Source organism: Vibrio sp. 10N.286.48.C11, assembly GCF_041469805.1.
GTDB lineage: Bacteria > Pseudomonadota > Gammaproteobacteria > Enterobacterales > Vibrionaceae > Vibrio > Vibrio crassostreae_C.
Map to the genome: position 1 here is coordinate 1 of NZ_JBFRLK010000015.1, position 57,671 is coordinate 57,671.

Here is a 57,671-nt window from a genome sequence, read left to right on the forward strand (position 1 = left end):
GCCTCCTCCTACTCGATTGCCGTCTGAAAGTAATCAATAGAGAAAACAGACAACAAAAAAGGCGAGTGACTTAATCGTCATTCGCCTTTTTAACAATCTGCTTAAGAGCATTGAGCTCTCATGAGCTTATTGGTTTTTAGTACTCTAGATCTTCACTGCCACCCGCAGCTGTAAACCATGCCGTTAGGTGTGTTTTAAGATCTTTCAATTCGTCAGGGCCAATCAATGCAAGGCCAAGATCTTCAGCTCGTGTGATGTCGTTATGGCGAAGAGGGCGGAAGCTCACTAACATTGCACGTGCTTGTAGGCCACCTAGCAGGTCTCTAAGCGATTCCAGTTTGTACAAGGTGTCATCACCATCATCACGCATGCCTTTGGTCTTACATTCGATGATGTGCAGCTTATTGTTCACCACAGAGGCAACATCAAGCTCGTTACGAACCTCACGTTCACCCAGTTGACGGTATACCTGAACATTCAAAGAACGGTCTTGAATGGTCGGCATGTCATCTTGGATCTGCTTAACTGTGCTGTGAACCAATGTTTCAAGCCATTCACCGTTTGAGAAGCGGCGCGCGTCTTCGTTGGCAAAGGTCAAAATACCATTGTCGTAAGTCGCAATTTTAGCTTCAACCAAATCGCTCAACAGCATGTTGAGCTCGCGATAGCCTTGTTGCTTCTCAGATAGACCTACATCAAGTTTTTGTTCTTTACGGCAGGTCGTTGCTAGGTAGTTCAATGTCGCAAGGCCAGGGCCTAGTTCGAGTGCGTTACTTGCCCAACGTTCACCCAGTTCATAAAGTTTCTGATCCAGTTGCGGAGACAGCTGAACATCGCTGAATTCACCGCGAGCACCGAACACAGTCAGGTAGTCGTCGATGGTGATGCGGTCTTGAACTTGTGCATCTTCTTTACCATTTGGGTACAACCAACACAGCTTGTCACTGTTTGGTTCAACCACGAAGATTGGCCAGTGGTAAGTACGGAATACTTCGTACACAGAAAGTAGGCGGTGACGAAGGCCACAACTTGCGTTGAGCTTCACTTCTTGACCGCGTGCTTTGAGGTCTTCGGCAAGGGTTTGGATAGATTCTTTAATGACGGACGTATTTACGATGGTCGGAATTTCGAAAAACTCACTCGTAATGTCGCGCTTATGCAAAACGCTGTCTAAACGTTTGTACATACTGACTTGATTCTTGTCGCCGATAAACACGATGTGGGTGCTGACCGTTCGGTTATCAAGTAATGGGGTGAGCAAGCGAATGGGGTCTTGATCGATAATGCCAACATGAACAGCCATATAAATTCCTTAATAGCGGCTCGCTCATAAAGGTGAAAGAAAAAACGGGAAGCAGCAAGCCTTAATAATCATATAATGACAAAGCTCATAAAAAACAAGGGCAACCCTTGATAAAAGTTGCCCTAGCTCAATTAGTCACCACTATTGGGTAAAAAGTCTCAACAATCTCACTAAATATCTATCGATTCTTCATTTATCTATAGTTTGAATTGATGTACTAAATCACCTTGCTGATTCGCCAAAATTGTTAGGTTTTGGCTTGCCTCCGCAATTGAAGACATCGCTTGGTAACTCTTATCTGCGATGTGGTTGATGTCTTCGATGTTGCGTGCAATATCACCAGACGTTTCACTCTGCTCAGCGGCTGCTTGAGAGATGTGTGTACTCATGTGGCTGATCTCTAGAATCAAGGCTTGGATCTCTTCCATCGCACTGTTTGCACTTGAAGCTTGTTGAACCGACATGTCCATATCGCTCATACAGCTTTCAATTACGTTACTTGCAGTTTTCGAGCTTGATTGCAGATTGCTGATCATAGTCTCGATTTCAGAGGTTGATTGAGTGGTCTTCTGTGCTAGCACTCGTACTTCATCGGCAACGACTGCAAAACCACGACCTTGTTCACCTGCACGCGCTGCTTCGATTGCCGCATTAAGTGCAAGTAGGTTGGTCTGTTCAGCAATACCACGAATAACGTCAAGGATTGAACCAATCTGGCTACTCATCTGTTGTAGCTCGCCTACAGCGCCCACTGATTCAGTAAGGCGAACTTCAAGCTGATTAATGGTGCTGATGTTGGTGTTCATGATCTGACGACCAGACTCAGAAGCCGATTCTACTTGTTGAACCATGGTGAGTGAGCTTTGCGCGCTGTTCGCCACTTCTTGTACAGAATGAGACATCTCTGTCATTGCGGTCGCAACAGTCGCGGTTTGCTCACGTTGGCTGTTCAATTGAGCCTGCGTTTCAGATGACGTCTTCTGGTTGACGCTTGCAGTCTTAGTTAAGTCATCTGAAGCATCATTCAACTTCACAAGGATATTGTGCAGGTTGTCAGCCAAGGTGTTGATGTGACGGCTCACGCGGCTGAATTCGTTGTCGTAGCGAATATCGATACGCTGAGTCATATCACCTTCAGTTAGACCTTCTAATGTACCGAGGATGCGAGTTAATGGCTCTCGTACGCTGTGTGCAATGTGGTAACCAATCGCAGCAGCGAACACAGTCACAACAATGCCAATGGCAATCGCGTTGAATAGGCCTTTGTCGTAGATGCTGCTTGCGTCAGCGAGTGATGAGTTAAGTTGCTCTTCAGCGGTCACGTTGAATGAGTCCAAAACAGCCATCGCTTGGTCAACTTCTAGAGCTAGGTTAGCGATGTTCACGTACAACGCTTGTTTGGCTTGTAGGTAGTTGTTGTGTTTGTCTAGTACGCCACCTGTCTGACCAACGTCTTTGGTGAACTTCTGAACCGACTCATCGAAGACATTTTTAAGTGCTGGTAGTTGTGTTGATAGACCTCGATAAGCGTAGTTAAGATGAGTAACGGCCTTTTTGTTTTGGTTAAGGGCTTTTTGAACGAAGGCAACATCAGAGCTAGCAAGTGCATCAGAGGTAATAACTTCTGCGTCTTGCAGTTTGATGAAGTAGCTCTTTGCCATCACTTTTACAGAGATGCTTTTTTGGTCGGCAACGTACTCTTTCATACCAACGGTTAATTCTGAATGTAAGCGTTGGAAGTCACGAGACGCTTTTTGTACTTGTTCTTGTGCTTCGAACATCGCGACGTAGTTGTTCATCGCTTCGTCAGCTTCGGCGAAGTAGCGTTCTTCCATTGCTCTTAATTGCGCGATACGTTCAACAAGTGAAGCATTGTTTTGGCTTGCCGCTTCTAAACTACCGAGAACTTCTGCAAACGAGTTTTGTGATGCAGCAAATTCTGTACGCATTGCAGACATGCGTTCAGCGTTTTGTGTGGTTAAGAAATCTTTGAATGACTTATCAGCAGAAAGCAATTGAACACTCGTTTGATTTGAAAGCGCGACAAGTGGTAATGAGGTTTCTGAGACACTCTCAAAATTGCTGTGTATCTGATTCATGCTGTTCATCATGATGGTTATCGTGACTGCGAACATGATGATGATCAGTGCGAAACCAGCGTACATACGCTTGATCACAGATCCCTTCATGGCTTTCTCCCTAAATAAAAATGCAGACCTAATGTCAGGTCAAAGTAAAACTAACAAAATTATCAGCATTCTATTGAGCTCGGCTTACGCATTTTATGACGCACACGTCAAAAATAGCGCTCAGTTATAACCAACATGCCATTCTTGAGAGCTAGGGCTCGTTTTCTTTGATTTGAACGGTGTTTTTTATTATGCTTTAAAGCAGATTTATTGTGGTTTGATGCGGCATAGCGCATACTCAAAGCATTAAAAAATAAATGTTTTATCGGAGAGAAACATGGCTGAAGAAACCATTTTTACTAAGATCATCAACAAAGAAATCCCAGCAGATCTACTATACCAAGACGATTTAGTAACCGCATTTCGCGATATTAACCCTCGCGCGCCAAGCCATATCCTAATCATCCCAAACAAGCTGATTCCGACAACTAACGATGTTGAAGTCCAAGATGAAGCGATGATGGGGCGCATGTTTACTGTTGCTCGAAAGTTAGCAAAAGAAGAGGGCATTGCAGAAGATGGCTATCGTCTTATCGTGAACTGTAACTCTCACGGTGGCCAAGAGGTTTATCATATTCACATGCACTTGGTTGGCGGCCGTCCACTTGGCCCCCTATTAATGAGCTAATAAAAAGTTAATGAGCTAATGAAAAGCTAACGAGTTAATGAAAGCTAATGAGCTAGTTTAAACGCGCTCATTAGTGGGTTAACACAAGTAGTTAGTTGGAAAATTTGTAGTTTGTATGCCAACTTTAAGTTCTATCTGTTGTCTGAACATCGGCATCGCCTAGGCAGAGGCTAAATCAGTAGGGTTTCAACTGGCTTGAGATCCTTTTTACAACGCGTTTCGTTTTGATAATGAGACCATTAAAGGTCATCAGACCCTAATAAAGTAGGCATTTTAAACATGCACGGAGACGATAAGTGAAGCAACAGTTTAGATTCGCTTCCATTGCCCTGTTATCGGCGTTGACCGTAGGTTGTGCGAGTATGTCTGCAGGAAGCCTGTTCAGTCATTACAGCGCACAAAACAAAGCGATCTACCAAGCCGTTAAATCTGGAGATTATTCAGAGGCTCAGCAAGAGCTACCAGATTACGCGGCAGGCGACATCCTTGATAACTTTGAAAGAGGCAGAATTAATCTGCTGGATCAAAAATACCCTGAGAGTAAGGCTTCGTTTGAAGTGGCTGATCAGGCGGTTACTGAGCAGCAACGCAAAGCCGTGATCTCAATCTCAGACAGTGCAACCAGTGTGGGTGCGTTGGCTGTGAATGACAATATTACCGAGTATGTGCCAGCCGATTACGAGTTGGGCTTTCTTCATCTGTATCTCGGTTTAAATTACCTCAAGAAAAACGATTTAGAAGGTGCGGTGATCGAAATGCGTCGCGCCAACCAAGTTCAAGAACAAGCGAAGAAGCAACGCGAGGCTGAGTTAGACAAAGCAGCCAGCGATGCGAAGAAGCAAGGCTTGTCTGCCAATGTGGGTAGCATCCTTGCCAATTACCCTGATGCGGGTAAGAAACTGCAGTCAGTACAGAATGCGTATCTGATGTTCTTGTCTGGTCTGCTTTATGAAGCGTCAAATGATTTAAACAGCGCCTACGTTGACTATCGTCGTGCTTTGGCTGTGATGCCAGATAACCAAGAAATCATCGATAGAACCATGGCAACAGCCGCTCGTTTAGGGATGCGACAAGATTTAGCAACATTAGAAAAACGCTATAAGCAATCTTCTAAACTTAGTGCAGGTGAAGGGCGAGTGATTGTTCTTCAAGAGCAGAGCGCTGTGCAAGCTATGGACAGTTGGCGACTGGATTTGCCTGTTTATGACAGTCGCGATCAGGGGGCAATATACTCTCTTGCGCTTCCATATTACCCAAGTCAAAACGTAGAGCGTTTTTCTGCCTTGCGAATCAGCGGACAGCCGCTACAAGAACATTTGATCACTGATGTAAACGCGATGGCGCAGAACGATCTATCGGAACGTATGACAAGCATTGTTATTCGCCAAGCGCTACGTGTAGTCGCGAAAGATCGCATTCGAAAAGAAGCAACCAAAGGCGATGATGTCGGTAATATTCTGTTCAACGTGTGGAACACACTGACAGAGCAACCAGACACTCGCAGTTGGCAATCATTACCTGCAGAGATTAAGAGCAGTACGTTTGTAGCAAATAGCGGTCAATATACGTTGGAAGCGGGCGCTAAAACGTACGACTTTGATATTCGAGAAGGGCAGACCACCTTGGTGTGGATTTCTCGACAAGGAAACAATGCAACAATGTGGCATAAACAGCTAGGGAGGCTGTAATGAAAAAGTGGTTAGTGAGCTTAGCAGCGGTTATGGCTCTGGCTGGTTGTGCTGATAATACAGCTGGCGTAAGGGTCGATAGTCTGACTCAGAACGTTTTCTTTGGTGACAAGGTATTGGGCAGCCGTTTACAGGTTGAAGATATTCGCACCGATCTGGTCGACGGTCATACGCGAGGAATCGTTCGTTTAAACAGTAACTATAAAGGCGATCAACATATTCTTTATCGTTTTTACTGGTACGACGATGCCGGGCTTGAGGTCAACCTTAAACAAGGTCCTTGGAAGCAAGCGATTGTTCGTGGTTTTGAAAGTATTTCGTTGTCGGAAGTGTCGGTAAACCCGAAAGCGACTCAGTTCAGAGTCCAGTTCCGAGAGCAGTAAGTTAGATTAAACGGGTCTCATGATTCGTAAATACAAGAATTTAGGAGTGTGGGTAACCCCGCTCAGTGATAAGTTGAGGAAACAAAATGAAAAAGAGTGTCATTGCGCTACTAGGTTTAGCGGTTATTTTAGGCGGTTGTTCAAACAAGGTAAGCTACGGTGATGCACAAGCAGTAGAAACCACGACAATCGATTTCGGTTCAACTGACCTTCAAACGATTGCGGGTGAAATGGTCGATAGCATGATGGCGTCTGGTTCTGTGTCTTACATTACTCGTGAACAGCGTCCAATCGTGTTTGTAGAGCGAATCAAGAACAAAACAAGTGAGCACATCGATACTGAGTCAATCACTGACACTATCAGTACTAAGATGCTGAACTCTGGTAAGTTCCGTTTCGTTGATATGGACCGTGTAGAGTCTGTTCGTGACCAATTGAACTTCCAAAACAACGATGAGCTTGTAAACCAAAGTTCAGCGATTCAATTCGGTAAAATGGTTGGTGCTCAGTACATGCTGTACGGCAACCTATCAAGCATCGTTAAGAAAGCGGGTAGCGATGAAGACGTATACTACAAAATGACGATGCGTCTAATGGATCTTGAGTCTGGCTTGATTGAATGGGCTGACGAGACTGAAATCCGTAAGCAACAATCTAAGAGCCTACTAGGCCTTTAATTTCGCTTACTTGCCAACTATGCGCAGCCGGATTTGACAATGTCTAGTATTGGCGGCGCTTAATCTTGACAGCGTATAGCTTGGTCACACGCCAATGCAGTGCATGATGTGCTGTTTATGAAGAGACACTGGCTTTTGGTCAGTGTCTTTTTTGTAGGGAATGAAGACGTTTATAGGGCAGTTAAGACGTTTATAGGGAGTAAATATGGCAATTTTTTCTTGGTCTGAGGCTAAGCTTCTTGATACCAGTTTGAGTTCGCTTGACGGTTACTTTTCTGAGCCTCCAGTTAGAGCACAGACATTAACAGGCGGTTTGACCAATCGATGTTGGAAGTTGGTCGATGCCGATGGTACTGCGTATGTTTGGCGGCCAACCACACCTATCACCAAAGCGTTCTTCATTTCTCGCCATGAAGAGTACCAAGTGCTGTCTGCCATTGAGCGACTCGGTATCGGGCCAAGCCCAATGGTAGTGAATGAGCAGGGGTTACTGGTTGAGTGGATTGCGGGTGAGACACTTTACGAAGATCTAGAACTCGATGACCTGTTGAAAACGCTGATCTCTGTTCATCTGGTTAATACTGCGCGATTACCACTGCAACCATTCAGTTTCACGGCGCGAGTCGACCATTACTGGCTGCAGCTTGATGCGATTCATAAGACTGAAGCCTGCACTAAGATTTATCAAGAGTGGCGCGTGGCTCCGAGTATTACCAATGTTGACCTGTCTTTGTGCCATTTTGACTTAGGTGGTTATAACCTAGTGAGAAACAGTGTCTGCATTAAGATTATTGATTGGGAATACGCTGCGCTCGCAGACCCTAGGCTCGATTTAACATTAACCATTGCGGTTGCTGGCGCGCCAGTCACAGAAGCGGTTGAGAAGTACTGTCAGCTGCGAGGAATCCATGATGTTCAGCCTTGGCTTGATGGTGTAGAAGCATGGTTACCAAGAAGCCAGATGATGGCGATGCTATGGTATTTACTTGCTCATCAGCTTTGGGGCGATGAAAGTTATCTGCGTGAAGCGGAGGCTCTGAGTCACACTTTATGTAGCTAGGATCACGTTTAGGAAGTGAAAAATATAATTTCTCAGCTGTTACCTTTAAAACCTTGTTTTTCGTGTTAGATTGATCAAAACGTACCAATATTCAACGGGGGAGGTACAATGATTATCTATCTACATGGCTTCGACTCAACAAGCCCGGGCAATCACGAAAAAATACTGCAGTTGCAATTCATTGATGATGACGTTCGTTTCATCAACTACAGTACTTTGCATCCAAAACACGATATGCAGCATCTGCTAAAAGAAGTGCATAAGGTGATAGAGCAATCCGATGATCCGCATCCCATTATTTGTGGTGTAGGTTTAGGTGGTTTTTGGTCTGAGCGTATTGGTTTCTTATGTGGGATTAAGCAGGTGGTGTTCAACCCTAATCTGCACCCTGAGAACAACATGGTAGGTCGAATTGACCGTCCAGAAGAGTACGAAGACATCGCAACTAAATGTGTTGCTCAGTACCGTATGAAAAACAAAGGACGCTGTTTAGTGGTGCTTTCTCGTGAAGATGAAATTCACGACAATACCAAAACAGCTGCCGCGCTAGAAGATTACTATGATGTAATCTGGGATGAGAAAGAGAGTCATAAATTCAAAAAGATCTCTCAACATCTTCAAGCAATGAAAGCGTTCAAAAACGCTTAATCAATCCAGATGTTTTATAAAAGCAGTACTCATTTGGGTGCTGCTTTTTCACATCTGAATCTTAGAGATTGGTATTGATAAAGTAGTTGTATATGTTTTATCGGTCGGTTTGCGCATTTATAGATCAGTTTGCTCAAACGTTAACTAATTAGTCGCGAATCCTCATTGAGGGTAAGGATTTTTTTGTTGCGGTCATCTTTTTGCTATATATAATGTTCCCAAGCAAAATATTTTGACAAATATCAAAAAAAATTGAGAGCGAGTGAAAAAACTTGCCCATAATTTGTGTTCTGCCTCTCAGGTAGTCACCTTTTATATCCACGTGAGCAAAGCAACAAACCATTATTTGTTGTTTGTAACCCCTCTAACTACTCGGTGAGCTGTCGTTATTCTTTTTCGCGGTAACCCAATTTGTAACAGCCTTCGCATTCAAGGCCGAGTAGATACATAGAATTTATCGGTTGGAGTAATCGAGCCGAACCCCATTTATTCATTTTGTAGAGGATTGTCATTGTGACAAAAATTATCGTAGTAGGCGGCGGTGCTGGTGGTTTAGAACTAGCAACTAAGCTAGGCCGCACTTTAGGTCGTAAGAAACGTGCCCAGATTACTCTGGTAGACCGTAAAGCAAGCCACCTATGGAAACCATTACTTCATGAAGTAGCAACGGGCTCACTGGATGAAGGTGTTGATGCATTAAGCTACCGTGCGCACGCAAAAAACCATTACTTCGATTTCCAAATGGGCAGCCTGAACGACATCGATCGTGAGCGTAAAGTGATTGCACTAAGCGAGCTTACAGACGAGCACGGTGAACTGCTGATGCCAAGCCGTGAACTTGAATACGATATTCTAGTGATGGCGCTAGGCTCAACGTCAAACGACTTCAACACTCCAGGCGTTCGTGACAACTGTATTTTCCTTGATAGCCCAGAGCAAGCACACCGTTTCCGTACAGAAATGAACAATCAGTTCTTAAAGCTTCACGCTAAGAACGGTCAAGGCACGGTAGACATCGCGATTGTTGGTGCTGGTGCAACTGGTGTAGAGCTTTCTGCAGAGCTACACAACGCCGTTAAAGAACTTCGTACTTACGGCTTCGGCGACCTAGATTCAAGCAAGCTGAACGTAAACCTAGTTGAAGCGGGTGAGCGTATTCTTCCAGCTCTACCTCCTCGTATTTCAAGTGCAGCACACTCTGAGCTAACCAAGCTTGGTGTGAACGTTCGTACGAATACGATGGTGACTCAGGCGGATTCTGACGGCCTAACAACCAAAGATGGTGACAAGATCCCAGCTCAAATCATGGTATGGGCAGCAGGTATCAAAGCACCAGATTTCATGAAAGATATCGGTGGTCTTGAAACCAACCGTATCAACCAGTTGGTTGTGAAGAACACGCTGCAAACAACACTGGATGACAACATCTTTGCAATCGGTGACTTGGCGCAATGTACACAAGCAGACGGTTCATTCGTTCCGCCACGTGCACAAGCGGCTCACCAAATGGCAAGCTGTGCATTCAGCAACATCATTGCTAAGTTGAACGGTCGTGACCTGAAAGACTACATCTACAAAGACAAAGGCTCGCTAGTTTCACTTAGCCGTTTCTCTACGGTAGGTAGTTTGATGGGTAACCTGACGAAAGGCTCGATGATGGTCGAAGGTCGTATTGCTCGTGTGGTTTACATCTCTTTGTACCGCATGCACCAGATGGCGCTTCACGGCTTAATCAAAACATCACTGATGATGCTGGTTGGTCGTATTAACCGTGTACTTCGTCCAAACCTAAAGCTTCACTAATCAGGTAAGCCTTCTCAGAGCATTACGCTGATAATAAAAAAGAGCTCTTCGGAGCTCTTTTTTGATCGTGTCGATTATGGATTATCGCAGGTGTTGAACTCATTTCTGCTGTTAAGACGTTGGAGGTAGCACAGAATAAACCACGCCATCTTTCGGCTTACCGTTAAACAGAAATCGATTCTGGGCAATGGTTTCTCGCTCAGCGCCACACTTCTCGATCAACTTTTGGCTGGGTAGGTTCTCGGTATCGCAGACAATCTCCAAACGCGTTAACTTGAGTTGCGCGAAACAAAATTCAAATAGGGCGAACATCGCTTCTTTGGCGATCCCTCTCCTTTGAAAGTCATCACCGACCCAATAACCTAAACTCGCCATATTAAAGGTGTGGTAAAGCTCATTAATGGCAACCATACCGACTAACTTATCGCTTTTTCGTTCAAAGATGCCAAAGCCAAACGCATCGGCTTTCACCCAGTTCAGGCGAGTTGCCAGAATAAATTTCTCGGCCTCGACGATAGAAAACTCTTTATGACACCAGTCGACCCATGGCAGCAAGCTAGGGGAGGACTTAACCAGCTGAGAAAATTCTTGAGCATCTGAGGCCTCAATGATTTTAAGGCTAAGATTTTGTGTATTGATCTGAAAGTCAGGGCTCATAGGACGTACCAAGTAATGTGTAGATAAGGATAGTAAGTACCGCGTAATAAAACGCCCTCACAATGGAGGGCGTATTGAATGCATCAAGTTCGGTTCTATATAAGAATAGCTGAGTTACTGATCTACTGTTATTAGGCTAATTATTGCGCTACACGTCTAACTTGAATCACCATTCCAAGAAGTGGGTGGTCAAGGTAATGAGTTTCTGTACTGCGCATACGACGTTTTTGGTCCATGCGGTAGCTCTTAAGGAACTCTTGGACTTCAACCGTCGGAGAAATTTCAGTTAGATTGCCCACCTGGACGTTGCTTTCTGCGCCACTTACTGGTGAATCTAGCTCAATTTGTTGCTCTTGTAGAGTCACTTCACGAACGCTTGGCGCTTTTAAATCTAATGTCGTTTCAGCGTATAGGTAGTGCTGAACGTAGATTTGCAGCTTGCCGTCTAATTCGTAGAGTGGCTTATCAATGGTCTCTTCTTGGAACCCATCAGCGCTGCCTGCAGTGATTGCTCCTTTTTCAGAGCCATCAGCATTAAACTGTTTAGAGAAATCTTTACCTGCTTGAATATGGAAAACAGGTGCCGAGCTCTTACCTTGGTCGCCTTGACGCCAAGCGGTATGCATCAGAACTTCAAAGCCAGCGTGTTTACGTAGCTTGTCTTTCTGAGGCGTTAACTTGTATTCCGAGTAAGGTAGCATTTGAACGCCTTTCTTTGCTCGGTATTGGGTATCTTGAAATGAACCAACGCGTTCAAGTGAAATCTTAGGCTGTGTATTTGGCCAAGATTCGTTCACCTTCTCTGCATCAACAGCGCGCTTAAAAATGATCACTTCTATATCAAATTGTCTCTGCGCCAAACTTGGCAGTGAGACGAACAATAGTAGCAGTGGGATCAGTCTTTTCATTTTTACTCCGTCTTCCAGCCGAACTACCGGCTGGATAATTTATATGTGCAAGTGGATTGGGTCTTATGCTGAAGGCAGCAAGTTTTGTCTGAATTCGCCCAATAAATCACTAACAAATTGAATTCGCTTCCGTCTGTCGACCAATGGTATCGTAAACTTGAACTTTGTTGGTCCTTCCATTGAAAACTTTTGCGGTTGAGATTGCAACAGTTTAACAAGGTAGGTCGGGTTTATGTCAGCATCCGGGTAGAATTCTAAGAATCCACCCTTATCGTGGGCTTCAATTTTCTTCGCTTTGATAGACGCTGCGGCTAATTTTAGCTCAGAAACTGATAACAAGTTCTTGGTTGCATCAGGCAGAAGGCCGAAGCGATCAATCAGCTCGACTTTCAACTCTGCCAATTCGTCGGTGTCACTCACACTCGCAATACGTTTGTATGTTGATAAACGCGTGTTGATGTCTGGAATATAGTCGTCTGGCAATAGTGCAGGCAGACGCATCTCAATTTCAGTTTGTTCACGCAATAGATCATCAAGCGAAGGCTCTCGACCTTCTTTCAACGCTTCAACCGCTTGTTCAAGCATCTCCATGTACAAGGTGAAACCAACCGACTGGATTTGACCACTCTGTTCATCACCCAACAGCTCACCCGCACCACGAATCTCTAAATCGTGAGTTGCTAGGGTAAAGCCTGCGCCCAAGTCTTCGAGCGAAGCTATCGCATCCAATCGCTTGATCGCATCTTTGGTCATTGCTTTAGGGTGTGGCGTTAACAAGTAAGCATAAGCTTGGTGGTGCGAACGACCTACACGACCACGTAATTGGTGCAGCTGTGCTAAACCAAGGTTATCGGCTCTGTCCATCAAGATGGTATTTGCCGTTGGTACGTCGATACCGGTTTCAATGATGGTTGTACACACCAGTAAGTTGAAGCGCTGGTGGTAGAAGTCATTCATGATGCGTTCCAGTTCGCGCTCTCGCATCTGGCCATGAGCTACAGTCACGCGCGCCTCTGGAATCAGCTTTTGCAATGACTCTGCTGTTTTCTCAATCGTGTCGACTTGGTTGTGTAGGAAGTAAACCTGGCCACCACGCATGATTTCACGCAGCACCGCTTCTCTGACGATGGCATCATCACTCTCGCGAACGAAGGTTTTAATTGCCAAGCGTCGTGCGGGTGGTGTAGCGATGATCGAAAGGTCACGCATGCCACTCATTGCCATGTTCAGCGTTCGCGGGATCGGTGTCGCAGTAAGCGTTAGAATATCGACATCCGCACGCATCGCTTTCACTTTCTCTTTCTGACGTACACCAAATCTGTGTTCTTCATCGACAACCAGCAGGCCTAGGTCTTTAAACTTAATATCGCTCGAAAGCAGCTTGTGAGTCCCGACTAGGATATCCACTTTACCGTCGGCGACATCTTGCATGATTAGTTTTTGCTCTTTAGCTGATTTGAATCGGGATAGAACCTCAACACGAATCGGCAAGTTGGCGAAACGGTCACGGAAGTTCTCGAAGTGTTGCTGAGCAAGTAGGGTAGTAGGAACTAACACCGCCACTTGTTTACTGTTATCCGTACAAACGAATGCTGCGCGCATTGCGACTTCTGTTTTACCAAAACCAACATCACCACACACCAAACGGTCCATGGCTTTGGCTTGGCACATATCAGACATAACAGCATTGATGGCCATCGCTTGGTCATCGGTTTCTTCAAACGGGAAGCCAGATTTGAAAGTCGCGTATTGGCCGCGGTCGAGTACAAACTTGTAGCCAGGTTTTAGCTCACGCTTAGCGTAAACATCAAGTAGCTCTGCTGCAACATCACGGACTTTCTCCGCGGCGCGTTTACGCGCTTTTTGCCACGCTTCGCCACCGAGTTTATGTAGCGGTGCAGAATCTTCAGCGCCACCCGAGTAACGCCCGATTAAGTTCAAAGAAGCAACTGGCACGTAGAGCTTGGCATCGTTTTGATACTCCAGCGTTACGTATTCTGTTTTCATGCCACCGGCTTCGAGTGTTTGCAAGCCGATGTAGCGACCAATACCGTGGTCAATGTGCACAACAGGTTGACCCGGTTTAAGTTCGGCTAAGTGACGAATGACAGTATCGCTGTTAACGCTTTTCTTGTCTTTCTTACGGCGCTGAACAACGCGATCACCCAACAGGTCGCTTTCACAGATAAGGGAGATGTTTTGCTCTTCATGGATAAAGCCATGTTCCGCTGACCCTAGGATCAGGCTGAACTTATGTTTACCTTTAATCGCCGCATCGAGGTTTTCAACTTCGCTTGGTCGTACTTTAATACCACGAAGCAGTTCACTCAGCGCTTCACGACGACCTTCTGATTCAACCGAAAATACTACTTTGCCGTCGAAGGCTTCTGTGAACTTTCTTAGGTTAGCTAAAGGTTCTTTATTTTGATGCTGAACGCTGAGGTCAGGTAATGACACGACAGGCAAGTTGGTGCGGCCTGCTTTCTCTTCAATCGAATCTAGACTCAGGTTAACTTGTGGCTTCTGTTTGAAGTGAGCGAACAGCTCGTCTTTCTTCAACCACAGTTGTTCAGGCGTGAGAAGTGGCCGTAATGGGTCAACACCGCGCTGTTCGTATCGATGAGCAACGTCCGTTAGGAATGAGTCTACTGCAGTCTCGACATCACCTAGAATCAGCAGTTGCGCTTCATCGGCAACGTAATCAAACAAGGTTTCTGTGTGATCGAAGAACAGCGGTTGCCAGTACTCGATACCAGCAGGCCAAGTACCCTTAGAAACCTGCATATAAACCGATTCTGGTTCGCGGCGCGCATCAAACTGTTGGCGCCAACGAATACGGAAATCTTCAATCGCTGTTTCCGAGGTTGGGAATTCGTGAGCAGGCAGCAGGCGGATCTCAGAGATGTCTTCGATAGAACGCTGGTTTTCAGGATCGAAAGTACGAATAGTGTCGATTTCGTCATCGAAAAAATCGATTCGATACGGGTCTTTACTGCCCATTGGGAACAGATCGAGAATAGAACCACGACTTGCGTATTCACCGGGGCCAAACACTTGATCAACGTAACGATAGCCTGACTTTTCAAGCTGTAGGCGCAGTTTCTCAAGCGAGTAGAGATCGCCCGTTTTCACCATTAACGTGTGTTGTAGCAAAAAGTCTCGCGGTGACTGGCGTTGCAATAACGTGCTGATCGGAACGATCGTGATGCCATCTTTTAGTGTTGGCAGTGCGTAAAGGCGTGCGATACGATCTGAGATGATCTCTTGGTGCGGCGAGAAGCTATCGTATGGCAGCGTTTCCCAGTCAGGGAATAATGCGACTTCATGTGCCGTAAACTGTTCAATTTCAGATTGAAGCTTAAGCGCCACTTGTGGGTCGGGTACAGCCAAGACGGTATGGCTGTTGTGTTGCTCTGCGAGTTTGGCAATGGCAAGAGCGAGAGACGAACCGACTAGGTTACCGATGTGCTTTTTGTCACCGGCACCTTTAAGTTTAGGTAGTGTAAATATGGATTTTTTGGTCATGTTAATTTACTTGTTATCTCGGTCTAGAGAGCGTTGACGCAAGAGTTTCTGTTGTTGATAAAGTGCCGCTTTAATTAGCAGGTCTTGGTCGGTATCGCGAAGATGAGCGTATTTAAATTTGATTTCGAAACCTGAGTCTTTCGGCTCGCTAGCAAATACTTCTGCGTAGCAATAAATGGCTGCAGCTGGGTGCTCTAGAAAAAGTTTGGCTTTTACTAAGCGACCCGGTTCGATGTCTGCTTTTGAAAAGCAGGAAAACTGACTCGCACCAAATGAATAGGTGTGAGTGCGAAATTTCTCATCATCTTGCTGCGATAACATAAAGCTCAACAAGAGGTTTAATTTTGAGTTTTGTGCATCCAATAAACTGGTGACATTCTTCAAGTCGCTGTTTTTCAGTTCCGCTCGAGCGCTGTCAGCTAACAGATCCAATTGGCTAAATTCACTTGCCACCACAAATGGTGCTGGGATCTCAGATTCGAATTGAATTTGAGAAGGTAAAGTGAAGCCGCTGTCCATTGGTTCAATATTAGCGGTAAGGCTATGGTGAACGGTGAAAAACTCTTGTTCTGTCATGCGTTAGTTCCTTGAAGTGATCTATTGATTATCGCTATGTGGCCGCAGTAATCAAGGTCAGTTAATTGAAAGTCTCAAATAGTTGTTTGAAATTTGGCTATTTGACAAGGTTCTGTTTTTCAAGCCTAACTAATTGAGTTAATTCACTCTATATTTTCAATTAACCCCTACACAGTAACAGCAATACCCGTTACATTAACCCGCATCCCCTTTAGATGGTTCAAAGTATGTTTCATCCTATTTCGTTGTTTGTTGGCCTACGCTATTTGAAAGGCCGTTCAGGTGATCGCTTTAGCCGTTTTGTTTCTTATATGTCGACGGCAGGTATCACCATTGGTGTGCTGTCTTTGGTTACTGTTTTATCGGTAATGAATGGATTCGAAGCGCAGTTAAAAGACCGAATTCTTGGTGTTCTTCCTCAAGCGGTGGTTTATGAGCAAGGTGGCACTACCTCTCTTTCTGCCCAAGCGCCTAATTTTGCAGAACAAATCTCGCTTAATGGTCACGTTGAACCGATTGTCCGCAGTGAGGCAGTGATTCAGAGTCCGGCTCAATTATCTGCGGGTTTGTTAATTGGCATTGAACCCAATTCAGATGACCCTCTTCAGAACCACTTGATTGCGGGCAGATTGTCTTCACTTAAAGCGGGTCAATATCAGTTGTTCCTCGGTCATACTTTGGCGAGAAATTTGAAGGTATCTATGGGTGACAAAGTTCGCTTGATGGTGACCAGCGCTAGCCAATACACCCCATTAGGTCGTATTCCAAGCCAACGAAATTTCACCGTTGCCGGTATTTTCAATACAGGTTCTGATATCGACGCTCAACTTATGGTGACGGATATCCAAGATGCTGGGCGTTTGATGCGTTATAAGTCAGACACCATTTCAGGTTGGCGACTGTTTTTTGAAGACCCATTTGAAGTCGCGGAACTATCGAACCAACCCTTACCTGATGGATGGTTGTGGAGCGATTGGCGTGACCAACGTGGCGAGCTGTTCCAAGCGGTTCGTATGGAGAAAAACATGATGGGCCTAATGCTTGGTCTGATCATCGGGGTTGCTGCATTTAATATTATCTCTGCGCTGATTATGGTGGTGATGGAGAAACAATCTGAGGTCGCGATACTTAAAACTCAGGGCATGACTGACGGCCAAGTGATGGGCATCTTTATGGTTCAGGGCGCGAGTAGTGGCGTGATTGGCGCACTATCCGGCGGCGCACTAGGTGTTGTTCTGGCAATGAACCTTAACCCGATTTTAGAAGCGATGGGTGTTGCTCTATTCTCGTTTGGTGGTCAGTTACCTATTTTGATTAACCCAATTCAAATCGCTGTTGTTGTGGTTCTGGCTATTGCACTTAGCCTGATTGCCACTGTATTCCCTTCTTATCGTGCATCGTCTGTGAAACCTGCTGAGGCCCTTCGTTATGAGTAATTTTCTTCAATGTAATGATATCCGTAAAACGTACCGTGAAGGCTCGTTAGATACTGAGGTGCTCAAGGGAGTCAGCTTTGACATCGAAAAGGGTGAGCTAGTAGCAATCATCGGTACCTCTGGCTCGGGCAAAAGTACCTTACTGCATATCTTAGGCGCATTAGACGATGCTTCTGCGGGCAGTGTGAGTTTTCTTGGTCAAGATTTAGCATCTTTGAGTTCGAATAAGCAGGCGAAGCTTCGCAACCAGCATCTTGGCTTTGTGTATCAGTTCCATCATCTTCTATCTGACTTTTCAGCTTTAGAAAACGTGGCGATGCCGTTATTGATTGGCGGCGAAAAGCCCGCTAAAGCAAAGCAAGAAGCACAACGTTTGTTGGACAAAGTTGGATTGAGTCACCGCGTGGACCACCGACCTTCAGAGCTTTCTGGTGGCGAGAGGCAACGTGTGGCGATTGCTCGTGCATTGGTGAATAAGCCTGCGCTAGTGTTGGCGGATGAACCAACCGGTAACCTTGACCATAACACCGCACTGTCTATTTACGACTTAATGCGTGAACTGAACCGTGAATACGATACTGCCTTTTTGGTCGTGACTCACGATGGTGAACTTGCCGGTAAGATGGATCGCCAACTTCACATGCAAGATGGTTTACTGGTCAACGTAGAAAAAGAGGAGAGCTAAGTGTTTTCCTCTTTATCTCTATTGATAGGCGGCCGATTTAGCCGTGCGAAACAACGAGACAAGATGGTGTCGTTCATCTCATTGTCTTCGACGATTGGTATTGCGGTTGGTGTCGCGGTGATCATTATCGGCTTATCTGCGATGAATGGCTTTGAGCGAGAGCTTCAATCACGAGTACTTTCTGTCATTCCTCATGGTGAATTTGAAGGCGTGAATGAGCCTGTGACTCGTTGGGAGCACGTGATTGAGGAGTCGGTTAAGCACGATAAAGTCGTTGCTGCTGCGCCTTATGTAAAAATTACAGCGCTTGCTGAAAAGGGCAAAGAACTCAAAGCAATTGAAGTTCGCGGCGTTGACCCACAACTTGAGCAACAAGTATCGAGCCTGTCGAGTTTTATCGATAAGCAAGCTTGGAGTGAGTTTAAAGCAGGGCAACAACAAATCATCTTAGGTTCTGGTGTAGCGAATGTGCTGGGTGCGAAAGTCGGTGATTATCTGACTTTGATGATTCCAGCGGTAAACGGTTCTGTGAAGGTTCAGGCGCCAAAGCGTGTTCGAGTGAAAGTGGTTGGCTTGCTGACGCTTAATGGCCAGATTGACCACAGCTTGGCTCTGATTCCGATTGGTGATGCTCAGGTCTACGCCAACTTAGGTGAGGCGGTAACTGGAGTCTCTTTAAAAGTGACCGATGTGCTGAACGCGAACTCTATTGTGCGTGAAGTGGGCAATCAGCTTGATGTGTATGTGTATCTACGAAGCTGGCAGCAGAAGTTTGGTTTCTTGTATCGAGATATCCAACTCGTTCGTACCATCATGTATCTGGTGATGGTACTGGTTATTGGTGTGGCTTGTTTCAATATTGTCTCGACGCTAATGATGGCAGTAAAAGACAGAGCATCAGAGATCGCGATTTTAAGAACCATGGGTGCATCAGACGGCCTTGTGAAGCGCATCTTTGTTTGGCAGGGCGTATTCTCAGGCGTGTTAGGCAGTTTAGTGGGCAGTGCAATAGGTGTGCTAGTCGCTCTTAATCTCACGACACTAATCAAAGGACTTGAAAAGTTGGTCGATCACCAGTTCTTGTCCGGTGATATCTATTTTGTCGACTTCTTGCCATCACAACTTGATATGACGGATGTTGTTGTGGTTTCCGGCACTGCGATTGTGCTGAGTTTACTGGCGACATGGTACCCAGCATCACGCGCGGCGAAGTTGAATCCAGCCTCAGTGCTGAGTTCTAAATAGCATTCGCCTAAATAACAGGCCGTCAGTTTTCAGTCGATACAAAAAAGGATCCCAGTGGGATCCTTTTTTATTGAATTCAATTCGTGTTCTTTACGACTTTCGTTACATGCCAATCTTGCAGAGGTAAGTAGCTCATCCGATTTTAACTTGTGTACGTTTTAAGTGAAGCGCATACAAGGTTAGATTGAATAACAAGAAATGGCGTTCAGTGCCTTGCTTGTCGCTTCTTCCAACTTCTTACTACTGAGTAGCGCCATAAACCGCGAATACCAAAGTAGCCAATCATTGCTGAAACCACGCCACAAATCAGACAACCCAATAAGAACGGAGGCCCTATAGTGCTCATTTGCGCCAAGATGAAGTCCCAAGACAATTCGAAATGGAAGGCTTGCGGTGGCACATGCATAACAAACGCCCCGACTTTATAAGCAAAGTAGAAGAGAACAGGCATGGTAACCGGGTTACTGATCCAAACAAGTGCGACAGCTAAAGGCAGGTTAACGCCACATGCGACAGCAAGGCCTGCAGACATAATCATTTGACTTGGTAGAGGGACAAACGCCATGAATAACCCAACAGCAAACGCGCCAGCCGCAGAGCGACGATTAAGGCACCATAAGTTGGGGTTGTACAAAACATTGCCAAAAACTTTCAATGCTTTCTGACGCTTGATTAGATCATGGTCAGGCATAAATCGTTTGATAAACTTTCTTGGCATAGGAGGAAGCTACTCTCTTGTTTAACACTTGGTTCTTGATTTCATTTGCTGCGACAGTTGTGTCTGCCAGCTTCTGGCCTGTGATGCCACATTGGGTTTGGGCACCATTGATGCTGTTGTTACTGCTAGCACCAACAAAGTATAGCGTTTTCCGGAGTGCAAGAGGTCCAGTAACAGCATTGATACTAGTTATCTGCCTAGGGAATGCGATTGAAATACAAACGAGTCGCTTATTCCAATCAGGGCAGAATACTACCATAAATGCGTCGGTTGTTAGCCTTTTTAGTGAAAATAGCCACGGTTTTGAAAGCGTAATAGTAGTCAGATCAATTGGCGGCGAAAAATTAATCTTTCCTCAATTGATAAAATTGCGTTTGTTTACTCCTTTCAAGCTAACGCTTGGAGATGATGTCTATTTATCGGCCTCAATAAAGCCGATATGGGGCAAACTCAACGAAGCCGGCTTTGACCGAGAAAAGTACTTGTTTAGTGCTGGCGTGGTTGCCAATGCAACTTACAGAGCAGATACCAAGTACCGAATTCATTCTAGCACCAACTTACGCGCCCAATGGTTTGAAGCCAGCCTTGAAAGGTTAAGTCTGCTGGCAAATCAAGATCTCATTATCGCTTTGAGTTTTGGATATCGAGACCTTATTCCGCCTCAGCGGTGGGATATGCTTAAAAGCAGTGGCCTGATTCACTTGATGGCTATTTCGGGGCTGCATATTGGGATTGCCTTTGGTATCGGCTATCAGATTGGCAAGATATTAAGGTTACTTTCCCCTTCATTTCTTTGGTTACCTACAATATTCGGGCTCGGCTTGGCGTATTTCTATAGTTGGTTTGCTGGATTCACGCTGCCAACTTTGAGAGCTTTGGTGATGTGCGTTATCGCGAGTTATTTCTTGTGGCGTGGGCAAAATATCAGTTTGCTTCGGTATGTTACTTTAAGTGTGTGCGTGGTTCTGCTGATTTGGCCGTTTTCAGCTTTGTCGAGCAGTTTTTGGTTGTCCTTTGGTGCATTGGGCGCTGTTTTCTATATCGCCTGTAATACTCAGCGCTCAGCTTCAAGCTTTACATTTATCGACTACGCACTCCAACTTATTAAGCTTCAACTGATGCTGACATTCCTTATCGCGCCTTCCTCGATGTTGTTTTTCAAAGGAGTCAGTTTAGTCTCTGTTTTCTACAACTTGTTCCTTTTGCCTTGGGTATCGATGGTGACGATCCCGCTGTTGTTTCTGGCAATGTTTCTAAGCTTAATATCGGAGTCAGTGTCTGGCGTGGTTGGTATAACAGCGCTAGACAATGATTTGGTCAGTCAGCTGTGGAAGTTAGTCGACTTATCGCTTGAGCCTCTCGTATTTAGTCTTCCTTTCTCTGAGCGATTTTGGATCCAAGTCGATAATCAGACGATTGCATTATCAGTATTCCTTATCTTGTTTTTGAGCTTTGTTAGTCGGTATTTCAAGCGAACATTATCGATATTGGTAACTGCAGTGTTTGTGCTGTGGTGGGAGTTCAGCAAACCCCAGCAAGACAAACTAACTATTGATATCTTGGATGTTGGGCATGGGTTGTCTTTGGTCTTGGAAAAGAACAATCAGATTGTTGTTTATGATCTTGGCAATGCGTGGCCAGGAGGCTCGGTTGTTGAGTCTTTGTTGATTCCTACTTTGAATCAGCGCGGGATTTATGAATTAGAAGGCCTGATTGTGAGTCATTTCGATTCTGACCATGCTGGTGGTTATCCGACATTACTTGAGAACTATACGCCAAAGTGGATAAGAACCAGTCAGAACATTATTCAAGAACGCCAATCTATCACTCAAGCCCCGTCTAATATTCAAACATGTACTATTGGAGAGGTTTGGAACTGGCAAGATGTTGTTTTTGAGGTGTTGTGGCCGCCTAAGCAAGTAAAGAGGGCGTATAACCCACATTCGTGTGTGGTCAAGATCTCAGATCATAGTGCTGATTTCTCAATGTTGCTCACTGGTGATATTGAACTGGTAAGTGAGTGGTTACTTGCTCGTGAAGGAGAACAGCTAAGGAGTGATGTTATGTTGGTTCCGCATCATGGCAGCGATTCGTCATCGATTAAGTCGTTTATTGAGGCGGTGTCTCCTCAGCTGGCGATAGCTTCTCTTGCCAAAGGCAACCAGTGGGGAATGCCGAGTGAGTTTGTTATTGAACGTTATCAGGAAGCGGGGAGTACTTGGCTAGATACTGGAGAAAGCGGACAAATAACCATCACTCTTAGCAAAGAAGGTTGGCAATATCATGCGATTAGAGAACAACAAGGCGGGCAGTGGTATAGGCAGATGCTCCGTAAGGGAGTAGAATAGATAGATTATTGTGAGAAAATTAAGCGATTCTATGTCAACACAAACAGATGAAACTACCTGGGTCACATTTAAAAGACTTTGGACTTATATTCGATTATATAAGGCCGGCCTAGGTGTTGCGGTAATTGCGCTTATTATAAATGCCGTTTCTGATACCTATATGATTTCCTTACTAAAGCCGTTACTTGATGAAGGCTTTGGTAATGCTGAATCTGACTTTTTACGTACACTTCCACTTATTATCTTTGCCATGATGTTCGTTCGTGGCGTCAGTGGCTTTGTTTCAACCTATTGCTTGAGTTGGGTCTCTGGCAATGTGGTGATGGAAATTCGTCGTAAGATTTTCAGCCATTTCATGCACATGCCTGTTTCTTTCTTCGATAAAGAACAGACAGGCGCATTGCTATCTCGAATTACTTACGATTCAGAGCAAGTGTCTGCAGCAACCAGTAAAGCGTTAGTCAGTATTGTCCGTGAAGGTGCAAGTATTATTGGCTTGTTGACGCTGATGTTCTGGAATAGTTGGCAGTTATCTTTGGTGTTATTTGCTGTAGCGCCTTTGGTTGCTTGGGCGATCAGTATCGTATCGAAGCGATTCAGAAAGATCTCTAAGAACATGCAAACTAGCATGGGTCACGTTGCTTCTTCAGCTGAACAAATGCTGAAAGGGCATAAGGTGGTTCTAACTTACGGTGGTCAAGATCTAGAAAAACACCGCTTTGATAAAGTTAGTAACCAAATGCGCCAACAAAGCATGAAGTTAATCACTGCTCAAGCGGCCGCTAACCCAATAATTCAGATGATTGCGTCTGTTGCCGTTGTGACTGTGTTGATCTTAGCTAGCTTTGACTCTATTCGAGCTGAGTTAACCCCCGGCACATTTACTGTTATTTTCTCTGCGATGTTCGGCTTAATGCGCCCATTAAAAGCACTAACTAGTGTAACGTCTCAGTTCCAACGCGGTATGGCAGCGAGTACAACTCTATTTGGTTTGATGGATCTAGATACTGAGCAAAACAAAGGGACGTTGAAGCCTGAATCTGTAACGGGTGAAGTTGCAGTAAAAGATGTCACGTTTACTTATGAAGGAGCAGAGAAACCAGCACTTGATAAGGTCAGCTTCAATATACCGAAAGGTAAAACAGTTGCGCTTGTTGGGCGTTCTGGCTCGGGCAAGAGTACCATTGCCAACCTATTTACTCGTTTTTATGATGTAGACTCAGGTTCAATTGAGCTTGACGGCCACGACATTCGTGATTACGAATTGAGAAACCTGCGGGAGCACTTTGCTCTTGTATCTCAAAATGTGCACCTATTTAATGATACGGTCGCGAACAACATCGCTTACGCCGCACACGATGAATATTCCCGCGAACAGATTGAACATGCAGCTAAACTTGCCCATGCGAGTGAGTTTATCGAAAACATGGAAAACGGTATTGATACGGTTGTTGGCGAGAATGGTGGTAATCTATCAGGTGGTCAAAGACAGCGAATTGCGATTGCACGAGCGCTATTGAGAGATGCACCAGTTTTGATTCTTGATGAGGCAACGTCTGCACTGGATACCGAGTCAGAGAGAGCGATTCAATCTGCACTAGAAGAACTGCAGAAAGACAAAACAGTATTAGTTATCGCACACCGACTCTCTACGATCGAGCAAGCTGATGAGATTCTAGTGGTTGATGATGGTCATATTGTAGAAAGGGGCGCACATGCTGAGCTAATCGCGCATGATGGTGCTTATGCACAATTACACCGAATTCAGTTCAGCGGATAAATTAGGTTTTGTTGTGATCGAAAAGATTTGGTTTAACAATCACCCGTTGAAATATCTTCTCTGGCCGCTATTGTGGCCACTGAGTCTGCTGTTCAAATTGATTAGTGGTCAACGTCGTGATGCTTACCTCTCTGGGAAGAAAGAGACCTACCGCCCGCCTTTACCTGTTATTGTTGTGGGCAATATTACCGCTGGTGGAAATGGTAAAACCCCGGTTGTGATTTGGTTAGTAGAAATGCTTCAGGCTCACGGCTTTAAACCTGGAGTTGTGTCTCGTGGTTACGGTGCAAAAGCACCAAGCTATCCGTTAGTGTTGAATGAAAATACGCCAGCAGAGCATTCGGGTGATGAACCTCGCTTGATTCGTAAGCGAACTGGTGCGCCAGTCGCAGTCGACCCTGTGCGAGCTAACGCAGTGAAAGCATTGCTGAGCAAAGGTGTTGATGTGATTATCACTGACGATGGCCTTCAGCATTACGCGCTTGAACGCGACATTGAATTTGCAGTTATCGACGGCGCAAGACGCTTTGGTAGCGAATGCCTAATTCCTTTAGGCCCGTTAAGAGAGCCTGTATCTCGTTTAGATGAAGTCGACTTTTTGGTTAACAATGGCGGTAAAGCGCATGGGCGAGAGTTCTCGATGTCTTTGCTTCCAAGCCAAGCGGTTAACCTAAAGACTGGTCAGAAAAGGTCTGTGGCAGAATTACAGAAGCTGGTTGCTTTTGCCGGTATTGGCCACCCACCGCGCTTTTTTAAAACATTGGAAGATCTTGATGGTGATGTGGTATTCACACAGGGTTTCGCCGATCATCAAGATTTTGATAAAGATGAACTTCATGCCTTAGCTAAGAAAGGTATGAATCTGATTATGACAGAAAAAGACGCTGTAAAATGCGAAGAATATGCTCAAGATAACTGGTGGTATCTTCCAGTTTCTGCGCAGTTCGATGAAGATTCGCAACAGCAAATTTTAAAAAGAATAAAAGAGGTTATGGAATACTATGGATCACCGTCTACTTGAGATCGTTGCTTGCCCTGTATGTAAAGGTAAACTAACTTTTGACAAGGATAAGCAAGAGCTTGTTTGTAAAATTGATCGCCTTGCTTACCCAATTAAAGAGGGTATTCCTGTTCTTTTAGAACCTGAAGCTCGCACCGTTTCTATGGATGAGGGTAAGTAATGTCTTATACGGTTGTTATACCTGCAAGATACCAATCGAGCCGTTTACCAGGGAAGCCACTTGCTGACATTGGTGGAAAGCCGATGATTCAATGGGTATACGAACAGTCAATGAAAGCGGGTGCCGATAACGTTATTATCGCTACCGACGACGCTCGAGTTGAAAAAGCGGCTAAAGCATTTGGCGCGACCGTTTGTATGACATCACCGAATCACGAATCGGGCACTGAACGCCTAGCTGAAGTGATTGAAGTTATGAATATTCCTGATGATCATATTATCGTGAATGTTCAAGGTGATGAGCCACTTATCCCACCTTCGATCATTAATCAGGTTGCCAACAATCTTGCTAACAGTACAGCTCCGATGGCAACGTTAGGTGTGGAAATCACTCATGCTGATGAAGTGTTTAACCCTAATGCCGTTAAAGTTGTAACCGATAAAGACGGTTATGCCTTGTATTTTAGCCGAGCAACCATCCCTTGGGATCGCGATGCTTACGCGAACAACGGTACTGCAGCGGAATCTCCTTTGCTTCGTCATATTGGTATCTATGCTTACCGAGCGGGTTTTATCAATACCTACATTAACTGGGAACCAAGCACTCTTGAACGTATTGAGTGCCTAGAGCAATTACGAGTACTTTGGTACGGTGAAAAAATCCACGTAGACGTTGCGGCGGAAGCACCTGCGGCTGGTGTTGATACGCCTGAAGACCTAGAAGCGGTTCGAGCTATTATTGGTTAAGCTTCTTTGAGCGAATTCTTGTTTGCTCTACAAAATGAAAAATCATGAGCCTTGCCTATTGCGAGGCTTTTTTCTATCTATCGAAAAGTGCGCTATCGAAAAGCGCGTGCGTGTCTTATTAGCCTAAGCAAACGGATATTGAGATAGTTGCATTGGTTTATGCATCATCAACACGGAATTATCTGAGATTTACCTCGCTCGAGTTCCAATTTTTCTCTATAATATGCCGCCTATAAAGTAGTGGCGAATCGCTAGTACAGAATAAAACTTACGACAAAACGTGGAGTAAAAGATGCCTTCTCAAAGCCCAGTGATTACGGTTGATGGACCAAGTGGTGCAGGTAAAGGTACCCTGTGTATGTTGCTAGCAGATAAGCTAGGCTTTCATCTTCTAGACTCAGGCGCGATCTATCGCGTATTGGCTTTAGCGGCAATTCACCATGGTGTGGATACTGAATCAGAGGATGCTTTAGTACCGCTTGCTACACACTTAGACGTGCAGTTTATTGCTGAAGGCGACTTAGTTAAGGTTATCCTAGAAGGTGAAGATGTGTCTGGTGAACTTCGTAAAGAAGAGACTGGCATGGCGGCTTCAAAAGTTGCTGCTTTACCTCGCGTTCGCGAAGCACTGCTTCGTCGTCAACGTGCATTCAGCGCTGCGCCTGGTTTGGTTGCAGATGGCCGTGACATGGGAACGGTTGTGTTTCCTGAAGCTGAAGCGAAAATATTTTTAGATGCAAGTGCTGAAGAGCGTGCGAGTCGCCGCCTTAAACAGTTGCAACAGAAGGGGTTAGATGTTAAATTTGACGACCTTTTGAGCGAGATCCAAGAGCGAGACGACCGAGATCGTAATCGCCCAGTGGCGCCACTTCGCCCTGCAGAGGATGCTCTAGTGCTTGATTCCACCTCAATGAATATTGAGCAGGTAGTAGAAAAAGCACTACACTATATTGAATCGAAACTGGCTGGGTAATTTCGCCGAGCTAGTACGAACGTTGGTCGCAAGGATGATGACCGGCGAATTTATCAACCCCATGCGGTAGGATACCCATGGACGTTTAATTATTGAAGATTAAATAATGACTGAATCTTTTGCTCAACTCTTTGAAGAGTTTCTATCTGAAACTGAATTCCAACAAGGCAGCATCGTTAAAGGTACTGTAGTAGCTATCGAGAACGGTTTCGTTCTTGTAGATGCTGGTCTTAAGTCTGAATCTGCTATCCCTGCTGAACAATTCAAGAACGCTGCTGGCGAACTTGAAGTTGAAGTTGGTGCTGAAGTAGACGTAGCTCTAGACGCTGTTGAAGATGGTTTCGGTGAAACTCAACTTTCTCGTGAGAAAGCTAAGCGTCACGAAGCTTGGATCGTACTTGAGAAAGCTTGCGAAGAAGCTGAAACTGTTGTTGGTATCATCAACGGTAAAGTTAAAGGCGGTTTCACTGTTGAACTTAACGGTATCCGTGCTTTCCTTCCAGGTTCTCTAGTAGACGTACGTCCTATCCGTGACACTGCTCACCTAGAAAACAAAGAGCTAGAGTTCAAAGTAATCAAGCTAGACCAGAAGCGTAACAACGTTGTTGTTTCTCGTCGTGCTGTTATCGAATCTGAAAACAGTGTTGAGCGTGACGAACTTCTTGAAACTCTACAAGAAGGTACTGAAGTTAAAGGTATCGTTAAGAACCTTACTGACTACGGTGCATTCGTTGACCTTGGCGGTGTTGACGGTCTTCTACATATCACAGATATGGCTTGGAAGCGCGTTAAGCACCCATCAGAGATCGTTAACGTTGGTGACGAAATCCTAGTTAAAGTTCTTAAGTTCGATCGTGAGCGCACTCGTGTTTCACTAGGTCTTAAGCAACTAGGCGAAGATCCATGGGTAGCAATCGCTAAGCGTTACCCAGAAGGTCACAAGCTTTCTGGTCGTGTTACAAACCTAACTGACTACGGCTGCTTCGTTGAAATCGAAGAAGGCGTTGAAGGTCTAGTACACGTTTCTGAAATGGATTGGACTAACAAGAACATCCACCCTTCTAAAGTTGTTAATGTTGGCGACGAAGTTGAGGTTATGGTTCTTGATATCGACGAAGAACGTCGTCGTATCTCTCTAGGTCTGAAACAGTGTAAAGCTAACCCATGGCAGTCATTTGCAGAAATGCAAGCTAAGGGCGACAAAGTTACTGGTAAGATCAAGTCTATCACTGACTTTGGTATCTTCATCGGTCTAGAAGGCGGTATCGACGGTCTTGTACACCTATCTGACATTTCTTGGAACGCTGCCGGCGAAGAAGCTGTACGTGAATACAAGAAAGGCGACGAAATCTCTGCTGTTGTTCTAGCAGTAGATGCAGAGCGTGAGCGTATTTCTCTTGGCGTTAAGCAAATGGAAAACGACCCGTTCAACGCATACGTTGCTGACAACAAGAAAGGTGTTCTTGTAAACGGTACTGTTACTGCAGTTGACGCGAAAGGCGCTACTATCGAGCTAATCGAAGGCGTTGAAGGTTACATCCGCGCTTCTGAAGTTTCTCGCGACCGTATCGAAGATGCATCTCTAATCCTAAGCGTTGGCGACAGCGTTGAAGCGAAGTTCACTGGTGTAGACCGTAAGAACCGCGTAATCAACCTATCTATCAAAGCTAAAGATGAAGCTGATGAGCAAGAAGCAATGGCTTCACTGAACAAGTCTGAAGAAGGCGCGTTCGGTAACGCAATGGCAGACGCATTCAAAGCTGCTAAAGGCGAATAATAGCTTCTCATTAAGAGAATTATAGCTATCTAGCCAAGAAAGGAGCCGTAAGGCTCCTTTTTTTTTGCTTATTTTTCCGATAGGTCTATAATTTCTAAAAAGAAAACCAACGAGGGTAACTATGACTAAGTCTGAATTGATTGAGAGACTGTGCGCTGAGCAAACGCATCTTTCTGCAAAAGAAATTGAAGACGCTGTAAAAGACATTTTAGAGCATATGGCTTCAACACTAGAAAGTGGTGATCGAATCGAAATTCGCGGTTTTGGCAGCTTTTCTCTGCATTATCGTGAGCCTCGTGTTGGACGTAACCCAAAGACTGGTGACAAGGTTGAGTTAGAAGGTAAATACGTTCCTCACTTCAAACCAGGTAAAGAGCTGCGTGAACGAGTAAACTCAGGAATGTAGCCTACTTATCGGAATTAAGAAAAGCGGCATACTATAATGTATGCCGCTTTTTTATGACCATAATATGGTGGTCTGATTAGTAATTTTCCTGCATAATCGTACAGCTAACCAACCAATGAGTGATGAACTATGAAAATTATAAAAATAGTCGCCGTTATCGCACTTTTCCTAATTGCACTGGCTTTAGGCTCTCAAAACCAAACAACTGTGAATTTCAACTATCTGCTAGCGCAAGGTGACTTCCACCTATCAAGTTTATTAGGTGTTGTATTCGTTTCAGGCTTCGCCCTTGCTTGGTTAGTCTTTGGTAATATGCACATGCGGTCTCAGCTAAAAATTCATCGCTTGAAGAAGCAACTCAATAAGCAATCAAAGCAGGTCCCTGCTGATACTAAAGCTTAAAGGCTATATTTGATGTTAGAGTTACTGTTCTTACTTTTGCCCATCGCAGCCGCTTATGGCTGGTATATGGGTAATCGTAACGCTCAGCAAGAAAAACAAAAGCAATCACACCAGATCTCCCGTCAATACGTGACGGGTTTGAACCTATTACTGTCAGATCAATCTGACAAAGCGGTTGATCACTTTATTGAACTGCTTCAAGTAGACAATGAAACCATCGATACTCACTTGGCTTTGGGCAACTTGTTCCGCTCAAGAGGCGAAGTCGACCGCGCTATTCGTATTCACCAAAATCTCATCTCTCGTTCGGGGCTTACCCTCGATCAGAAAAATCTCGCACTGCAACAATTAGCTAAAGACTACATGGTCTCAGGCTTCCTTGATCGCGCTGAAAAAATCTTTGAACAACTTGTAGAAGAACCTGACCATAAAGAGGGCGCTTTACAGCAGTTGGTGGCTATTTATCAGCAGACCCGTGAGTGGAACAAGGCTATCCATTACGGAAATATCTTAGTTAAGCTCGGCAAGAAAAAAATGAAGATGCGTGCCACAGTCGCGCATTTCTGGTGTGAGCTTGCAATGCAAGAACAAGCCGATGGTAATCGTTCTAAAGCGCTTCAGCATTTTAAGAAGGCGCTTTCTGAAGACCCTAAATGTGTTCGCGCAAGTATCGCACTAGGGAAGTTCCACTTAGCGAACGAAGATTACCAAAAGACAATTGATTGTCTTGAATCGGTACTTGAACAAGATATCGATTTTATCAGTGAGGTGTTGCCAACCCTTGCTGAGTGTTACCACAAGCTTGGACAAGAAGCTCAATTGGTCGAGTTCCTCAAAGCGTGTATTCAGAAGAAAGCCGGTGTATCTGCCGAACTGATGCTGGCGCAATTGGTTGCTCACCATGAAGATGTAGGCTCTGCTCAAGAGTTACTGACAAAGCAGCTTGTTAAAAATCCAACCATGAAAGGTTTTTATCGATTAATCGATTACCACCTAGCGGAAGCAGAAGAAGGCCGAGCAAAAGACAGCTTAACCACACTTCAATCTATGGTTGGTGAACAGCTTAAGGTTAAGCCTCATTACCGTTGTCGTCAGTGTGGTTTCTCGACACACTCTTTGTATTGGCACTGCCCTTCATGTAAAGGGTGGGGGACGATCAAGCCTATTCGTGGGCTTGATGGTGAATAGATTTGTGGTCACTTTAAGACCAAATTATTAATTGCAGCTTTCGGGCTGCATTTTTATGACTGTTATTTATCACCTGCTTAGGTGATTAGAAATTTTTAGAAAGTTAACTGCGTTAGGAGATGAAATGAACGACCAAAAAATCATTGTAGCCTTGGATTATGATAATCAAGCGGATGCGTTAGCCTTTGTCGATCGAATTGACCCAGCATCTTGCCGCCTAAAAGTGGGCAAAGAGATGTTTACCCTGTTTGGCCCTGAATTTGTTCGTGAATTACATAAGCGTGGTTTCTCAGTATTTTTAGACCTTAAATTCCACGACATCCCGAACACATGTTCAAAAGCAGTCCGTGCTGCCGCTGAACTGGGTGTTTGGATGGTGAACGTACACGCAAGTGGCGGTGAGCGTATGATGACGGCTTCTCGCGAAATCTTAGAACCTTATGGCAAAGATCGTCCACTGTTAATCGGTGTAACGGTACTCACCAGTATGGAGCAATCTGACTTAGCGGGTATCGGTCTGGATCTTGAACCACAACAACACGTGATGCGCTTGGCTTCTCTAACGAAAAACTCTGGCTTAGACGGTGTTGTATGTTCTGCACAAGAGGCTTCTTTGCTTAAAGGTGCACTTGGTCAAGAGTTCAAGCTAGTTACTCCAGGTATTCGTCCTGTCGGCGCAGATGTTGGTGACCAGAAGCGCATCATGACGCCTTCTAAAGCGATTGAATCAGGTTCAGACTACCTTGTTATTGGTCGTCCGATTACGCAAGCGATAGACCCTGCTGCTGTACTTGCAGAGATCAACGGTACGCTTGCTTAAGTCTATATTTGGATTGAGATATAAATAAAGAAGGCCAGCAAATTGCTGGCCTTAATTTTTTAGTCTGGATTAGTCTAAACTGGACTGAATGTTCTGTGTGGAGCCTAAACCGGAGCACCACTATGGAATTTGAAGTCGCTGTCTTCTGAAGTGATAAGATCAGCTTCTACTTGAGCAAAATGCGAAATACGCTCTGAAATATCTTTCCCTGCGATCTGTTCTGCTAGCTCAAGGTAATCTTGGTAGTGGCGAGCTTCTGAACGAAGTAGAGATACGTAAAACTTCTCCATGTCTTCTTCCAAGAAAGGAGCCAATTTAGCGAAGCGCTCACAAGAGCGAGCTTCAATAAACGCACCGATGATAAGCTTATCAACCAGAGCATCAGGCTCGTAAGTCTTAACTTGTTTGATCAAGCCCTTAGCGTAACGACCCGCCTCGATTGGCTGGTAAGTCACGCCTTTCTTCTCCATCAACTCCATGACTTGGTAGAAGTGATGCAGCTCTTCTTTGATCAGTAAAACCATCTTATCGATTAGGTCAGCACCGTAATTACAGCCTTCTTTCGCTGTGATTTGCTTGGATACGTTGCTTTTACCACGCAGAGACTCTAAGTCTCCGATACGACGGTAAGCAAATTGCTCGTATGGCAAAATCCATTCATTCAGTTGCTTCGCGCTTTCTTTATCGACGGCGTACTTGCGAATAAGGAATAAAGCACTCTGTGCCGCCTTAAGTTCACACAGCATGTGATCGCGTAGAATGATGTGAAGATTTTCTGGCTTTTTGGCTTCATCTATCCATGAATCTGGCGTTTCGGCTTTAAGAAAAGAGTGGATTGGAGCGAGTAATTCTTGATACATGGTCAGGGAAAGTTTGTTGATAATGCGGGGATTTTATCACAGCTCAAGAGATCTCCCTATACAGAGAAAGGAAATTCAACAGCTACTAAAAAGGCCGCCTATTTAATGTAAATAAGGCGGCCTTTAAGTGTTGAGTTAGACTGTTACCATTTCTTCTTCTGACCGAAGAGGGCATCCATATCGTCTTCTCGTTCTTTAGATTCCATCTGCTGCAAATCTTGAGCGTTTTTGTCTTGGCGTTTCTGGTCAAGCTCGTTAAGCATCTGTTGAAGCTTTTCTTTGGCTTGATTAGAGTACGAGTCGTTCTTAGTCGCCAAAGCATCAATACCTTTGCGTAATAGCTGAATCGCTGTTCCCGGTTGTCCGCGAGAAATCGAATCGTTTGCACGTTTGATAACATTTTCAATGTTAATACGGATTTGAATTGTTTCTAGGCGAGCATTTTCAACCACATAAGCTTGAGTCTCGAAACGGCCTTTATTGTGCTCGTTGCGCACCGTATCACGCAGGCGTTTAACTAACTTAAGCATCATGATCGCTTGCTTGTCACTACTTGGTACGCGGAAAGCGGTACTCTCGCCACCTTTGTAGTTCTCTTTTAGCTGAGTGATTTGTTGTTTTACGCTTTCAATGCGTTGGGCAAGCTGCTTATTTTTTGGATCGAGTTGATACATGTTTTCTAATGCATCAAGAATTCGATTGTTTAAGCATACAAGAAGATCTTGGCTAAACGGCATGTGATGAGCGTTGCCAATCAGTTCTTCTGTACCGTCAATAATGGTTAGATAACGAGAAGCTTCCTGTTTCTTCGCTGTTTCTACCTTAACTTTATATTGAAGCATGATGTTGTAGCCTAAAACTAACACCAAAAGAACGGCTACTAAGACGATTATTAAACCAATATTCATATATTTGAGTCTGCTTATTATTTTCTATAGCTAACTGGAGAGGATACACGATTCCATTGTGTATCGGCACTCGTAAATTGCAATTTCTGATTATCTCTTGTTGAGCGAAATCGGCAATCAAAACTTACCAACTAATGTATGAGAATGAGGGTTGGGTTGCAAAGCGTTAGTGATGTTTTTGTTTGTTAAGCTAGAAAAACTCAATTTTCCTGTCATTTTTGTGTTCGAAGCGTTATAACTATTAATTATATTACACGCGACTATAACGCTCTCTTTGCAAATAAGTTAGCACAGAAATGAGTAAAGGATTACGAGGTTAGATATGAAGTTACAGCAACTGAAGTACATTGTTGAGGTTGTAAACCATAACCTAAATGTTTCAGCTACAGCAGAGAGTTTGTACACATCTCAGCCTGGCATTAGTAAGCAAGTTAGATTACTTGAAGACGAACTAGGCATTCAGATTTTTGAGCGTAGCGGCAAGCATCTAACGCAGGTTACCCAAGCGGGTGAGGATATCATTCGTATCTCTCAAGAGATTTTGGCGCGCGTTGAAAGCATTAAAGCGGTGGCGGGTGAACACACACATCCAGAGATGGGTACATTGAATATTTCAACGACTCATACTCAAGCTCGTTATGCACTGCCTGATGTGATTAAAGGTTTCACGGCGCGCTATCCAAAAGTATCGCTTCACATGCACCAAGGTACGCCAAGCCAAATGTCAGAAGCCGTCGCTAAAGGTACAGCGAATTTTGCGATTGCAACGGAAGCGCTACACCTTTACCAAGATGCGATTATGCTGCCTTGTTACCACTGGAACCGTTCGATCGTCGTGACCAAAGATCATCCCCTGGCACAGAAGCGTAATATCACGATCGAAGATCTTGCGGCTTACTCTCTCGTGACTTATGTATTTGGTTTCACTGGCCGTTCTGAGCTTGATACCGCGTTTAACAAAGTAGGTTTAACACCGCGTGTTGTGTTTACTGCGACCGATGCAGACGTAATCAAAACCTACGTTCGTATGGGCATTGGTGTTGGTGTAATTGCAAGTATGGCTATTGACCACGAGCAAGATACTGATTTGGTTGCGATTGATGCGAGCCATCTATTTGGTGCGAGCACAACCAGCATTGGGTTTAGAAAAGGCACCTTCTTGCGTTCTTACATGTTTGATTTCATGGAGCGTTTTGCACCGCACTTAACTCGCCCTGTGGTTGAGCAAGCTATTTCTTTGAAATCGAACGAAGAGATCGAAGAGATGTTTAAAGATATCGAACTGCCAGTTCGTTAATCTCATCGTGTAAATTTTGATTCTTATTCGGCCTGTATTTGCAGGCCGTTTTTCTTTTGGGCTTTTAGTTTTCGTTTTCTTTATCGGGCCTTTCCATTTCGACCTCTTACCCCTACAATCCACGCATCATAGGGGGAAGCATGCATTCACGATTTAAAATACTCGATTCATTTTTGCTAGAGCACCAGATTTACTGGCGTTCAGAGCCTTTTCACCTATGCCAAACTCAACAGCAGCCGTGGAAAGAGGTCAATCGTCCACTCGTTGATTGGTTAGAAAGCTTAGATAATGAAAGCATTCAAACCTTAAAAGAGCAGCCTCAGCTTTTGATTGAGGAACTGACTCGTTTCCTACCTGAATTAGAAACTGCTACCCAAAACATCCAGTTCGATAACACTGCTTTGGTTGGTTTAGACCTCCCACGTGGTACTGCTGATGGTATTCCTGGCCGAAAGCTACATCAAATTGTCGCAATGGGCGAGGCTGCATTATGCCATCACCATGGCAAAGAGTGGCTCGAGTGGTGTTCTGGTAAAGGCTTTCTTGGTCGAATCCTATCTCAGCAATCGGATCAAAAAGTCACTAGCTTTGAATGGCAGCAATCGTTATGCGAAAGCGGACAAAAGATTGCGGATGACCAGAAGTTAGCGATGGATTTTGTTCAAGGAGATGCGTTTTCAGACAAGGCCGATGACGTGTTTAATTCGTACCAACATGCCGTGGCCCTTCATGCTTGTGGTGATCTTCATGTTGAGCTAGTTAAAAAGTCAGTGTCACATGGGCTACCAGCGGTCACTATTTCTCCTTGTTGTTATCATCTTATTCGAGACGAAAACTATCAAGCGATGTCTTCTATCGCGAAAAGCTCAGCATTAACGTTAAGTAAGAGCGACTTGAGAATCCCGCTTCAAGAAACCGTTACTGGTGGTGAAAGAGTAAAAAGACATCGTCAACTAGAGATGAGCTATCGTCTAGGCTTCAGCCAGTTGCTTAAGGCTGAACTTAACATTGACGAATACATTCCTGTACCGAGCATCAAAAAATCAGAGTTAGCTGAGGGTTTTGAATCTTTCTGCCGTTGGGCATCTGAAGTGAAAGAGCTATCGCTGGGCTCAGATATTGATTTTGACTCTTATTTGATTCAAGGCGAAGCGCTTTTCTGGGAAATGGAAAAGCTGAGTTTGGTTCAACAAGTCTTTAGACGACCATTAGAGATATGGCTGGCTTTAGATCGCGCTATCTATCTGCAAGAGCAAGGTTATGAAGCTACGATTGAAGAGTTCTGTGAACGCAGTATTACGCCAAGAAATTTATTGATTCATGGGGTTAAAATCGAGTGCTAGTGGTAAACTGTACTGTTACGTGTTTTTACGAACTAAATCTATTAATGCAAAAAAGCCAGCGCGACATAATGTCGTACTGGCTTTTTGTTTAATGTGTATGAGTTAACTGAACGCTTCAACGAGAAGATTATTGCGTTCAGTTAGTCATTACATCATTAGTTAAACATTGCGATTGCTTCTGCTGGGTCTACGTATTCAAGGTCAAAGCTTTCTGCAACTTCTTTACAAGTTACTTTACCGTGAATAACGTTTAGACCTTCTAGGAAGCCTTCATCAGATAGAAGTGCTTCGCGGTAGCCTTTGTTCGCTAGCTTAACAATGTAAGGAAGTGTTGCATTGTTTAGTGCGTAAGTTGAAGTACGAGCAACAGCGCCAGGCATGTTTGCAACACAGTAGTGAACTACGTCATCAACAATGTAAGTTGGGTCTGCGTGAGTGGTTGCGTGAGAAGTCTCGAAACAACCGCCTTGGTCGATTGCAACATCAACAACTGCTGAACCTGGCTTCATCTTAGCGATGTGCTCTTTTGTAACCAATTTTGGAGCTGCTGCGCCAGGAATTAGTACTGCACCAATTACTAGGTCTGCTTCTAGAACATGCTTCTCAATGGCGTCTTCAGTAGAATAAACCACTTTTGCGCGACCTTGGAATTCTTCATCAAGTCGACGCAGTGTATCTACGTTACGGTCAAGAATTGTAACATCAGCGCGAAGGCCTACAGCCATACGTGCTGCGTTAGCACCTACAACACCGCCACCAACAACAACAACTTTTGCTGGTTCAACACCTGGAACGCCACCAAGAAGAAGACCACAACCACCGTTAGATTTCTCTAATGTTTGTGCACCTGCTTGAATAGACATACGACCCGCTACTTCAGACATTGGTGCTAATAGTGGCAAGCGACCCATATTATCTGTTACAGTCTCATAGGCTACGCAGACAGCTTTGCTCTTGATAAGCTCTTCAGTTTGTGGAAAATCTGGTGCAAGGTGTAAATAGGTAAATAATATTTGCCCTTCGCGAAGCATAGCTCGCTCGACAGCTTGAGGTTCTTTAACCTTTACAATCATCTCTGCTTTCGCGAAAACGTCAGCAGCAGTAGGAAGAATGGATGCGCCTACAGCGATGTAATCATCGTCTGAAAAACCGATACCAGTACCGGCATTGGTTTCTACAAAAACTTGGTGGCCGTGTGAGATTAGTTCTCTCACGCTAGCTGGGGTCATACCAACGCGGTATTCGTGGTTCTTGATTTCCTTAGGTACGCCAATGATCATCCTGACTCCTCATTTTATTTTGGTTGTTTTATCTATGTGTAGGGTAATTCTGTCGAATTAATATCTAGTATAGATAGGTTTAGATAAAATTTGATACTGAATATTAAAAAGTTGTAGTATATTTTTTTGCAAGGAAGTAATAAGGTGGAATAAAAAATGGCAGACAATTATAAGAAGCCGTCCAAGGAACTAGATCGTATTGACCGCAACATTCTTAATGAGTTGCAAAAAGACGGTCGTATCTCAAACGTTGAACTCTCAAAACGAGTAGGACTTTCTCCAACTCCATGTCTTGAACGTGTTCGTCGTTTAGAACGTCAAGGTTACATTACTGGGTACACAGCGTTGCTGAACCCACAGTACCTTGATGCTTCACTTTTAGTGTTTGTTGAAATTACGTTGAACCGTGGTGCGCCAGATGTGTTCGAACAATTCAACACCGCTGTGCAGAAACTGGATGACATCCAAGAGTGTCATTTAGTGTCGGGTGATTTTGACTATCTTCTAAAAACACGTGTATCTGATATGGGTGCTTATCGTAAGCTACTGGGTGATACGTTACTTCGTCTACCGGGCGTAAACGACACTCGAACTTACGTAGTAATGGAAGAAGTGAAACAAACCAATCAACTTGTGATTAAAACTCGTTAGTCACAATTGGTGAAATGAAAGAAAGCGGACATTTGTTCCGCTTTCTTGCTTTCTGGAATTGGGTTTTTCTGTTTGATATGGTTAAATCAACAGTAGTTTCATTGAAACGAGCGGCTTTGGCCGCTCGAGATGTTTTTATCCCGTTTAATTATTAAGTTGGTTTATGTTCAAGCAGAGCAGTAATAAAGTAGAAACAATCATTAAAACGAGTGAAGAGCCTCAGTCTCCTCGTTTGAGTGGTTCTCAACGTCTCAAAGAGTGCAGTCTGATTCTCGGTGTTCTCTTCTCTATTCTACTTGCCGTTGCGTTATTAACTTTTAGTCCTGCAGACCCATCATGGTCGCAAACGGCGTGGGGTGGTGACATTCAAAATGCGGGTGGCTACCTAGGTGCTTGGTTGGCGGATACGCTTTTCTTCGTATTTGGTTCTTTGGCTTACCCTTTGCCTATCTTAGTGACGGTTGCTGCGTGGGTATTATTCCGCAAACGTAATGAAGACGAGCAGATCGACTTCATGCTGTGGGGCACTCGCTTACTTGGCCTGACTATCCTAATTCTTACGAGTTGTGGTTTAGCGGATATCAACTTTGACGACATCTGGTACTTTTCATCCGGTGGCGTAGTGGGCGACGTCTTAACAAGCCTTGCTCTTCCAACGTTGAATGTTCTTGGTAGTACGCTGGTTCTTCTTTTCTTATGGGGGGCTGGCTTTACTCTATTAACCGGTATTTCTTGGTTAAGTATTGTGGAATGGTTGGGTGAATGTGCCATCAAATTCTTCACGTCTGCTGTTAATAAGGCTCGTGGACAAGACCAAGAGCTGCTTGAGCCTCAATTAAGAGAATCAGCAGACCGCGATTTAATCGAAGAACGTCATCACCAGCATCAAGCGCCAACTTACCGCGATGTTCCTGCTATAGAAGGCAACAAAGAATCAACAGAGCATGATCCGCTAGATCCTGCGATGAGTTTTTCTGCGACCAATGATTCGTCAGACGTGGCGACAAATGCGCGAGACAATGCTGCATCGCCGAAGCGTCATTACAATATTCATATGCCTGTCGATGCTCCTGCGAAACAAGAAGCTCCTGTTCATGAAGAACTACAGGTTCAGCCTCAAGCGGTAATTGAATCAGAGCAACCGATCCCTGCAGCGCCTGTTTACCAAGCGCCAGAAGAGCCGTTAGAAGAAGGTATTGAGCGCTCTAAACAATTGAATGCAACAATAGAACAGCTAGAAAATGCGGCCATTTATGAAGGTGATCTAGCGGAACAAGATCAGGTCGACGCGCATGATTCTCAGGTTGCTTACCAACAATACATGCAGAACGAACAACCAGAAGTTAGCCCTGCTCATGCTGACCTTAGAAGTGCTGAACCAGAATTTGATAGGCCACCACAAGTAAATGGCGAATTTGGTTCTGAAGATGTTCAACCTGAATCTTTATACGCTTCACCTATGGGCGAGCCAGAAGCAACCGTGGAAGACGATTTCTCTGCACAACCTTCACCGTTTGATGTTACGGAAGAGCAAAGCTACCAACAGGGCTCAGAGCTTGAATCAGAACAGGCTGAAGCTGAATTAGCTGACGCAGCATTAATCGAAGAACAGTTTGAACCTTTCCCTTATCAAGAAGAACATTCAGAACCTGAACAGCCAACAGCACAAAACCTAGAGCCAACTGTTGATCTTCCTTGGGAAGAAGTAACGGAAGAAGAACCTGCGCATCAAGATCAAGATCAAGATCAAGATGTCGCCGCATTCCAAAGCATTGTTTCTGAAGCCCAAGCGAATATGGCAGCGGCGCAGAATCCGTTCTTGGTTCAACAAGATGTTAATTTACCTAAGCCTGCTGAGCCATTACCCACGCTTGAATTGTTATTCCACCCTGAAAAGCGTGAAACCTTTATTGACCGTGATGCGCTAGAGGCAATTGCTCGTCTTGTTGAATCTAAGCTAGCGGACTACAAGATCAAAGCAGACGTTGTCGACATTTTCCCAGGTCCAGTAATCACTCGATTCGAACTTGATCTGGCTCCAGGTGTGAAAGTAAGCCGTATTTCTGGCCTTTCTATGGACTTAGCGCGTTCGCTCTCTGCATTGGCAGTACGTGTCGTAGAAGTGATTCCGGGTAAACCTTATGTTGGCTTAGAACTGCCGAATATGAGTCGCCAAACGGTATTCTTCTCAGACGTGGTTGCTAGCCCTCAGTTCCAAGAAGCGAAATCGCCAACGACAGTGGTTCTAGGACAAGACATCGCTGGTGAAGCCGTTATTGCTGATCTATCGAAAATGCCTCACGTTCTGGTTGCAGGTACAACCGGTTCTGGTAAGTCGGTAGGTGTGAACGTAATGATTCTGAGTATGCTTTACAAAGCATCACCGGAAGATGTTCGCTTCATCATGATCGACCCGAAAATGCTTGAGCTATCGGTTTATGAGGGTATTCCTCATCTATTGTCTGAAGTGGTAACCGACATGAAAGATGCGTCGAACGCCCTTCGTTGGTGTGTTGGCGAGATGGAACGACGTTATAAGCTGATGTCAGCATTAGGCGTTCGTAACATTAAAGGTTACAACGATAAGCTTAAGATGGCAGCGGAAGCGGGTCACCCAATTCACGATCCACTGTGGAAGCCGGGCGACAGCATGGACCCAGAAGCGCCATTGCTTGAGAAACTGCCTTACATTGTGGTTATCGTTGATGAATTTGCCGACCTAATCATGGTGGTTGGTAAGAAGGTTGAAGAACTGATTGCACGTTTGGCACAAAAAGCACGTGCGGCGGGTGTTCACTTGATCCTAGCGACGCAACGTCCATCAGTGGATGTTATTACTGGTCTTATTAAAGCGAACATTCCAACCCGTGTGGCCTTTACGGTATCAACTAAAACGGATTCACGAACTATCCTTGACCAAGGTGGTGCGGAATCACTATTGGGCATGGGTGATATGCTTTACTTGCCTCCTGGTTCTAGCCATACAACTCGTGTTCACGGTGCCTTTGCATCTGATGACGATGTACACGCAGTCGTGAATAACTGGAAAGCGCGTGGTAAGCCAAACTATATTGATGAAATCACCAACGGCGAACAAACCCCAGAAACCTTGCTTCCGGGTGAGAAGATGGAAGGTGATGAAGAGGTCGATCCTCTGTTTGATCAAGTGGTAGAACACGTTGTTCATTCACGTCGTGGCTCAGTTTCAGGCGTACAGCGTCGATTCAAGATTGGCTACAACCGTGCTGCACGTATTGTCGAGCAACTTGAAGCTCAAGGTATCGTAAGTGCTCCAGGTCATAACGGTAACCGAGAAGTCTTAGCACCAGCGCCACCAAAAGATTAGTTCCGGTAGGAACTCATAACTATTCAGTCGGTCAAATCGAAAATATGACCGACTTATGTTCTAACAGGATTATTGATGAAAAAAGTATTCGCACTTTTATTTATGAGCTTCTCAGTGTTTGCTTCTCCGAAAGAAGAGTTGAGTAGCCGCTTGGCATTAAACGCAGGCTTCAGCGCTGACTTTAAACAAGTCGTGACCAGCCCTGATGGTGATGTTGTCATGGAAGGCGAGGGCACGGTAGAGATTGCTCGCCCTAGCTTATTCCGCTGGGAAACCACTTTCCCTGATGAAAACCTATTGGTATCTGATGGCCAAAGCTTGTGGTACTACAGCCCGTTCATTGAGCAAGTGAGTATTTATTGGCAAGAGCAAGCGACATCGCAAACACCTTTTGTCTTGCTTACACGTAACCAAGAAAGCGATTGGGATAACTACAACGTCGCGCAAACAGGTAACCAATTTACACTAACACCAACGGCAGCGGACTCTAATCAGGGTGACTTCCAGATTAATATCACCGAGAAAGGCATTGTTCAGGGCTTTAATGTGATTGAACAAGACGGTCAAAAAGGTGAGTTTACCTTTAGCAATGTTGACTTGGGTAAACCTGCAGCAGACCGTTTTACTTTTGTGGCGCCGGAAGGTGTCGAGGTCGACGACCAAAGAAACTGATCTAAAGAAGCAGATCGTTTGGTAGTACGTCGATAGGCATTAATGCCATCAACGAATCAAGAGATTGCAATTGAGTAATTACAGCTTAGATTTTGCGGGGGACGAAGATTTTCGTCCCCTTGCTGCTCGTATGAGACCGGAAACTGTCGAACAGTATATCGGTCAGCAGCATATATTAGGCCCAGGTAAACCACTTCGCAGAGCATTGGAAGCGGGTCATATCCACTCGATGATTTTGTGGGGGCCTCCGGGCACCGGTAAAACGACGTTAGCCGAAGTAGCGGCAAACTATGCGAATGCAGAAGTTGAACGCGTATCGGCGGTAACTTCGGGCGTAAAAGACATTCGTATTGCGATTGAAAAAGCGCGTGAGAACAAGCAAGCAGGGCGCAGAACCATCCTGTTTGTGGACGAAGTCCATCGCTTTAACAAAAGTCAGCAGGATGCTTTTCTGCCTCATATCGAAGATGGTACCGTGACCTTTATTGGTGCGACGACAGAAAACCCTTCTTTTGAGTTGAACAACGCTTTGTTGTCACGTGCGCGTGTCTACAAACTGACTTCTCTCAATACCGAGGATATTTCCCTCGTCATCCGCCAAGCGATTGAAGATAAGCAACGTGGGTTAGGTGATGTGCCTGCTGATTTTGCTGATAATGTTTTAGATCGCCTTGCAGAACTGGTTAACGGCGACGCGCGTATGTCGCTTAATTATCTTGAACTGCTGTATGACATGGCAGAAGACAACGATAAAGGTGAGAAATCGATAACCTTGCAGCTGTTGGCTGAAGTGGCCGGTGAGAAAGTCGCTCGTTTTGATAATAAAGGCGATATTTGGTATGACCTAATATCTGCAGTTCATAAGTCAATTCGTGGTTCAAACCCTGATGCGGCTTTATATTGGTCGGCACGCATGATTGCGGCAGGTTGCGATCCTCTGTATATCGTTAGACGCTTGCTGGCGATTGCTTCTGAAGATATTGGCAATGCTGACCCTCGCGCAATGCAAGTCGCGATGTCGGCTTGGGATTGTTTTACACGTATTGGTCCTGCTGAAGGGGAGCGTGCGATTGCACAGGCGGTTGTTTATCTCGCGTGTGCACCAAAGAGTAACGCCGTTTATACAGCTTGGAAGCAAGCGTTAACAGACGCGCACAATCTGCCTGAATATGAAGTCCCTCATCATTTACGGAATGCCCCCACAACTTTGATGAAGGACATGGGCTACGGGCAAGAATACCGTTATGCTCATGACGAACCTGGAGCCTACGCGGCTGGGGAAAAGTATCTGCCTCCTGAAATGGGAGAGAAGCAATACTATTTCCCAACAAAACGAGGCTTAGAGACCAAAATTGGCGAGAAGCTAGATTATCTGGCGGATTTGGACGCAAAAAGCCCACAAAAACGCTATGAAAAGTAGTCTTTTTTGGATATCGTTACCTAGTCATAAAAATTCAATTAAATCGTTAGGAATTGGTCGAAATAGCACCAGTTTTAGGGGTTTAGCAGTGATTCAGTAGCAAACTACTGAATATTCAAATAACTAAAGCATAGGATTAGCAATGCTGGATTCTAAATTACTTCGAGCTGAGCTGGATGAAACAGCGGCAAAATTAGCACGTCGAGGCTTCACCCTTGATGTAGAGACAATTCGTGAACTTGAAGAAAAACGTAAGTCCCTTCAGATGAAAACTGAAGAGCTACAAGCGTTACGTAACTCTCGATCGAAGTCCATTGGTCAAGCGAAAGCAAAAGGCGACCATGAAGAAGCTGAGCGTATCCTTGCAGAAGTAGGCAACTTAGGCGCAGAACTAGACCAAGCTAAAGTAGCATTGGCTGATCTTCAATCTGAGCTAGAAACGATCACAATGTCTATTCCTAATCTACCTGATGCAGAAGTGCCAGATGGTAAAGATGAAGACGACAACGTAGAAGTTTCTCGTTGGGGTCAACCTAAGGCTTACGACTTTGAAGTGAAAGATCATGTAGATCTTGGCGAAATGTCTGGCGGTCTTGATTTTGCTAGCGCAGTTAAAATCTCTGGTTCTCGTTTCATCGTGATGAAAGGCAAATTCGCACGCCTACACCGTGCTATTGCTCAGTTCATGCTGGACCTTCACACTGATGAGCACGGCTACACAGAAATGTACGTACCGTACCTAGTGAACCACGATAGCCTTTACGGTACTGGTCAACTTCCTAAGTTCGGCGAAGACTTGTTCCACACAAGCCCGCTAACTGAGCAAGTAAGTGATGTGCCTCTTAAGACTCTATCGCTTATCCCTACTGCGGAAGTACCGGTAACGAACATGGTTCGTGACACGATTACTGATGAAGCTGAACTGCCACTTAAGATGACAGCTCACACGCCATGTTTCCGTTCTGAAGCGGGCTCTTACGGTCGTGACACTCGTGGTCTTATCCGTATGCACCAATTCGACAAAGTTGAACTAGTACAAATCACTAAGCCAGAAGACTCAATGGCAGCACTTGAAGAGCTAACAGGTCACGCTGAGAAAGTACTTCAACTTCTAGAGCTTCCTTACCGTAAAGTGATTCTATGTACAGGTGATATGGGCTTCGGTTCTGCGAAAACTTACGACTTAGAAGTATGGGTTCCAGCACAAGAGACTTACCGTGAGATTTCTTCTTGTTCAAACATGTGGGATTTCCAAGCGCGTCGTATGCAAGCTCGTTTCCGTCGTAAAGGCGAGAAGAAACCTGAACTTGTACACACACTAAACGGTTCTGGTCTTGCTGTTGGTCGTACTATGGTTGCTATTCTTGAGAACAACCAAGAAGCTGACGGTCGTATTGCTATCCCAGCTGTACTTCAGCCATACATGGGCGGCGTAACGCACATCGGTTAATCGTTCGACGATTTAGTGAGTTCATAAATTATTGAAAACCCAGCCTATTGGCTGGGTTTTTTATTATCTGAAAAATATATTGGTGCGTTCGTTGACTACTTTCACCTAAATATTATTACGAAAAAGTAATAGTGTTTTATTATTTTTGCATATTATTACTTAATTGTAATGTGGCTATAATGTCCTCTTACCGCGGTAGGTAAAGATTTTCTCGTTTATGTACAGAGGAGGGCTTATGGCCGTAGGATGGGCTGGAGACGATAGTGTCAGCCAGCAAATACAAAATACCATTGATGATGAGATCTCTCGTGTAAGAGGAAACCTTCGAGGTGGTGAGAGTTTGCGTTATTGTGATGAGTGTGGTGATGAGATACCGGAACAAAGACGACTCGCGATCAAAGGCGTTCGTTTGTGTATCGAATGTCAGTCAATATTAGAGCATGACGCACATCGACATTCATTGTTTAACCGTCGAGCAAGTAAAGATAGCCAATTACGTTAAACTGACGGTTACCTTCAAAACAGTTAAGGCCTTACTTTTATGTAAGGCCTTTAAGTTTAATTAAGTGATTTATTATTGAAGATATATAGAAATAATCATCGCTCTTGTTCAGAACAATAAACGCATTATTTAATTACTATTTAAAGCAATGAGCATTTTGTAATGCAGTGTCGATAGCAGCGACCAATTGCTCAATATGTTGTGGTTCGCTAATAAACGGAGGCATCATATAAATTAACCTTCCGAACGGACGAATCCAAACACCTTGCTCAACAAAATGAGCTTGAATGGTTTCCATATCGACAGGTGTGTGTGTTTCAACAACGCCAATCGCTCCTAGCCAGCGTACGTCTTTTACAAGATCATGCTCTCGTAAAGGTGGCAGTAATTCAGAGAAGAGCTGTTCGATCTGTTGAGTCTGATTTTGCCAATCGCCTCGCTCTATGATCGACAAGCTTGCCGCACCGACTGCACAAGCTAATGGGTTCCCCATAAAGGTTGGCCCGTGCATAAAGCAGCCCGCTTCACCGCCACATACCGTATCAGCGACTTCTTTGCTCGCCAGTGTTGCTGAAAGGGTCATGTAGCCACCAGTCAGCGCTTTGCCGACACATAAAATATCAGGTTGAACATCGGCATGTTCACAAGCGAACAGTTTGCCTGTGCGGCCAAACCCGGTAGCAATCTCATCCAAGACCAGCAATACGTTGAATTCATCACACAGCAATCGAACCTGTTTTAGGAACTCAGGGTGGTAGATGCGCATACCGCCAGCACCTTGGACAATTGGCTCCAAGATCACGGCTGCGACTTCTTGATGATGTGTTGCTAGCTTTTCACGGAAGCTGTTTATGTCGTTAGCGTCCCATTGTTCCCAAAAACCTGTTTTCGGTGAATCTGCAAAAATGTGTTCAGGCAAAAAGCCTTTGTAGAGGCTGTGCATCGAGTTGTCCGGATCGGTCACCGACATCGCAGCGAACGTGTCACCGTGATAACCATCTCTCAGCGTTAAGAATTTAGAGCGAGGTTGTCCTTTCGCATGCCAAAATTGAAGTGCCATTTTCAGGCTCACTTCTACGGCAACTGAGCCTGAATCGGCCAAGAATACATGTTCAAGATTACTTGGTGCTAGGTTGAGAAGCTTCTTACATAAATCGATAGCCGGCTGGTGGGTGATGCCACCAAACATTACGTGTGAAACCTTATCGATTTGGCTGTGCGCAGCTTTATTTAAGACCGGATGATTGTATCCGTGGATTGTTGACCACCAAGAAGACATACCATCAATAATTCGATTTCCGCCCTCTAGTTCTAGGTAAACGCCGTCTGCATTGGTGACTGGGTAGCAGGTCAGAGGTGTTAACGTTGATGTGTAGGGATGCCAGATATGCTGGCGATCAAAGGCGAGATCCATAGTAACTTCCATTCTTGGTGTGATTAAAAAATAACCAGATGTAAACTTTTGATATTATCAATGTGTTGACAGTCTAAAGCTTGTCGGTAGACTAGCCAAGCATAAATGCAAACTCTAGACGCAGAGTTGTAACATCAAAAAAATAAAAAAAAGGATCGACACGTGGAAGTTCGTCATGACTGGACAGTTGCTGAAGTAACAGCGCTGCTTGAAAAACCGTTTATGGATTTAATGTTTGAAGCTCAAGTCGTTCATAGACAGTACCAAGAGCACAACCACGTGCAGGTGAGTACGCTTTTGTCGATAAAGACAGGTGCTTGTCCTGAAGATTGTAAGTACTGCCCTCAAAGTGCTCACTACCGAACGGATGTCGACAAAGAACGCTTAATGGAAGTTGAGCGTGTTTTGGATGCAGCGCAAAAAGCCAAGAATGCGGGCTCAACTCGTTTTTGTATGGGCGCTGCATGGAAAAACCCGAAAGAACGCGATATGCCTCACCTAACTGACATGATCAAAGGTGTGAAAGGCATGGGTCTAGAAACCTGTATGACACTGGGCATGTTAACGCCGGATCAAGCAGGTGAGCTAGCCGACGCAGGTTTGGACTACTACAACCATAACCTTGATACGTCTCCAGAGTTTTACGGCAGCATTATTACCACTCGTACTTACCAAGATCGTTTAGATACGCTATCTCACGTGCGTGATGCCGGAATGAAGATCTGTTCTGGTGGCATCATCGGTATGGGCGAAAGCACCAATGACCGCGCAGGCCTTCTTGTAGAACTGGCGAACCTTCCAGTACACCCTGAAAGTGTACCAATCAACATGCTTGTAAAAGTGAAAGGCACACCGATGGAAAACGTCGATGATGTCGAGTCTTTCGACTTCATTAAGTTGATTGCGATTGCTCGTATCATGATGCCAATGTCAGCGGTTCGTCTATCTGCAGGTCGCGAGAATATGAATGAACAGATGCAGGCGATGTGCTTCATGGCTGGCGCGAACTCTATCTTCTACGGTTGTAAGCTACTGACTACGCCAAACCCAGATGAAGACACGGACATGCAGCTGTTTAAGAAGTTAGGCATCAACAGCCAACAAGTGGCTCAGAAGCCTGATGAAATTCAAGAAAACGAACTGTTAGATCAAGTAGTGGAGCGCGTTGCTGCTCGTCCAACGAAAGATGACATGTTCTACGATGCCACTGTTTAAATCCCGTATCAAAGATGCCCTTGTTCAACGCCGTGAGCAGGGGCTAACTCGTCAACTTAAAGTGCTCGAAAACAGTAATGGTCCTTTGCTTAATTGCGAAGGTTCTCGCTTTATTAATTTTTCGAGTAATGATTACCTAGGCTTGGCGAACGACCCTGAATTGGTAGAGGCGTGGCAAGCGGGGCTTTCCCTTTATGGTGCTGGCAGTGCGGCATCGCCATTGGTCACGGGTTTTAGTCCTGCTCATAGAAATTTAGAAGCTCAGCTGTGTGAATGGTTGGGCTTTGAACGTGCGATTCTCTTTAGTTCTGGTTTCAGTGCGAACCAAGCCTTGTTGTTTTCTCTGCTCGAAAAAGACGACTCTCTGCTGCAAGACAAGCTTAATCACGCCTCTTTGATGGAAGCGGGGATGCTTTCTCATGCAACCATGAAACGCTTTAAACACAACGACACGCAGCATCTAGAGTCTCTATTAAGCCGATCTCTACAATCCTTGGTCGTCACTGAGGGCGTATTCAGCATGGACGGCGATCAAGCGCCTCTCAGCCAGATATCTAACCTGACTCATCAATACGACAGTTGGTTGGCGGTTGATGATGCCCACGGTATCGGCGTATTAGGTGATAAAGGAGCTGGGAGTTGCAGTGCAGCACAAATCTCCCCCGATATTTTGGTGGTGACCTTTGGCAAAGCATTTGGCGTTTCTGGTGCTGCGATTCTTTGTTCGTCAGAAGTGGGTGATTACTTAACTCAGTTTGCTCGTCATCATGTGTACTCGACGGCGATGCCACCTTCACAAGCGGTGGCTTTATCTCATGCCTGTAAGATGACTCAAACTCAAGAGTGGCGCCGAGAAAAGCTGACTGAGTTAGGGTCTCTCTATGCAGAGCAGGTGAGCGGCTTGAAAGGCTTTGTGGATACTCAGACTCCGATTAAGCCATTTGTGATAGGTGAAGCACAAGCGGCATTATCAATAGCTGAAGAGTTAAAGCAAAACCAAGTTTGGGTGACCGCAATAAGGCCGCCAGCCATACCTGCTGGAACTGCTCGATTACGAATCACGTTAACAGCTAACCATAGCCCAAAACAGATTCTCCAGTTAACCAGGTCGTTGCATCAAGCCATTGAACGAAACATCGACTTAAGCACTGAACCGGGTATCCATCCAAGCTTTGAATCAAATAAAGAGGCTCAGTAAATGTCACAAGAAGCAGTAGTGCATAATTACGTTGGCCAAGATAAGAGTGCGATTGCCGAAGCCTTTGGTAAAGCGGCAACAACCTATGACAAACACGCTGAATTTCAACGCGATGTTGGCCACCGATTACTGGATAAATTACCCAGCGATCTGTCAGGCTTTAAGGTGCTGGATCTAGGTTGTGGTACTGGCTATTTCTCCGAGCAACTTGTAAAACGAGGCGCCGAAGTGGTTTGCGCTGATCTTTCTGTTGGAATGCTAGCAACAGCAGAGAAGCGGTGTGGTGCATCTGTATCTTTATATCAACAAGCCGATGCCGAACAATTGCCGTTTGAAGATGGGTGCTTTGACATCGTTTTCTCTAGCCTTGCGTTGCAATGGTGTGACGATTTGTCGTCGCCTTTGAGAGAGATGAAGCGTGTTACAGCGGCTGGTGGGCGTGTTATTTTCTCAACTTTGCTTGATGGGTCGCTGTTTGAACTGAAAAAGTCGTGGTCCAAAATTGACGCACATCAACACGTTAACCATTTTATTACAATCAATCAGGTAAAAATTGCGTTAGCGCAATCTAGCTGTACCGTTCATCAACTAGACTTGCCCACCATCACCGTTTGGTACGACACTGCGTTTGAACTGATGCGCGACCTTAAAGGTATCGGCGCTAATCACGTAAGTGGTCGCTCACAAGGTTTAACAAGTCGTCGCATGTTGCAGCTTGTTGATCGGGAATATCGAGAGTTTAAGAACCATCAAGGTTTCTTACCAGCAACATATCAAGTTTGTTTAGGGGTTATTCAATTATGATTGATGCATTATTCATTGCAGGTACGGATACCGAAGTGGGAAAAACTGTGGTTTCAAAAGCGATTCTTCAAGCTTTGGCCGCACAAGATTTATCAACAATTGGTTACAAGCCAGTTGCTGCAGGGAGTGAAAAATCCCCTGAAGGACTACGTAATAGTGATGCACTGCATCTTCAAGAAGCGGCGACGCAAGATATTGCTTACGAAGACGTCAATCCATACGCGTTGTTGCTACCATCATCGCCTCACATCGCTGCTAAGCATGATGGTGTTGTAATTGATGAGGCGGTATTATCAGCGAAGCTAGAAGAGCATAAGAAAAACTCTGACATCGTGTTAGTTGAAGGTGCTGGTGGTTGGCGAGTCCCGGTTTCAGACGATGAATATCTTTCTAGCTGGGTTAAAAAAGAGCAACTGCCAGTGGTACTGACTGTGGGTATTAAACTTGGTTGTTTGAGCCACGCTCTATTAACGGCAGAAGCGATTCGTGCTGATGGCCTAAACCTAGTAGGTTGGGTCGCAAACCGTATCAATCCAGGTACTGAGCACTACGCAGATATTATTGCGATGCTTGAAGATAAGTTAGGTGCACCTAAGTTAGGTGAAATCCCTTACGTCCCAAAAGCGAAGTCTAAAAACATTGGTAAGTACATTGATGTGCAGCCTTTGCTTGCGCTTTAATTACCACGTTATGTACTAAATAAGAAAAGGGCTGCGATTGCAGCCCTTTTGCTATTTTAAGCCTTTAGACCTTGAGTTGATAAACAACCGGTCTTTTAATAAACAAGCTTAGAACTAATGTTCTTTAGTCAGTCCCATTAAAGCTTGCTGAGTTTCTGTGATTTTTGTCTGTGCCGTTTGCGGTGTTAGGATTCCAACCTGCTTTTTCGCTTCTTCTTCAGTAATCCCTAGGTGACAGCACAGTAAATCGATAGCCATTTGAGTGTTAGTACCTTCAACCATGATCCTTTCCTTTTTGTACATGGACTAGCCAATAAATCATCTGAAGTCACTGTAAACGGATTGTTATATCGACACCATACGACTTAGGTCTAATAGAGTGGATTTAATTCGGATATGGTCTCGTAATCAAATGTTGCAATTTAATGCTTAACCTTGTTTTCTTAATCTAAGACTATATGTATAAGTAAGTATAAGTCTTCAAGGTTGGAATCTATTGCTGTCTGCCTTGTCTATAACAATAAGTTTTATAAAAACAGCTTTCATGCGGAGATAAGTAATGAAGCGAGTAATGTTGTTCCTTGCAACTAACCTAGCGGTTGTATTGGTACTAAGTGTTGTTCTTAATGTTGTATACGCAGTTACAGGTATGCAACCCGGTAGCCTCTCAGGTTTATTGGTGATGGCTGCGGTATTTGGTTTTGGCGGCTCATTCATTTCATTAATGATGTCGAAGAAAATGGCGCTACGCTCGGTAGGCGGCATGGTCATTGAAAGCCCACGTAACGAAACAGAACATTGGTTGATGGAGACGGTAAGCCGTCAAGCTCAACAAGTTGGTATTGGTATGCCAACAGTGGCGATCTACGATTCGCCAGACATCAACGCATTCGCGACAGGTGCTAAGCGTGACGATTCATTGGTAGCAGTATCAACAGGCCTGCTGCACAACATGACGCGTGATGAAGCTGAAGCAGTATTAGCGCATGAAGTGAGCCACATCGCGAACGGTGATATGGTGACCATGACGTTAATGCAAGGTGTAGTGAACACGTTCGTTATCTTCCTATCTCGTTTCATCGCCAACATTGTTGCGTCGAATGACAACGAAGAAGAGGGTGGCAGCAACATGATGGTGTACTTCGGTGTGTCTATGGTGTTGGAATTGGTATTTGGTTTCTTAGCAAGCTTCATTACGATGTGGTACAGCCGTCATCGTGAATTCCATGCCGATGCAGGTGCAGCGAACCTAGTAGGTAAAGAGAAGATGATTGCAGCGCTAGAGCGCCTAAAGGTGAGCCATGAGCCACAACTAGAAGGTTCTATGATGGCATTTGGTATCAACGGTAAGAAGTCTCTAACAGAGCTTCTAATGAGCCACCCGCCGCTAGACAAGCGTATTGCTTCTCTACGTAACATGTAATCGCTACGTATTCTTCAGTCGCTAATCGACAAGATACATTTGAAAGGCTTCCTTCGGGAGGTCTTTTTTGATCTTGGCATCTAAGACAGTAAGTATTCGAGGAATAGGTGTCTGGCGATAGAGGGTTACTGGTGATGAAGCATTACGATATTGATTGGTTGATATCGCACGGATTGAGATGAGTAGGGTAATGATACTGGGTTGCTTTGTATTATTTTGCTGACGTCTCTTGTGCTCAATACACTTTGTTCCGCTCAACAAAAAGGCTTCCACATGGGAAGCCTTAGTCTATTCTGCGATTCGAAATTCGAATATTACAGCTTGTCAGTTAGCTCGATTGCTTGACCGATGTAGTTTGCTGGAGTCATCTCTTTCAGGCGAACTTTCTCGTCTTCAGGGATCTCAAGACCATCGATGAATGCACGCATGCCTTCGCCATCTACACGTTTACCACGAGTTAGCTCTTTTAGCTTCTCGTATGGTTTTTCGATGCCGTAACGACGCATTACTGTTTGTACTGGTTCAGCCAATACTTCCCAGTTCTTGTCTAGTTCAGCAAGTAGCGCAGCGCGGTTAACTTCAAGCTTGCTAATACCTTTCAGAGTCGAAGTGTATGCAATGATTGCGTAGCCAACACCCACACCTAGGTTACGAAGAACCGTAGAGTCAGTAAGGTCACGCTGCCAGCGAGAAACTGGAAGTTTTTGTGCAAGGTGGCTGAATACTGCGTTCGCTAGACCAAGGTTGCCTTCAGAGTTTTCGAAGTCAATTGGGTTAACTTTATGCGGCATTGTCGAAGAACCGATTTCGCCAGCAATAGTCTTCTGCTTGAAGTGACCAAGAGCGATGTAGCCCCAAACGTCACGGTCGAAGTCTAGAAGGATAGTGTTGAAACGAGCAATTGCATCGAATAGCTCAGCGATGTAATCGTGAGGTTCGATTTGAGTTGTGTACGGGTTCCAAGTTACGCCAAGAGATTCAGTGATGAACTCTTCGCTAAACTGGTGCCATTCAACTTCTGGGTATGCAGAAAGGTGTGCGTTGTAGTTACCTACAGCACCGTTGATTTTCGCTAGGATCTCAACGTTTTCGATTTGCTTGTATTGACGTTCCATACGGTACGCAACGTTAGCCATCTCTTTACCCATAGTAGAAGGAGAAGCTGGCTGACCGTGTGTACGAGACAGTAATGGAATATCACGGTACTCGTTCGCAAGTGCTTTGATAGCATCAATTACGTTACGGATTTCTGGAAGAATCACTGTGTCACGAGCTTCTTTAAGCATAAGCGCGTGAGAGGTGTTGTTGATGTCTTCAGAAGTACATGCAAAGTGAATAAATTCGTTTACAGCGTGAAGTTCAGGAACGCCAGCAACTTTCTCTTTCAAGAAGTACTCAACCGCTTTAACGTCGTGGTTAGTCGTGCGCTCGATCTCTTTGATACGTAGAGCATCTTCTTCGCTGAAGTTAGCGGCTAGTTCATCAAGAAACTGGTTAGCTTCTGCACTGAACGCTGGTACTTCTTTGATTGCATCAGTTGCTGCAAGCTTTTGTAACCAACGAATTTCAACGATAGAGCGGTACTTTAGTAGTCCAAACTCACTAAAGATGCTGCGTAATGCAATAGTCTTACTTCCGTAACGGCCGTCTACTGGTGAAACAGCAGTCAATGCTGACAGTTCCATGGTGTTCTCCTGAATTGAGTTTTCTAAATTTTGAGAGGTTTATACCAGTAACAATCTCAATTGTCACGCACATTGCGCAATCGTTTGCGTGAGAGTTGTGTTGATACAAAAAACAAGCTCGCGACGAGGCGCGAGCTAATAAACTACATTCGAGCTAGTAGGATTTGAGCCTGCTCGATCATCTTCTTACGACCGAAGATAAGGTGGCGACGTTTACCGCCAACTTGACGCCATAACACAGCGCTTCGAATCCCTGATAGAAGCAGTGCGCGAACCTTATGTTGGCTCGATGTCTGCTGAAGTACAGACGGAGTACCAGAAACCTGAATGCGAGGGCCGATAGGGCTGACGACATCAAGGTAGATACTTGCAAGGTTGCTGATCATTTGCTCGTCAAACAGATCAAAGTGTTCAGTTTGGCGCTCTGCAGTTTGAATGCGGTCACCAAGCTGAGACATAGAGTCGTTGCGAGAAGACAGCTTACGCTCAAGCGCCATCAAGCTGATGATGTAACGCGTGATATCGCTACCTGCTGGAGTACTATCGATACCTTTTACTAAGCACTCAAGGCCAAGCTTTAGGTTCGCTTCACGCCCAAATACGCCCACGGTATTCGATGGGTTGGTATTTAAAATGGCACTGAGTGAAGCTTCAAAGGCATCTTTATCACAATGGCCGTCTTTCGCTACTTGTTGAACCAAAGCCACAGCTTGGCAAATTCCGGCGAAAGCAATAGTACGGTCATAAAGTGTATTAGCCACGTAGTAACTCCTAGTTGTCTTCTATCGTTTGTTGTTCGTCGATTTGATTAGATGCGCTTTTCGATGATACCGCCACCAAGACAAACGTCGTCTAGGTAGAACACTGCCGATTGACCTGGGGTCACAGCAATCTGTGGCTCATCAAAAATAACCTTAATGTTCTCATCATCAATTGGGATGATTGTACAAGGAATATCTGTTTGACGGTAACGTGTTTTTACCGTGCATGTCATAACTTCAGTAATTGGTGTGCGATTTACCCAATGAAGTTGAGATGCGATCAAGCCTTCTGATTTCAGAAGAGGGTGGTCTTTACCTTGTACTGCGATAAGTACATTACGCTTAAGGTCTTTTTCACCAACAAACCATGGTTCTTCGTTACCGCCACCACCTTTAGTGCCGCCAATATGAAGGCCTTTACGCTGACCTAGCGTGTGGTACATCAAACCTTGGTGTTGACCAATCACTTGGCCTTCAGGTGTTTCGATGTTACCCGGTTGTGCTGGTAGGTATTTGCCTAGGAACTCAGTGAACTTGCGCTCACCGATAAAGCAGATGCCTGTTGAATCTTTCTTCTTAGCTGTGATCAAGTCTTGCTCTTCAGCAATACGTCGCACTTCTGGCTTCTCTAATTCACCGACAGGGAATAGGCTGCGTGCCACTTGATCTGAGCTTAGCGTGTATAGGAAATAACTTTGGTCTTTGTTGCTGTCTAGACCGCGTAGCATTTCTGGTTTTACGCCAGCATCAAGCTCTTCTTGAGTTGGGAAAGTACGACGAACGTAGTGACCCATCGCAATGTAGTCTGCGTCTAGCACTTCATCCGCAAACTCTAAGAATGCTTTAAATTTGATTTCTTTGTTACAAAGAATATCTGGGTTAGGTGTACGACCTGCTTTGTACTCTTCAAGGAAGTATTCGAATACGTTGTCCCAGTATTCTGCAGCAAAGTTGATAGTGTGAAGGTGGATACCTAGTTTGTCACATACCGCTTGAGCATCAGCAAGATCTTCAGCTGCCGTGCAGTATTCTTCGTTATCGTCTTCTTCCCAGTTTTTCATGAAAAGGCCTTCTACCTGATAGCCTTGTTGCTGAAGAAGATACGCCGATACTGACGAATCTACACCGCCGGACATACCGACAATTACTTTCTTTTCGCTGTTTCCAGAGCTGATATCTGACATGTCTAAACACCGTTACTATTACTTGGTCGCAGATTCTAACAGAAAGAGAAACGCCGTGACAGATCCGAGACCGGAATCACAGTTTCATTTGCACAAATAGTGCGCTGACTTTGTTAGAGAATCGCATGAGAGCGAGGTGAGTCGCTAGGATGTCAGAAGTATATGTGGCATAGTCGCTCGAAATCCAAGACCTGAGATAAAAAAATGTCTGAACAAAATGAATTTATGCAAGAAGAAGAGCTGATTGAGATCATCGAGAACCAGCTTGAAGATGGCGAACCAGTGAAAGTGAAAGAGACGTTGATGCGTTTAATGATGACAGGCACTCCACGTGAAGAAGCAATTGCGGCTATGGCATGTGCACTGGCAATTGAAGTATTTGACGTTATGAAAAACGGCGCGGAGTTTAATCAAAAACGTTACGCGGAGCATTTGGGCATGCTGCCTGATTTAAGCTTTATGGAAGGCGAATAAAAAAAACCTTCAGCAAACGTTTGCTATAGTTTGAAAGATTGCCGCGTTAAATATAGCGCGGTAGAATCCGCCACCTATTTCCCCTTGACTTAGACTAGCCCTATGAAATTCCCTGGACAACGTAAATCAAAGCACTACTTTCCGGTTCACGCTCGTGATCCTCTAGTGAGCCAAGCTCAAAGCAGTAAAAGAATGTCACGCACTCATATTATCGGTATTGACCAAACATTGGTGGATATTGAAGCAAAGGTGAGTTCTGAACTTATTGAGAAGTATGGTTTGAGCAAGGGACATTCACTGGTTATTGGCGACGCAGCCGCTGAATCTTTGTATCAAGAATTAAAAGAGCAGTGCCTGATTACCAATGAATACGCTGGTGGCACAATTGGTAACACATTACACAACTATTCAGTGCTAGCGGATGACCGTTCTACACTGTTAGGTGTAATGAGCCAAGATATTAAGATTGGTAGTTACGGTTATCGCTATTTATGTAATACATCAAGCAGAATGGATCTGAACCATTTACAAGGGGTAGATGGCGCAATTGGTCGCTGCTTTGCATTAATTACAGAAGACGGTGAACGTACTTTCGCAATTAGCGAAGGACAAATGAACCAATTAAAACCAGAAAGCATTCCTGAAAAAATCTTCAAAAGTGCTTCTGCTTTAGTTTTAACGGCTTATTTAGTTCGCTGTAAGCCAGGCGACCCGATGCCTGAAGCAACAATGAAAGCGATCGAATACGCGAAGAAATACGATGTGCCAGTCGTTCTTACACTAGGTACTAAGTTCGTTATTCAAGATGATCCAGAATTCTGGAAAGATTTCCTTGAGCAACACGTAACGGTTGTTGCAATGAATGAAGACGAAGCTGAAGCGTTAACGGGTGAAAGCGATCCACTGGCTGCATCAGATAAAGCGCTAGACTGGGTAGACCTTGTTCTATGTACTGCGGGACCTGTTGGCCTATTTATGGCTGGTTATACAGAAGATGCAGCTAAGCGTGAAACGTCACTGCCTTTACTTCCAGGTTCAATTGCGGAATTCAACCGTTTTGAATTTAGCCGTCCTGCGCATAAAGATTTATGTGAAAACCCAACTAAAGTGTATTCGCACATTGCGCCATACATGGGTGGACCAGAAAAGATCAAAAATACCAATGGTGCAGGTGATGCTGCGTTATCAGCTTTATTACATGATATGGCTGCTAATAAGTACCACAAAGAAAACGTGCCAAACTCAAGTAAACACCAACATTCATTCTTGACGTACTCTTCGTTCTCACAAGTTTGTAAATATTCTAACCGTGCTAGCTATGAAGTGTTGGTTCAACACTCTCCACGTTTATCTC

Annotated in this window: 51 protein-coding genes (1 of these 51 running past the window's edge); 36 read left to right on the forward strand and 15 right to left on the reverse strand. The window is 44.7% G+C overall.

Features of this window, described 5'->3' with window-relative positions:
• Positions 1-136: 136 nt before the first annotated feature.
• On the reverse strand, positions 137-1,303 hold the full coding sequence (locus AB4209_RS05205) for a DUF1887 family protein (RefSeq protein WP_017065293.1): 1,167 nt from the start codon (positions 1,301-1,303) through the stop codon (positions 137-139).
• Between the two features lie 197 nt (positions 1,304-1,500).
• Positions 1,501-3,492, reverse strand: a complete 1,992-nt coding sequence (locus AB4209_RS05210; protein ID WP_372055065.1) for a methyl-accepting chemotaxis protein — start codon at positions 3,490-3,492, stop codon at positions 1,501-1,503.
• Between the two features lie 277 nt (positions 3,493-3,769).
• Between AB4209_RS05210 and hinT the strand changes: the two genes are divergently transcribed.
• The 7 genes from hinT to AB4209_RS05245 all read left to right on the forward strand — a co-directional run bounded on the left by hinT (position 3,770) and on the right by AB4209_RS05245 (position 10,379).
• On the forward strand, positions 3,770-4,120 hold the full coding sequence (hinT, locus tag AB4209_RS05215; RefSeq protein WP_017060220.1) for a purine nucleoside phosphoramidase: 351 nt from the start codon (positions 3,770-3,772) through the stop codon (positions 4,118-4,120).
• Positions 4,121-4,416: 296 nt separating this feature from the next.
• A complete protein-coding gene (locus AB4209_RS05220; RefSeq protein ID WP_017065296.1) occupies positions 4,417-5,808 on the forward strand; it encodes a COG3014 family protein in 1,392 nt (463 codons plus the stop codon).
• A complete protein-coding gene (locus AB4209_RS05225) occupies positions 5,808-6,191 on the forward strand; it encodes a YcfL family protein (RefSeq protein ID WP_017060222.1) in 384 nt (127 codons plus the stop codon). Before AB4209_RS05220 ends, AB4209_RS05225 begins: the two co-directional genes overlap by 1 nt.
• Positions 6,192-6,277: 86 nt before the next feature.
• A complete protein-coding gene (gene lpoB, locus AB4209_RS05230) occupies positions 6,278-6,868 on the forward strand; it encodes a penicillin-binding protein activator LpoB (RefSeq protein ID WP_017060223.1) in 591 nt (196 codons plus the stop codon).
• Positions 6,869-7,073: 205 nt separating this feature from the next.
• Positions 7,074-7,928 (forward strand): phosphotransferase, encoded by an 855-nt coding sequence (locus AB4209_RS05235; RefSeq protein ID WP_372055067.1) that lies wholly within the window; start codon positions 7,074-7,076, stop codon positions 7,926-7,928.
• Positions 7,929-8,036: 108 nt separating this feature from the next.
• Positions 8,037-8,576: an alpha/beta hydrolase YcfP gene (gene ycfP / locus AB4209_RS05240; protein WP_009847155.1), complete on the forward strand. Its 540-nt coding sequence runs from the start codon at positions 8,037-8,039 to the stop codon at positions 8,574-8,576.
• Positions 8,577-9,089: 513 nt separating this feature from the next.
• Complete coding sequence (locus tag AB4209_RS05245) at positions 9,090-10,379, forward strand: NAD(P)/FAD-dependent oxidoreductase (RefSeq protein ID WP_009847154.1); 1,290 nt, start codon at positions 9,090-9,092, stop codon at positions 10,377-10,379.
• Between the two features lie 111 nt (positions 10,380-10,490).
• Here AB4209_RS05245 and AB4209_RS05250 read toward each other — a convergent pair whose 3' ends face one another.
• The 4 genes from AB4209_RS05250 to AB4209_RS05265 all read right to left on the reverse strand — a co-directional run bounded on the left by AB4209_RS05250 (position 10,491) and on the right by AB4209_RS05265 (position 16,045).
• Complete coding sequence (locus AB4209_RS05250; protein ID WP_372055069.1) at positions 10,491-11,036, reverse strand: GNAT family N-acetyltransferase; 546 nt, start codon at positions 11,034-11,036, stop codon at positions 10,491-10,493.
• 140 nt (positions 11,037-11,176) lie between these two features.
• The gene (locus AB4209_RS05255; RefSeq protein WP_017065298.1) at positions 11,177-11,944 is read right to left on the reverse strand and encodes a peptidoglycan binding protein CsiV; all 768 of its coding nucleotides are present in this window, start codon (positions 11,942-11,944) and stop codon (positions 11,177-11,179) included.
• Between the two features lie 63 nt (positions 11,945-12,007).
• Positions 12,008-15,469: a transcription-repair coupling factor gene (mfd, locus tag AB4209_RS05260; RefSeq protein ID WP_372055071.1), complete on the reverse strand. Its 3,462-nt coding sequence runs from the start codon at positions 15,467-15,469 to the stop codon at positions 12,008-12,010.
• Positions 15,470-15,475: 6 nt separating this feature from the next.
• Complete coding sequence (locus AB4209_RS05265) at positions 15,476-16,045, reverse strand: PilZ domain-containing protein (RefSeq protein WP_372055073.1); 570 nt, start codon at positions 16,043-16,045, stop codon at positions 15,476-15,478.
• 227 nt (positions 16,046-16,272) lie between these two features.
• Between AB4209_RS05265 and lolC the strand changes: the two genes are divergently transcribed.
• From lolC to lolE, 3 genes are read left to right on the forward strand one after another with little or no spacing between them, the layout of a single operon-like run.
• Positions 16,273-17,481 (forward strand): lipoprotein-releasing ABC transporter permease subunit LolC, encoded by a 1,209-nt coding sequence (gene lolC / locus AB4209_RS05270; protein ID WP_136974182.1) that lies wholly within the window; start codon positions 16,273-16,275, stop codon positions 17,479-17,481.
• Entirely contained in the window at positions 17,474-18,166 is a 693-nt protein-coding gene (gene lolD, locus AB4209_RS05275; protein ID WP_017060230.1) for a lipoprotein-releasing ABC transporter ATP-binding protein LolD, read from the forward strand. Before lolC ends, lolD begins: the two co-directional genes overlap by 8 nt.
• Positions 18,167-19,411, forward strand: a complete 1,245-nt coding sequence (lolE, locus tag AB4209_RS05280; protein WP_017060231.1) for a lipoprotein-releasing ABC transporter permease subunit LolE — start codon at positions 18,167-18,169, stop codon at positions 19,409-19,411.
• Positions 19,412-19,616: 205 nt separating this feature from the next.
• On the opposite strand, the gene AB4209_RS05285 is transcribed toward lolE, so the two are convergent.
• A complete protein-coding gene (locus AB4209_RS05285) occupies positions 19,617-20,129 on the reverse strand; it encodes a DUF2062 domain-containing protein (RefSeq protein ID WP_017060232.1) in 513 nt (170 codons plus the stop codon).
• A gap of 17 nt (positions 20,130-20,146) precedes the next feature.
• Here AB4209_RS05285 and AB4209_RS05290 point away from each other — a divergent pair, with 17 nt between their 5' ends.
• The 11 genes from AB4209_RS05290 to pyrF all read left to right on the forward strand — a co-directional run bounded on the left by AB4209_RS05290 (position 20,147) and on the right by pyrF (position 31,750).
• A complete protein-coding gene (locus AB4209_RS05290; RefSeq protein WP_372055075.1) occupies positions 20,147-22,477 on the forward strand; it encodes a DNA internalization-related competence protein ComEC/Rec2 in 2,331 nt (776 codons plus the stop codon).
• Positions 22,478-22,508: 31 nt separating this feature from the next.
• A complete protein-coding gene (msbA, locus tag AB4209_RS05295) occupies positions 22,509-24,257 on the forward strand; it encodes a lipid A ABC transporter ATP-binding protein/permease MsbA (protein WP_372055077.1) in 1,749 nt (582 codons plus the stop codon).
• A 13-nt stretch (positions 24,258-24,270) separates the two neighbouring features.
• Positions 24,271-25,278 carry a tetraacyldisaccharide 4'-kinase gene (gene lpxK, locus AB4209_RS05300; RefSeq protein WP_029235494.1) on the forward strand — a complete coding sequence of 336 codons (1,008 nt, stop codon included), beginning with the start codon at positions 24,271-24,273 and terminating at the stop codon, positions 25,276-25,278.
• On the forward strand, positions 25,259-25,438 hold the full coding sequence (locus tag AB4209_RS05305; protein WP_004736429.1) for a Trm112 family protein: 180 nt from the start codon (positions 25,259-25,261) through the stop codon (positions 25,436-25,438). The genes lpxK and AB4209_RS05305 overlap by 20 nt, the downstream gene beginning before the upstream one ends.
• Positions 25,438-26,184: a 3-deoxy-manno-octulosonate cytidylyltransferase gene (kdsB, locus tag AB4209_RS05310; protein WP_017060236.1), complete on the forward strand. Its 747-nt coding sequence runs from the start codon at positions 25,438-25,440 to the stop codon at positions 26,182-26,184. The genes AB4209_RS05305 and kdsB overlap by 1 nt, the downstream gene beginning before the upstream one ends.
• 292 nt (positions 26,185-26,476) lie before the next feature.
• Positions 26,477-27,157 carry a (d)CMP kinase gene (cmk, locus tag AB4209_RS05315; protein ID WP_017060237.1) on the forward strand — a complete coding sequence of 227 codons (681 nt, stop codon included), beginning with the start codon at positions 26,477-26,479 and terminating at the stop codon, positions 27,155-27,157.
• 106 nt (positions 27,158-27,263) lie between these two features.
• A complete protein-coding gene (gene rpsA / locus AB4209_RS05320) occupies positions 27,264-28,934 on the forward strand; it encodes a 30S ribosomal protein S1 (protein WP_010439921.1) in 1,671 nt (556 codons plus the stop codon).
• A gap of 121 nt (positions 28,935-29,055) precedes the next feature.
• The gene (gene ihfB / locus AB4209_RS05325) at positions 29,056-29,340 is read left to right on the forward strand and encodes an integration host factor subunit beta (protein ID WP_017060238.1); all 285 of its coding nucleotides are present in this window, start codon (positions 29,056-29,058) and stop codon (positions 29,338-29,340) included.
• 129 nt (positions 29,341-29,469) lie between these two features.
• On the forward strand, positions 29,470-29,742 hold the full coding sequence (locus AB4209_RS05330) for a LapA family protein (protein ID WP_017060239.1): 273 nt from the start codon (positions 29,470-29,472) through the stop codon (positions 29,740-29,742).
• Positions 29,743-29,754: 12 nt separating this feature from the next.
• Entirely contained in the window at positions 29,755-30,930 is a 1,176-nt protein-coding gene (gene lapB / locus AB4209_RS05335) for a lipopolysaccharide assembly protein LapB (RefSeq protein ID WP_017060240.1), read from the forward strand.
• 124 nt (positions 30,931-31,054) lie between these two features.
• Complete coding sequence (gene pyrF, locus AB4209_RS05340) at positions 31,055-31,750, forward strand: orotidine-5'-phosphate decarboxylase (RefSeq protein WP_017060241.1); 696 nt, start codon at positions 31,055-31,057, stop codon at positions 31,748-31,750.
• Positions 31,751-31,854: 104 nt separating this feature from the next.
• Here pyrF and miaE read toward each other — a convergent pair whose 3' ends face one another.
• Complete coding sequence (miaE, locus tag AB4209_RS05345; protein WP_017060242.1) at positions 31,855-32,610, reverse strand: tRNA isopentenyl-2-thiomethyl-A-37 hydroxylase MiaE; 756 nt, start codon at positions 32,608-32,610, stop codon at positions 31,855-31,857.
• A 143-nt stretch (positions 32,611-32,753) separates the two neighbouring features.
• Complete coding sequence (locus AB4209_RS05350) at positions 32,754-33,518, reverse strand: hypothetical protein (RefSeq protein ID WP_017060243.1); 765 nt, start codon at positions 33,516-33,518, stop codon at positions 32,754-32,756.
• Positions 33,519-33,840: 322 nt separating this feature from the next.
• Between AB4209_RS05350 and cysB the strand changes: the two genes are divergently transcribed.
• Both cysB and AB4209_RS05360 read left to right on the forward strand, forming a co-directional pair.
• Positions 33,841-34,815, forward strand: a complete 975-nt coding sequence (gene cysB, locus AB4209_RS05355; protein WP_017060244.1) for an HTH-type transcriptional regulator CysB — start codon at positions 33,841-33,843, stop codon at positions 34,813-34,815.
• Between the two features lie 140 nt (positions 34,816-34,955).
• Complete coding sequence (locus tag AB4209_RS05360) at positions 34,956-36,158, forward strand: methyltransferase (RefSeq protein ID WP_372055079.1); 1,203 nt, start codon at positions 34,956-34,958, stop codon at positions 36,156-36,158.
• 155 nt (positions 36,159-36,313) lie between these two features.
• Here the strand turns inward: AB4209_RS05360 and ald are convergent, their stop codons facing one another.
• On the reverse strand, positions 36,314-37,438 hold the full coding sequence (gene ald, locus AB4209_RS05365; RefSeq protein ID WP_017060246.1) for an alanine dehydrogenase: 1,125 nt from the start codon (positions 37,436-37,438) through the stop codon (positions 36,314-36,316).
• Positions 37,439-37,594: 156 nt separating this feature from the next.
• On the opposite strand from ald, the gene lrp reads away from it, so the two are divergent.
• From lrp to AB4209_RS05395, 6 genes are all read left to right on the forward strand, one after another.
• Complete coding sequence (lrp, locus tag AB4209_RS05370; protein ID WP_004734558.1) at positions 37,595-38,089, forward strand: leucine-responsive transcriptional regulator Lrp; 495 nt, start codon at positions 37,595-37,597, stop codon at positions 38,087-38,089.
• A gap of 163 nt (positions 38,090-38,252) precedes the next feature.
• A complete protein-coding gene (locus AB4209_RS05375; protein ID WP_372055081.1) occupies positions 38,253-41,435 on the forward strand; it encodes a DNA translocase FtsK 4TM domain-containing protein in 3,183 nt (1,060 codons plus the stop codon).
• A gap of 75 nt (positions 41,436-41,510) precedes the next feature.
• The gene (lolA, locus tag AB4209_RS05380) at positions 41,511-42,107 is read left to right on the forward strand and encodes an outer membrane lipoprotein chaperone LolA (RefSeq protein WP_048668726.1); all 597 of its coding nucleotides are present in this window, start codon (positions 41,511-41,513) and stop codon (positions 42,105-42,107) included.
• 64 nt (positions 42,108-42,171) lie between these two features.
• Positions 42,172-43,527, forward strand: coding sequence for a replication-associated recombination protein A (locus AB4209_RS05385; RefSeq protein WP_276605534.1), 1,356 nt, complete (start codon positions 42,172-42,174; stop codon positions 43,525-43,527).
• 142 nt (positions 43,528-43,669) lie between these two features.
• On the forward strand, positions 43,670-44,977 hold the full coding sequence (serS, locus tag AB4209_RS05390) for a serine--tRNA ligase (RefSeq protein WP_048658298.1): 1,308 nt from the start codon (positions 43,670-43,672) through the stop codon (positions 44,975-44,977).
• A 235-nt stretch (positions 44,978-45,212) separates the two neighbouring features.
• The gene (locus tag AB4209_RS05395) at positions 45,213-45,479 is read left to right on the forward strand and encodes a DksA/TraR family C4-type zinc finger protein (protein WP_048658302.1); all 267 of its coding nucleotides are present in this window, start codon (positions 45,213-45,215) and stop codon (positions 45,477-45,479) included.
• Between the two features lie 136 nt (positions 45,480-45,615).
• On the opposite strand, the gene bioA is transcribed toward AB4209_RS05395, so the two are convergent.
• On the reverse strand, positions 45,616-46,893 hold the full coding sequence (gene bioA / locus AB4209_RS05400) for an adenosylmethionine--8-amino-7-oxononanoate transaminase (RefSeq protein WP_372055084.1): 1,278 nt from the start codon (positions 46,891-46,893) through the stop codon (positions 45,616-45,618).
• Between the two features lie 162 nt (positions 46,894-47,055).
• Here bioA and bioB point away from each other — a divergent pair, with 162 nt between their 5' ends.
• From bioB to bioD, 4 genes are read left to right on the forward strand one after another with little or no spacing between them, the layout of a single operon-like run.
• Entirely contained in the window at positions 47,056-48,108 is a 1,053-nt protein-coding gene (gene bioB, locus AB4209_RS05405; RefSeq protein WP_016792500.1) for a biotin synthase BioB, read from the forward strand.
• The gene (gene bioF, locus AB4209_RS05410) at positions 48,095-49,306 is read left to right on the forward strand and encodes an 8-amino-7-oxononanoate synthase (protein ID WP_017060253.1); all 1,212 of its coding nucleotides are present in this window, start codon (positions 48,095-48,097) and stop codon (positions 49,304-49,306) included. Before bioB ends, bioF begins: the two co-directional genes overlap by 14 nt.
• The gene (bioC, locus tag AB4209_RS05415) at positions 49,307-50,110 is read left to right on the forward strand and encodes a malonyl-ACP O-methyltransferase BioC (protein ID WP_017072119.1); all 804 of its coding nucleotides are present in this window, start codon (positions 49,307-49,309) and stop codon (positions 50,108-50,110) included.
• The gene (gene bioD, locus AB4209_RS05420) at positions 50,107-50,790 is read left to right on the forward strand and encodes a dethiobiotin synthase (protein WP_017060255.1); all 684 of its coding nucleotides are present in this window, start codon (positions 50,107-50,109) and stop codon (positions 50,788-50,790) included. The genes bioC and bioD overlap by 4 nt, the downstream gene beginning before the upstream one ends.
• A 114-nt stretch (positions 50,791-50,904) precedes the next feature.
• On the opposite strand, the gene AB4209_RS05425 is transcribed toward bioD, so the two are convergent.
• A complete protein-coding gene (locus AB4209_RS05425) occupies positions 50,905-51,072 on the reverse strand; it encodes a hypothetical protein (RefSeq protein ID WP_017060256.1) in 168 nt (55 codons plus the stop codon).
• Positions 51,073-51,349: 277 nt separating this feature from the next.
• On the opposite strand from AB4209_RS05425, the gene htpX reads away from it, so the two are divergent.
• Positions 51,350-52,213 (forward strand): protease HtpX, encoded by an 864-nt coding sequence (htpX, locus tag AB4209_RS05430; RefSeq protein WP_372055086.1) that lies wholly within the window; start codon positions 51,350-51,352, stop codon positions 52,211-52,213.
• Positions 52,214-52,527: 314 nt separating this feature from the next.
• Here htpX and purB read toward each other — a convergent pair whose 3' ends face one another.
• The 3 genes from purB to mnmA form a co-directional block, all read right to left on the reverse strand.
• Positions 52,528-53,898 carry an adenylosuccinate lyase gene (purB, locus tag AB4209_RS05435; protein ID WP_017068077.1) on the reverse strand — a complete coding sequence of 457 codons (1,371 nt, stop codon included), beginning with the start codon at positions 53,896-53,898 and terminating at the stop codon, positions 52,528-52,530.
• Between the two features lie 143 nt (positions 53,899-54,041).
• Positions 54,042-54,659 carry a high frequency lysogenization protein HflD gene (gene hflD, locus AB4209_RS05440; RefSeq protein ID WP_017060259.1) on the reverse strand — a complete coding sequence of 206 codons (618 nt, stop codon included), beginning with the start codon at positions 54,657-54,659 and terminating at the stop codon, positions 54,042-54,044.
• Positions 54,660-54,706: 47 nt separating this feature from the next.
• On the reverse strand, positions 54,707-55,843 hold the full coding sequence (gene mnmA, locus AB4209_RS05445; protein ID WP_048609389.1) for a tRNA 2-thiouridine(34) synthase MnmA: 1,137 nt from the start codon (positions 55,841-55,843) through the stop codon (positions 54,707-54,709).
• Between the two features lie 204 nt (positions 55,844-56,047).
• Here mnmA and AB4209_RS05450 point away from each other — a divergent pair, with 204 nt between their 5' ends.
• Complete coding sequence (locus AB4209_RS05450; protein WP_010439986.1) at positions 56,048-56,317, forward strand: hypothetical protein; 270 nt, start codon at positions 56,048-56,050, stop codon at positions 56,315-56,317.
• Between the two features lie 102 nt (positions 56,318-56,419).
• Positions 56,420-57,671: the 5' portion of an inosine/guanosine kinase gene (locus AB4209_RS05455; protein WP_017060261.1), read on the forward strand. 53 nt of this gene lie beyond the right edge of the window; only the first 1,252 of its 1,305 coding nucleotides appear in the window; it begins with the start codon at positions 56,420-56,422; its stop codon lies off the right edge, out of view.

Excerpts from the sequence above, each read along its gene's own strand:
- AB4209_RS05205 (WP_017065293.1), bottom strand. The coding sequence starts at position 1,303 with ATGGCTGTTCATGTTGGCATTATCGATCAAGACCCCATTCGCTTGCTC.
- AB4209_RS05210 (WP_372055065.1), bottom strand. The coding sequence starts at position 3,492 with ATGAAGGGATCTGTGATCAAGCGTATGTACGCTGGTTTCGCACTGATC.
- hinT (WP_017060220.1), top strand. The coding sequence starts at position 3,770 with ATGGCTGAAGAAACCATTTTTACTAAGATCATCAACAAAGAAATCCCA.
- AB4209_RS05225 (WP_017060222.1), top strand. The coding sequence starts at position 5,808 with ATGAAAAAGTGGTTAGTGAGCTTAGCAGCGGTTATGGCTCTGGCTGGT.
- lpoB (WP_017060223.1), top strand. The coding sequence starts at position 6,278 with ATGAAAAAGAGTGTCATTGCGCTACTAGGTTTAGCGGTTATTTTAGGC.
- AB4209_RS05235 (WP_372055067.1), top strand. The coding sequence starts at position 7,074 with ATGGCAATTTTTTCTTGGTCTGAGGCTAAGCTTCTTGATACCAGTTTG.
- ycfP (WP_009847155.1), top strand. The coding sequence starts at position 8,037 with ATGATTATCTATCTACATGGCTTCGACTCAACAAGCCCGGGCAATCAC.
- AB4209_RS05250 (WP_372055069.1), bottom strand. The coding sequence starts at position 11,036 with ATGAGCCCTGACTTTCAGATCAATACACAAAATCTTAGCCTTAAAATC.
- AB4209_RS05255 (WP_017065298.1), bottom strand. The coding sequence starts at position 11,944 with ATGAAAAGACTGATCCCACTGCTACTATTGTTCGTCTCACTGCCAAGT.
- mfd (WP_372055071.1), bottom strand. The coding sequence starts at position 15,469 with ATGACCAAAAAATCCATATTTACACTACCTAAACTTAAAGGTGCCGGT.
- AB4209_RS05265 (WP_372055073.1), bottom strand. The coding sequence starts at position 16,045 with ATGACAGAACAAGAGTTTTTCACCGTTCACCATAGCCTTACCGCTAAT.
- lolC (WP_136974182.1), top strand. The coding sequence starts at position 16,273 with ATGTTTCATCCTATTTCGTTGTTTGTTGGCCTACGCTATTTGAAAGGC.
- lolD (WP_017060230.1), top strand. The coding sequence starts at position 17,474 with ATGAGTAATTTTCTTCAATGTAATGATATCCGTAAAACGTACCGTGAA.
- AB4209_RS05285 (WP_017060232.1), bottom strand. The coding sequence starts at position 20,129 with ATGCCAAGAAAGTTTATCAAACGATTTATGCCTGACCATGATCTAATC.
- msbA (WP_372055077.1), top strand. The coding sequence starts at position 22,509 with ATGTCAACACAAACAGATGAAACTACCTGGGTCACATTTAAAAGACTT.
- AB4209_RS05305 (WP_004736429.1), top strand. The coding sequence starts at position 25,259 with ATGGATCACCGTCTACTTGAGATCGTTGCTTGCCCTGTATGTAAAGGT.
- kdsB (WP_017060236.1), top strand. The coding sequence starts at position 25,438 with ATGTCTTATACGGTTGTTATACCTGCAAGATACCAATCGAGCCGTTTA.
- cmk (WP_017060237.1), top strand. The coding sequence starts at position 26,477 with ATGCCTTCTCAAAGCCCAGTGATTACGGTTGATGGACCAAGTGGTGCA.
- rpsA (WP_010439921.1), top strand. The coding sequence starts at position 27,264 with ATGACTGAATCTTTTGCTCAACTCTTTGAAGAGTTTCTATCTGAAACT.
- ihfB (WP_017060238.1), top strand. The coding sequence starts at position 29,056 with ATGACTAAGTCTGAATTGATTGAGAGACTGTGCGCTGAGCAAACGCAT.
- AB4209_RS05330 (WP_017060239.1), top strand. The coding sequence starts at position 29,470 with ATGAAAATTATAAAAATAGTCGCCGTTATCGCACTTTTCCTAATTGCA.
- lapB (WP_017060240.1), top strand. The coding sequence starts at position 29,755 with ATGTTAGAGTTACTGTTCTTACTTTTGCCCATCGCAGCCGCTTATGGC.
- pyrF (WP_017060241.1), top strand. The coding sequence starts at position 31,055 with ATGAACGACCAAAAAATCATTGTAGCCTTGGATTATGATAATCAAGCG.
- miaE (WP_017060242.1), bottom strand. The coding sequence starts at position 32,610 with ATGTATCAAGAATTACTCGCTCCAATCCACTCTTTTCTTAAAGCCGAA.
- AB4209_RS05350 (WP_017060243.1), bottom strand. The coding sequence starts at position 33,518 with ATGAATATTGGTTTAATAATCGTCTTAGTAGCCGTTCTTTTGGTGTTA.
- cysB (WP_017060244.1), top strand. The coding sequence starts at position 33,841 with ATGAAGTTACAGCAACTGAAGTACATTGTTGAGGTTGTAAACCATAAC.
- AB4209_RS05360 (WP_372055079.1), top strand. The coding sequence starts at position 34,956 with ATGCATTCACGATTTAAAATACTCGATTCATTTTTGCTAGAGCACCAG.
- ald (WP_017060246.1), bottom strand. The coding sequence starts at position 37,438 with ATGATCATTGGCGTACCTAAGGAAATCAAGAACCACGAATACCGCGTT.
- lrp (WP_004734558.1), top strand. The coding sequence starts at position 37,595 with ATGGCAGACAATTATAAGAAGCCGTCCAAGGAACTAGATCGTATTGAC.
- AB4209_RS05375 (WP_372055081.1), top strand. The coding sequence starts at position 38,253 with ATGTTCAAGCAGAGCAGTAATAAAGTAGAAACAATCATTAAAACGAGT.
- lolA (WP_048668726.1), top strand. The coding sequence starts at position 41,511 with ATGAAAAAAGTATTCGCACTTTTATTTATGAGCTTCTCAGTGTTTGCT.
- serS (WP_048658298.1), top strand. The coding sequence starts at position 43,670 with ATGCTGGATTCTAAATTACTTCGAGCTGAGCTGGATGAAACAGCGGCA.
- AB4209_RS05395 (WP_048658302.1), top strand. The coding sequence starts at position 45,213 with ATGGCCGTAGGATGGGCTGGAGACGATAGTGTCAGCCAGCAAATACAA.
- bioA (WP_372055084.1), bottom strand. The coding sequence starts at position 46,893 with ATGGATCTCGCCTTTGATCGCCAGCATATCTGGCATCCCTACACATCA.
- bioF (WP_017060253.1), top strand. The coding sequence starts at position 48,095 with ATGCCACTGTTTAAATCCCGTATCAAAGATGCCCTTGTTCAACGCCGT.
- bioC (WP_017072119.1), top strand. The coding sequence starts at position 49,307 with ATGTCACAAGAAGCAGTAGTGCATAATTACGTTGGCCAAGATAAGAGT.
- bioD (WP_017060255.1), top strand. The coding sequence starts at position 50,107 with ATGATTGATGCATTATTCATTGCAGGTACGGATACCGAAGTGGGAAAA.
- AB4209_RS05425 (WP_017060256.1), bottom strand. The coding sequence starts at position 51,072 with ATGGTTGAAGGTACTAACACTCAAATGGCTATCGATTTACTGTGCTGT.
- htpX (WP_372055086.1), top strand. The coding sequence starts at position 51,350 with ATGAAGCGAGTAATGTTGTTCCTTGCAACTAACCTAGCGGTTGTATTG.
- purB (WP_017068077.1), bottom strand. The coding sequence starts at position 53,898 with ATGGAACTGTCAGCATTGACTGCTGTTTCACCAGTAGACGGCCGTTAC.
- mnmA (WP_048609389.1), bottom strand. The coding sequence starts at position 55,843 with ATGTCAGATATCAGCTCTGGAAACAGCGAAAAGAAAGTAATTGTCGGT.
- AB4209_RS05450 (WP_010439986.1), top strand. The coding sequence starts at position 56,048 with ATGTCTGAACAAAATGAATTTATGCAAGAAGAAGAGCTGATTGAGATC.